This is a genomic window from Actinoplanes oblitus (assembly GCF_030252345.1).
GTDB classification, from domain to species: domain Bacteria; phylum Actinomycetota; class Actinomycetes; order Mycobacteriales; family Micromonosporaceae; genus Actinoplanes; species Actinoplanes oblitus.
On sequence record NZ_CP126980.1, the window covers coordinates 6,860,121 to 6,917,791 of the forward strand.

The window sequence follows — 57,671 nt, forward strand, 5'->3', positions numbered from 1 at the left end:
TGGCCGTGAGGTCGTACCGCCGCCAGATCGACCAGGTCCGGCAGTAGACGAGCACCGGCCAGCGATCGGGGTCGGCCCCGGAGCCGTCCCAGCACAGGATGTCCGCGTCGGCAGTGGTGCCCCAGGCGATCAGCACCGGGTTCGCGCCCGCCAGTTCCGGCGCCTTCGCCGTCTCGGCCCACTGATATTCCGCGTTCGCGGTCTCCGTGCGCATCCCGTCCGGCGCCAGCACGTCCAGGTAGGCCTGTATCGTCCCGGCCCCGTATTCGTCGACGAAACGCCGGTAGTCGGACGGGAAATCCCGGCCCCACGGCTCCCGCACCATCGGCCCGCCGGCCGGCGTGTCACCGACCGCCGGTGATCTCAGCAGCTGTCGCAACGTCTCCCATGCGGGCATCGTGTCCTCCGGTACGCAGTCCAGCAGTGCGGTGACAGTACTGGCGGCCAGCGTGCGGTTGCCCGTACGGACCGCGAAGCCGAGGCTGGATGCGAAGGCGAGCGGCTTCTGGCGGCGCGTCGGATGGGCGGAACATGACCATCCAGAGGCGGCTGAGGCCCGCGGGCGTGGCGGCGTAGTACCGGCCGCACTCTTCGAGACGTCCTGACCCGCGACCGCTTTCGTCGGAGGCTCGCGGGCTTCGGGCTCTCCCCCGGGTGGTGCGCCTTCGGTTGCCTTCACCCTTGCTGCTCCTTCAACTGGCGTGTCGGGAGAGTCTGGGCGAGAGTGCTGAAGTAGGGCAGCTTCGCCCAGCTGTCATGGTTGCCGATGACGTAGAGGCGTTGCTTCGCGCGGGAGACGGCGACATTGAAGAGGTTGGGCTGGCTGGCGGCCCAAGCCCGGGCTCCGGGACGGGTCGGGTTGCCGCCGAGGACGAACAGGACGACGTCGGCTTCCTTACCTTGGGCTGTGTGGACGGTGCCGCAGGTCATCTTCGGATGGATGGGCTGCCAACGCTGTCGTAGCCGGCGGGCGGGGTCACGAAACGGGCTGATCATCATGAGCTGGTCGGGGCCGATACCAGCGTTGATCAGGTAGTTGACGATGCGGGCCGCGGCGTCGCCTTCGGCGGGGATCCAGTTGCCTTCGGCTTCGGTGGCGACGACATCGATCCAGGAGCTCTCGCGTGTGGTGAGCGGGTGCGGGCGAGGCGCGGTGCCGTGGATCATGAGTTGGTCGTAGACGGCGGTGTTGACGATGTCGAACATCGGGTTGTCGCAGCGCCGGTGCACCCGCAGGGGTGCGCCGACCCAGACCTTGGACTCCGGGTCGTTGGGGTCGGGCAGGTGGGTGCCGAGCGGAGTGAGCCGGTCGGTGAGAGTCTGCACGGAACCACCACCGGGCAGCCAGGTTCCGGCCACCCGATGATGGCGGCGCAAGGCCTGTTGGGTGGTGTGCAGGACGGTGACGACGGGCTCGAGCTGCAGCGGGTCACCGACGGCGACCAGCCTGCGGCTGCGCCAGATCGCTCCGACGGCCTGCTGCGGCGCGGCTTGACCGGCCTCGTCGACGAGCAGCCAGCCGAGTGCTTCGGCACCGAGCGGGCGTAGCAGCCGCTCCACGGAGGCGAACGTGGTGGAGATGACCGGCACGACCATGAACAACGACTGCCAGGCGGCGCGGATCGCGGCAGCCGGTGCGCTGCCGGGGGCCTGACCGGAAAGGATGTCGGCAACGGCGGTCAGGTTGGCTCGCATGATGCCGGCGGCACCGGTCAGGAACGCGGTGTGCAGATTGAGCGCGGCCAGGAAGACCTTGGTGCGGGCAGTGTTCCATTCCTCGTCCGCCCATGGTGCGGCGAGTTCTCGGTGCTCCTCGTCGGCCAGCCAGGTGGCATCCGGCACCGCACCGGGATAGTCGCGGCGCGCCTGGTCGACGATCGCCATGGCAGCATCGCGTTCGGCAGCGGCGCGGGTATGCATGGTTGCGGCACGACTCACCGCTTCCGCCGCCGTTCGTGCGGCACTGCGCGTGGCGACCTGGGCGTCAGCTGCGGTCCGGGCGTGTTGTTCGGCTGCGGAAAGGGCGGCTTGCAGAGGGATGTCCTCGGCGTGCCAGCGTCGGATCGCCTTGCCGAAGGTGAACACGTTCTCCCACAGACCGGGCTTGAGATCCCGATGCGCGGCCCGCCGGGCGGCCGCTGCCTCGAGCGCGCGACGGACGGTAGCCGCAGTAGCGGCCGCGTCACCGGCGACGGCCTCGGCACGCCGGTGCCGTTCGGCTGCCTCGTCGTACCGCACGGCGGCAGCATCAGCCGCCTGCCGCAACTGCGGCAGTCTCCGGAGAACGGCGTGCGCGTGCTGCCGGGCATCACGCAGCCGCTTCTCGGTTGCGAGCGCCTCGTTGAAGGCCCTGACCGCTTGTGCCCACGACGAAGCGGGGACGCTGTCGGCCTGTTTGAGCCAGTCGAAGAAGCCCGGCCCGTCGTCACCGCTCTTCTTCCGCGGGTCGGCGGGATCGCCATACCAGAATCGGCCCAGGAACTCACGCCGGTTGGTCTTGTTACCCAGCATCGCCGCGACCAGGCCCCAGGCGGGTTCGCCGAGGACCCGTTCCGCGTGCTGGCGCAGGTAGGACGCTTCGCCGGTCCAGTGGTCGTCGATCGCCTTGGTTTGCGGGATCTCGCGGGTCACATTGGCCAGGGCACCGTTGTTGGCCGAGGCGACCACCATTTCGAACCCGGTCAGCTCCGCTTTCAGAGCCCGGATTCGCCGCTGCTTCTTGTCGGTCTTCCACCCCAGCTCCGAGGTAGTGAAGCCGCCGGCCGGGCTGCGCAGGGTCGCCAGTCGGCGGGCTCGTTCGACTACCAGTGCGGCGATCAGGTCGCGCAACATGGTGGTCTTGCCGGTGCCGGGCGGTCCGTTGACCGCGAACACTCCGGCGTTGCCGGACAGCCGGTGAAGCATGGCGTTGATGGCGAGCTGTTGGCTGGTGGCTAGCGAATGGGCGGGTTTCGCGGGCCAGCGTCCGGCCGGCACCCGTTCCGGCGCCAGTTCGTCGAGCAGCCGGCCGGTCTGCTCGGTGTCGCGGACATCCCAATGCGGCAACCCGGCGACGGCGTCATCACTGCTGAGATAGTCGACCAGTGCGGGTCCGCAGTCACCGGAGGCGGCAGCGTCCGCGACCCGGCGCAGGTCTTCGACGAAGAAGCTGTTGAGGAAATCGCTCTGAGCGTCGAGCTCGCGCCATGCTTTGACCCGCTCGCTGTGTATTCGTAGCCCTTGCGGCTGCAGCGTCTCGGTGACACCGAGCAGGTCGCTGGTCATCTCCACTACCCGCGTAAGCAACTGCGGACCAACCGGCTGGCTGACCGCGATGCCGTCCTCCAGGAGACGGGCCGCTTCGTGGTCGTCGTCCGCAGCGGCGACGAGGTCCCGCACCCGGTCAGCCCAGCGCTGCTCGTCGGTATCGAACCCGTCCAGCCAGCCCGGGTTGTGCGGACCCGGATCGGTCGTCCGGCCTGCCGCCCACCCGGCGGTCGACAGCACCAGGGTGTCCAGCAGCATCCGCCCGTCGCTGGTCAGCACGACCGCGAACAGCGCCGTGTCCCCACGCGGGATCCGCTCGTCGACATCCTCCGGCGATGTGCCGAGCACCCGCTGTGTCACCGCATGCACCCGGTCCAGCGAGAACACCCCGCCATACACGCTGTGCCGCCACACGAAGTCAGTGCCGACATCCTGGCGCCCCAGTGCATGCCCGTCCTGCCACGGCAGAAGATCACCGGGCCGTGGCGCATACCGACGCTCGCGCGGGTTAGGGCGTTCCAGTGTCTGCGCCGCGAACAACTCCACCGACCGCCAGTACCGCAAGACGTCTCGGCGCCGCGCCGCCTCGCCGTTCACCTGTGTCGACCGAACCGGGGTCGGTGTTGCCGGAGCTGGGGCGGGCGTAGACGCAGGGCGGCCCGCCACCGTGGTTCCCGGCCGCGGCGAGCGCGGCGCCTCCGTGGCACCGCCGGGCCGGACGGGCTTCTTCACCTGGCCATAGGTCCGCAGGCCAAGATCGGGCAGGGTGAACAGAGCCGGGCACACGGGGCACACCAGCGCCACGTACCGCTGTTGCCGTCCTCGGGTCTCGTACGGTTTGCGGAAGCTGTGCAACTGACCTCCGCACGTGGGGCAGGCTCTGGCTACCGGCTCCTCGTACGACCAGCCCGGTTCCGCGAACCGTCCCGTCACTGCCCCAAGCTGCACATCCCAGCGAGCCGACACCAGCTGCTGCACCGTTGCCACCGACAGGCTCCCGTCCCCACTCGGAAAGATGACCATCACTTTAGGGAGCCTCCCGGAAGGGCACGATCCCGATTTTTCGGCAGCCTGTGATCAACCTGCCACCGACCGGCACGAATGGCGGTCAAGGGCCATCAACATGACGTCCGTCGCACAGAGCGGCTACCTCCGCCGCGAGCGACACCACCGACGATGCCGGCGCCCTTGGGCACCAGATGCGCCGTTGCTCGCACAGAGTCCGGACGATCTCCAAGAGCTGCCCATCAGCCTTCGGGAACGGCTTGTCAAGTGCGCCGTCATCCCTGGTACAAGCCGGAGGTGTGCCGAGGCTCGTCGCCCACCGGCACACCTCCGGGCCGGCATCAGTCCAGCAGTGCGGTAACGGTACCGGCGGCCACCGTGCGGTTGCCCTCACGGACCGCGAAGCCGAGGCCGGCTTCCAGGGCGACCGGCTTGCCCAGGGTCACCGTCACCTCGTCGAGGGTGTCGCCGGGCATCACCAGGTCCCGGTCGCCCAGGTCCAGCCCGCCGGACACGTCGGTGGTGTGGAAGTAGAACTGCGGCCGGTAGTCCGCCGCGAACGGCGTGTGCCGGCCGCCCTCCTCCTTCGTCAGCGCGTACATCCGCGCCGTGAAGACCCGGTGCGGCCGCACGCTGCCCGGCGCGGCGAGCACCTGGCCACGCTGGACCTGCTCGCGCCTGACCCCGCGGAGCAGCACCGCGGCGTTGTCGCCGGCCTGCGCCGACGTCAGCACCTTGCCGAACGTCTCCAGCCCGGTCGCGACGCTGGTCACCGTCGGGCCGAGACCGACGATCTCGACGGGCTCGCCGGCGCGCAGCTCACCGCGCTCGACCTTCCCGGTCACCACGGTGCCCCGCCCGCTGATCGACAGCACGTTCTCGATCGGCATCAGGAACGGCTCGCCCAGCTCGCGCGCCGGGATCGGCACGTAACCGTCGACCGCGTCGAGCAGGTCGACTATCGACGCCACCCAGCGCGGGTCGCCCTCGAGGGCGCGCAGCGCGCTGACCCGGATCACCGGCACCTCGTCGCCGGGGAACCCGTACTCCGACAGCAGCTCACGGACCTCCAGCTCGACCAGGTCGAGCAGCTCCGGGTCGTCGACAGCGTCGCTCTTGTTCAGCGCGACCACGAGGTGCGGCACCCCGACCCGCTGGGCGAGCAGCACGTGCTCGCGGGTCTGCGGCATCGACCCGTCCTGCGCCGAGACGACCAGGATCGCGCCGTCCACCTGCGCCGCCCCGGTGATCATGTTCTTCACGTAGTCGGCGTGCCCGGGCATGTCGACGTGCGCGTAGTGCCGGCCCGGCGTCTCGTACTCGACGTGCGCGATGGTGATGGTGATCCCGCGGGCGGCCTCCTCCGGCGCCCTGTCGATCCCCTCGAACGCGACGTACCGGTTGGCGACCGGGTCGCGGTCGGCGAGGACCTTGGTGATCGCGGCGGTCAGGGTCGTCTTCCCGTGGTCGACGTGACCCATCGTGCCGATGTTGACGTGCGGCTTGGTACGGATGAACTGGCTCTTGGCCATGATGTGCTCAATCCTCACTGGATGCGAGGCATGGGGTGGTACGCGCGCCGATGCCAGCCGGCGCGCGCCAGAACCGCGCACGACGAATCCACCCTTCCCCGGGTTCTGCTACTTGCTGGGGAAGGGTCAGATTCGGGTATCGAGGAAAGCGCGCACGGGAGCGCCCACCGGGGTGGGGAGCTGACGACCGTACGCGAACATGGGTGAAACCTAGCCTGAAGCGGCCGGTTACTCGACCGAATAAACCTCAGCCACCCATGGCCTGCAGTGCCGACTTCGGCATCTCGACGGTCTGCTTGGCCGGCGGCTTGGCGACGGTGACCTTGGCACCCATGTCCGAGTAGGTGGCGACGCTCTGCCCGGCCCCGATCGCGCTCAGGTCCACCGACATCGCGCTCAGGTAGCCGTCGGCGTCGACCTCGGCGGTGAACGGCATCCGGGTGTCCTTGCCGTCCAGGAGCTTGAGCAGCTGCGGCGTGGCGGACGGCGACTTGGCGATGTCCAGCGTGCCGGAGAACCGTCCCTTGCCGGTCTTGGTCACCGCGGTCGCGGCCTCGAGCATCTTCGCCGAGTTCCGCGGGTCGTTCTTCGCCATGCTCAGCGCGCTGCCGGCGGGCATCTTGGTGGCGTCGATGTGCATCCACTTGCCGTTCGCGAAGGTCTTCGCGGCGGCACCGCCGTAGCGCATGTAGAGGTCGGCGCCGATCGTGCGCATGTTGACGCTGCCCAGGCTGCCCATGTCGAGCTTCATGTCGACGAGCTTTTTCGCGCCGTCGAAGGAGCCGTCGCCGACGATCCCGCCGAACGACGTCATGTGGATCCGGGCGCTGGTGCCGGTCAGCTTGGTGACGCCGGCGAGCAGCTCGGTCCGGGCCGCGGAGGACTGCGCGGCGGCGGCCGTCGTGGTGGTGGCGGCCGGGGCACCGGTCGCTCCGGTGGCACCGGCCGGTGCCGGTTTCTTGTCACCGCAGGCGCCCATCCCGGCGAGCGCCACCAGGGCCACACCCGTGACGGCCAGACGTCGCATCTTCATCGTGGTGTCTCCCCGTCCTAGGCTCGGCCGCCACCCTAGACGGTGCCGTCAATCCGGTCGTCCCCGCCCCGCACGACCGTCACGGGCCTACCCGCGAAGGGCCCGCAGGCGGCGCGCCTCCACCGGATCGGTCACCGGGATGGCGGCGAGCAGTTCCTTGGTGTACGCGTGCCGCGGCTGCTCGTACACCTCGGCGGTCGGCCCGATCTCCACCACCGTGCCGTCCTTGAGCACGGCGACCCGGTCGGCGATCTGACGCAGCACGGCCAGGTCGTGCGAGACGAACACCATCGCCAGCCCGAGTTCCTCGCGCAGCTCCTCCAGCAGGGCGAGCACCTGCGCCTGGGTGGTGACGTCGAGGGACGACACCGGCTCGTCGCAGACGATCAGGCGCGGCGACGGCGCGATCGCGCGGGCGATGCCGACCCGCTGCCGCATGCCGCCGGAGAGCTGGTGCGGGTACCTGTCGTACTCGGTGGCGGACAGCCCGACGCGCTCCAGCAGCGACGTGACGCGCGGGCGCGGATCGCGTACCCCGGAGAGCCGCAACGGGTCGGCGATGCTCTCGCCGATGGTGCGGCGCGGGTTGAGCGACGACAGCGGGTCCTGGAAGACCATCTGCACCGAGCGACCCCGGCGGCGCCCGATGTCGGCCCCGTCGAAGGTGATCCGCCCGGAGGTGGGCGGGATCAGGCCGACCATCATCCGGGCCAGGGTGGTCTTGCCGGTGCCGGACTCACCCACGATGCCGAGCGTCTCGCCGGCGTGCACGTCCAGTGTCACCCCGTCGACAGCGCGGACCGGCGGAGGCTTGCGGAAGCCGCCACGTCGCGGCTGCGGGAAATGCTTGCGTACGTCGCGCACCCGCAACAACGGCTCGCCGGGGGTGAACGCCCGGGTGCCGGGCCGGGGCACCGCGTCCAGCAGCGCCCTGGTGTACGGGGCCTCGGGCGCCACCAGCACCGACTCGGTGGCGCCCTGCTCGACCACCGTCCCGTGCCGCATCACCACCACCTGCTCGGTCGATCCGGCCACCACCCCGAGGTCGTGGCTGATCAGCAGCAGTGCCGCGCCGGTGGTGGCCCGCACCTCGTCGAGCAGGTCGAGGATCTGCGCCTGCACCGTCACGTCGAGCGCCGTGGTCGGCTCGTCGGCGACGATCAGCCGGGGCCGGCAGGCGATCGCCATGGCGATCAGCGCCCGCTGTCGCATCCCCCCGGAGAACTGGTGCGGATACGCCGCCGCCCGGCGCGCCGGGTCGGGGATGTGCACCTGCCCGAGGACCTCGACCGCGCGGTCCCGGGCGGCTTTCCGGGACGCCCCGGTGTGCAGCCGGTACACCTCGGCGATCTGGTCGCCGACGGTGTGGAACGGGCTGAGCGCGGTGAGCGGTTCCTGGAACACCATGGTGATCTGCGCGCCCCGGATCGCGGCGGCGCCCTCGAGGAGGTCGACGCCGTCGAAGTCAGCCTTGCCGGTCACCCGGCCCGCGCTGAGGCCGAGCAGGGCCAGCGCCGCCGTGCTCTTGCCGGACCCGGACTCGCCGACGATGCCGAGCGAGCCGCCGGCCGGCAGCTGGAAGGACAGCCCGTCGACCGCCGTCGTATCGCCGTAACTGATCCGCAGGTCGTCAACCGTCAGCAGCGTCATCGTAGTTGCACCCGGGGGTCGGCGGCGGCGTAGAGGAGGTCGGCGGCCGTGTTGGCGACCACCATGACCAGGCCGGTGAGCAGGGTGACCCCGACCACCACCGGCAGGTCGATCTGGTTCACCGCGCCGACCAGCAGCTGCCCGACACCGGGCAGGCCGAACATCGTCTCGGTGAGCACCGCGCTGGTCAGGATCGAGGCGACGTCCACAGCGGTCAGCGTGATCAGCGGCAGCAGCGCCCCGCGCAGGGCCCGGCGCCAGAGGATCCGGCGTTCCGGGATCCCGTACGCCCGGGCCGTCCGGATGTGGTCCTCGGCCAGGCTCTCGGCCAGCCCGGCCCGGGTCAGCCGGGCGTAGGCGGCGGTCTGGATCACCGCGAGCGCGATCCACGGCAGGAGCAGGTTCTGCGCCCAGAGCAGCGGGTCGGTGGTGAACGGGACGTACTGCGGGAACGGCAGCCACTGCAGGTGCACGCAGAAGAGCAGGAGCAGCAGCAGCCCGACCAGGAAGACCGGGACCGCGTAGCCGGCCAGTACCAGGCCGTTGACGATCCGGTCGAGCCAGCGGTACCGGCGCAGCCCGGAGAGCAGGCCGGCGCCGATGCCGAGGACCAGGGAGAGGATCTCGGCGCCGAGGGCGAGCGAGAACGAGACCGGGAGCCGGTCCAGCAGCAGGGTGGTGACCGGCTGCGACGTCTCGAAGGAGTAGCCGAGGCAGGGTGCCGGGCAGTGGCGCACCTCCGGGCCGAGCGAGTAGTCCCGGCCGGCGACGATGCCTTGCAGGTAGTGCCAGTACTGGGTCCCGACGGGGTCGGCGAGACCCATCGCCTCGCGGACGTCGGCGAGCCGTTCCGGCGTGCAGCCCTTGCCGCAGGCCAGCGTCGCCGGGTCGGCGGGCGCCAGATAGAACAGCGCGTAGATCAGGGCGGACAGCACGAGCAGGACGACGGCGCCCCCGACGATCCGGCGCCCGAGATAGCCGATCATCGCAGCACCTCCCGCTGCCGGGGGTCGAGAACCCGGCGCAGGCCGTTGGCCACCAGCACGAACGAGAGCAGGGTGAGGAACAGCAGCAGCCCGGGCAGGAGGACGTACATCGGGTCGGCCCGGAACCAGGTGGTCGCGCTGGACAGCATCTGACCCCAGGACGGGGTGGGCGGGCGCACGCCCACGCCGAGGAAGGAGAGGCCGGCCTCCACCACCATGTTGGTAGGCAGCAGCAGGGCGGCGTAGGTCAGGATCGGGGCGGTCAGGCCGGGCAGGATCTCCCGCCGGGCGACCCGCCACCAGGGCGCGCCGGCCACCTGGGCGGCCGCCACGTAGTCCCGGGTGCGCAGGGTGAGCGTCTCCCCCCGGCCGATCCGGGCGGTGCCGCCCCAGCCGAGCACCGCGATCACCGCGGCCAGCAGCAACGGGCGCGGCCAGTCCGGCGGCACGACGGCCAGCAGCGCGATCGCCATGACCAGCGCCGGTACCGACAGGACCAGGTCGATCACCCGGCTCAGCCCGGCGTCCGTCCAGCGGCCGCCGAGCCCGGCGGTGACCCCGACGGTCACGCCGAGCAGCACCTGCAGGACGGTGGCGGCGACCGCGACGCCGAGCGACACCCGCGCGCCGTAGACCAGCCGGGCGAACAGGTCCCGGCCGGTCCCGGGCTCGACGCCGAGCCAGTGCTCGCCGCTGATCCCGCCGAACGATCCGATCGGCACCCCGCCGCGCGCCGAGTCGAGCAGGCTGTCGTGGTACGTGGTGTAGTCCTGCCCGGCGAGCGCGGCGAGCAGCGGCGCGGCGACCGCGACCAGCACCATGCCGCCCGCGATCACCGCACCCGCGACGAACCCGCGATCTCCGCGGAGCTCACGGATCACTTGACGGAGACCCGCGCGATGTCGAGCTGCCCGCGCCAGCCGTCGGCGTACGCGTTCTTCACGTTCTTGCCGTACAGGTAGACGTCCTTCTCGTAGGTCAGCGGGATGACCAGCGCCAGCTTGCCGATCCGGGCGTCCAGGGCGCCCCAGCGCGCTGCCGCCTGAGCCGGGTCGGTGAGCGCGTTGATCGCGTCGATCTCCTTGTTGACCTCGGGGTCGTCGTACTGGGCCAGGTTGAAGTTGCCGCCCGCGGTGATGATCTGCCGGCCGTCGAAGATCGGGATGAGGAACGGGCCGCCGGACGGCCAGTCGGCACCCCAGGTGGTGAGCACCAGGCCGGGCTGGGTGGCCGGCTTGCCGATCACGTCCCGGTAGGTCGCCGCGTCGATGGCGTTCAGCTTGACCGTGACACCGGCCTGCTTGAACGCCTCCTGCACGGCGGCCGCCACCTTGGGGCCGATGCCCTCGCTGTCGTCGTTCTCGTGGGTCACCTCGACGGTGAGGCCGGTCAGTCCGGCCTCGGCGAGGACCTGCCTGGCCTTCGCCGGGTCACCGCCGGGCCCGGCCGGGAAGTAGTCGTAGGGCTGCTGGCCGAGCGCCTTCTGCGGGGGCAGGAAGGTGGTCGAGGCGCCCTGCACCGCGGAACCGCCGAGGGCGTTGACCACCGAGGTGCGGTTGATCGCGTACGACAGGGCCTCGCGCACCCTGGGGTTGTCGAACGGCGCCTTCTTGGTGTTGAACGCGAGGTAGAGCGTCGACGGGAACTCGCCGCGGGTGACCCGCTTGTCCAGCGGGGAGCCGGTACCCAGCTGGGCGAGCTGCTCCGGGCCGACGACGGCGTCGGTGGTGACCGCGTTGGCGTCCTGACCGGCGCCGGTGGCCAGCCGCTGGTTGATCACCGCGGCGTCCAGCCCGGAGGTGACCTCGATCCGGTCCGGGCAGGCGTACCGCAGCTGGTCGGCCTTGGTCGTCCAGTGCGTGTTGCGGACCAGGACGAGCGACTTCTTCGGCTCGTAGGACTCGACCCGGTAGGGGCCGGAGGAGATCGGGTGCTTCTCGTAGTCGACGCCGGTGTCCTTGGCCTTCGGCACCGGGGCGAACTGGGTGGCGGTCGCCAGGAAGGGGAAGTCGCCCTCCGGCTTGCGCAGCTTGAAGACGATCGTCTTGTCGTCCGGCGTCTCGATCGACGCGATGCCGTCCGGCTGCTTGTACGGCCCCTGGTAATCGGCGGCGCCGGCCAGCCAGTCGCGCAGGTAGGGCGCGCCGCCGGGCAGCTCCGGGGCGAACGAGCGCTCGATGCCGTACTTGACGTCCTGCGCGGTGATCGGCGTGCCGTCCTCGAAGAGGATGCCGTCGCGCAGGTGGTAAGTCCAGGTCTTGGCGCCGTCGGACGGGGTACCCAAATCGGTCGCCAGGTCCGGGGCCGGCTTGGTGCCGGCCTCGCCGGGCTGCCGGTTGCGGGTGGTCAGCGTGCGGAACAGCAGCGACGGCAGGTTGCCGCCACCGGAGGTGTAGAGCCGGGCCGGGTCGAGGTGGTTGATGCCACCCTGGTTGAGCACCGTCAGCGTGCCGCCCTGGCAGGTCGCCGGGTCGAAGGCCGCGGTGGAGGTGGACCCTCCGTCGCCACCGCCGCCCTGGCAGCCGGCGAGCAGCACGGTCACGGACAGGAGAGCAGGAACCAACTTGCGCATGCTCAGAAACCTACCTTACCGATAGGCTAGGTGCACTATTCGGGCAACAATCGACACGGGTCGTTTACCGTCACACCTGATCGGGGGCGGTCACCGGCTGGGCGACATCCCAGTGCTCGACGATCAGGTCGTTCGCGAAGCGCCAGACGTCGACCACCGCCTCGCCGAGGCCACCCTCCGGCGGGATCAGCCGGTAGTGGGCCACCACGAAGACGTCGTCGGCGATCACCCGCTGGAGATCGATGGTCGAGGTCACCAGCGGGCCGTTCTTGGTGAACTCGATCCAGGCGTCCTTGTCCCGGGGACTGGCCGGGTCGTGGTTGACGAAGTCCGCGCCGATGACCTCGGTCAGCACGTCGAGATCGCCGGCGGCGAACCTGCCGAACGCGTCCAGAAAAATATCCTTGATGCTCATGCCCGAACCATGGCATCGATGCGGCTCGCCCGTCGATTACCGCAGCGGTTACCACTGCCCATAGCACCGAACCCGGGACGCGCGGGGCAGAATTGGACATTTCTGCCCGGAAAGCCGGGCGGGTGATGCGCCAATCGGACAAATGGCGTGCCCCCCTGAGCGGGTCGAGCGGCGATATCACGGAATCCGGACCTGCCGAAACGTACGTTTCCTCTCGGCGGCCCGGACATTCCGGGCGCAATTCCCCTTCACCTTTCTCCGATGGAGGACATCGATGCTGAGCACGATCACCGCGGGCGCCCTGCTCATCTCCACGCTGGGCGGGACACCCGCCGCGGCATGGCACGGGGCACCGCCACCGCTGGACAAGATGGTCATCGACGTGGTGACGGCGAACGGCTCCGGCTGTCCGGACAAGACCGCGAAGGTGACGGTGTCGCCGGACAACACCGCGTTCACCGTCACCTACAGCGACTTCGTGGCCCAGGTCGGCCCGGACGCCACGCCCACCGACTTCCGCAAGAACTGCCAGCTGGCCCTCGACGTGCACGTGCCGCAGGGCTACACGTACGCGGTGGCCGGCGCCGACTACCGCGGCTTCGGTCACCTCGAGACCGGCGCCACCGGCTCCGAGACGGCGTTCTACTACTTCCAGGGCGAGACGCACACCACCCGGATCAAGCACGACTTCCGGGGCTGGATGGACACCGACTGGCAGCACACCGACCGGGTCGAGGTCAGCTCCCTCTCCTACCTGCCGTGCGGCGAGCAGCGGTACCTCAACGTCAACACCGAGCTGCGGGTCAGCGCCGGCACCTCGTCACGGAAGACCACCAGCTTCCTCACCATGGATTCCTCCGACGCCAGCCTGGACACCGTGTACCACGTCGCGTGGCTCAAGTGCTGAGCCTTCGCCGGTACTTGACATCAACTAGTACCAGGCCAAGTATAGGAGCGTGACGGAGAGCCATGACCCGCAACTCCTCAAGGGCGTGCTGTCGCTCCTGCTGCTGCACCTGATCGCCGAGCGGGAGTCGTACGGCTACGAGGTGGTGCAGCGCCTGCAGGCCGCCGGGTTCGCCGACGTGCTGGAGGGCAGCGTCTACCCGGCGCTGAACCGGTTGCAGCGCGACGGCCTGCTCGGCACCCGGCTGGTGCCGTCGCCGGCCGGGCCGGCCCGCAAGTACTACCGGCTCTCCGAGCAGGGCCGGCGGGCGCTCGCCGAGTCCACCGCCGCCTGGTCCCGGCACGTCGCCGGGGTCGAGGCGGTGCTCGCCAGGCCACTGACCGCTGAGGGAGGACACTGACGTGACGATCGGATGGTGGGACCGGCTGCGCATCGAGCGCCTGGTCTGGATGCTCGACCAGCAGCTTTACGACCTGCCCCGCGCCGAGCGGATCGCCACCCGGCGGGACGTGCGGACCAATCTCCTGGCGGCCGCCGCCGACGTCGGCACGACCGAGGCGCTGCGCCGGATCGGCGGCAGCCGCGGCCTGGCCGAGCAGTATCTGCGTGCCGAGTTCGGCGATCGCCCCCGGCACTCGTGGATCGCCGCGGGCTACGCGGCGGGCCTGCTCCCCCTGCTGCTCAACTTCTTCCTGACCGAGGCGGCGGACGCCTTCCAGGCCGGGGTGACCGCCGCGCACGGCGTCGGGACGTTCACCTGGCCCGGCCTGGCCTGGCTGCAGAGCACGGTGACCGTCACGGCCACCGGCGCCGGTCCGGTGAGCCGGACCGGCGGCGGATGGACCCCGCTCGCCTACGTGCTGTGGGTGCTCGCGGTGGTCGCGGCCGGGCGCCTCTGGCGACTTCGCCGCCGTTCCTCTCAAGTGGCGAGGGCGGTCGCCGACAACTAACCCCGAGCAGTTCTCCGGGCCGTGGCGGCGGTCCGGAGCACCGCAACCGGCGGGCACCTTTGCGGGCACCGCTCTGACAACCGCGTCCCTGGAATCTCTTACCCATGCCCGGCGGGCAACACCGCTGGACAACTCGGGGGAGATTCTCAGTGAAGCGCTCGACGCTGCGCACGACCGTACTGACGCTGGCCAGTCTCGTTGCCGGTCTCGGCATCGCGACCGCCGCGCCGGCTTCGGCCCAGGCCGCGCCGACCACCACCAAGACCTGCGTCACCGGCGCCAAGCTGGTCCCGAGCTGCGGCGTGCTGTGGGGCGCCGCGGCCGGCGGGTTCACCGGCAAGCCGCGCGACGAGGAGCACAAGGCCTGGGAGAAGCTCTCCGGCCGCACCGCGACGATCTTCCACACGTATCACAAGGGTGACGAGAAGTTCCCCACCGACGCCGAGATCGCGATGGCCCGGGACAAGGCGCGCCCGCGGGTGCTGCTCCTGAACTGGCGCGTCGAGTACGGCTCGACCTGGGCGAACGTCGCGGCCGGCAAGATGGACAAGCGGATCGACGCGTTCGCCGCCCGGCTCAAGAGCAAGTTCACCGACAAGTTCTTCCTGGTGCTCAACCACGAGCCGGAGGACGACGTCCGCACCGACCCGAAGCTGGGCATGACCGCCAAGGACTTCGCCGCGTCGTACCGGCACGTGATCCAGCGGCTGCGCGCGCAGGGCGCCACCAACGCGGTGAGCGTCATCGCCTACATGGGCAACGAGAAGTGGATGGGTCAGTCCTGGTGGAAGGACCTGTACCCGGGCAACGACGTGGTCGACTGGATCGGCCTGGACTCCTACGTCAGCGCCGAGAAAAACTACTACCACGCCGGCAAATTCGCCGACCTGCTGGACCGTAAGGCCAAGGGCGGCACCGGCTTCTACGACTGGGCCGTCACCAACCACCCGGCCAAGCCGATCATGGTCGCCGAGTGGGGCGCCTACCACCGCGTCGGCAAGGTCGTCGACAAGGCCGCGCAGTTCACCAGCGTGCTGCCGGAGCTGGCCAAGCGCCCGGCGATCAAGGCGATCGTCTACTTCGACACCAAGAAGGACCTGTTCGGCGACCGCGACATCAGCATCGACAGCACCGCGACCAGCCTCGCCGCGTTCCGCAAGCTGGCCGCGAACCCGCTGTTCGACGTCACGGTCCGCTGACTCCCCGAGCCGCCCGGCATCCCGCCAGGCGGCTCGTTCGTTTTCCTAGCGCGACGCGGAGGGCGCCGGGGCCGCTGCCGACGGCGCGGTTCCGGGCACGCTTCCGGGCGCGGTTGCCCCCTTGCGGGTACGCCCATCGCCCGGCCGGCCGCCGTGCCCGTACCCGCCGCGCTCGCCGCCGAACCGGTTCCCGCCCGGCCCCACCCGATCGTGGTTCCCGCCGTCGCGGTGGTGACCGACCACGGCGGCGCCGGCCGCCGTCACGCCCGCGCCCAGCACGCAGCCGAGCAGCAGCGCGGCGATCGTGGCCAGCAGCGGGACGCGCCGCCCGGACCAGGCACCGGCCGGCCGGCCGGCGTCGCCCGGCGGGCCGAGCGGGGTGTAGGCCAGCCCCGGCGGGGGCGGCGGCAGGTGGCCGCCCGTGGTCCCGGCGGCCACGTAGGCCCAGCCGGGCGGGGGCGGCGGCACGGCCGCGGGCGTACCGGCGACGGCCGAGACATGCTCGGTCCCGGTCACCGCGGGGGTGGGCTCTTCCGAGGGGGGTGGGGTGTCACTCATGGGGGACTCCGGGGCTCAGCACACTTTCAGGGGGCCTGACCAGGATGCGGGCGGTGGCTAAGACTTGCGGCTACGAGCACGTAAGAAACGGTTAAGAGTGCTCCGGACGTACCGTCAACCGGTTTTGATCTTGAGGGCCGCGAAGCCGCCGGGAACCAGACGGCGGGGTGGGCCGACTAACCGGCACCTGCGAGAGAGAGATCTACTGACGCCATGACGAAACGCCTCCTGCTCGCCCTCGCCGCGACGCTCACCCTGCTGATCCCGGCCGCGCCGGCGTGGGCGCACAATGCGCTGGTCGAGGCGACGCCGGCCAAGAACGCGACACTGACGAAGGCGCCGGCGGCGGTGAAGCTGCGGTTCCTGGAGAAGCTGCCGGACACCACCAAGATGGCGGTGACCGGCGCGGACGGGTCGTCGCCGGAGCAGTCGCCGGCCGCCGTGAGCGGCAAGACGATCTCGGTGACCTTCCCCGAGCCGCTGCCCAACGGCGTCTACACGGTCGAGTACCAGGTGGCCGCCGAGGACGGCCACGTGACCGAGAGCTCCTACAAGTTCACCGTGGCCGTGCCGGGCGCGGCCACCTCGGCGCCCGCGTCCGCCACCCCGGCGGCACCGAGCCCGGCGGCGACCACGGTCAGCGCGGCCGCCACCATCGCGGCCGAACCGGCCGGCGAGGACAGCGGCGGGTTCGGCCTGGGACTGGCCGCCGGGATCGGCGTCCTGCTGCTCGCCGGCGCCGCCGGGTTCGTCCTCATCCGGCGCCGGGCCACCCGGTCGTAGATTGGTCCGAACCTGTTACCGAGGTGCCCGCCGGCTGGGCACTTCCCGTTCACGCTGATTGATTTCCCCGTCGGGGTGGTCTCGCACCGCAACGGGCGTCGCGACCTGGTGCTCTACGTGACAGTGCCGGCCGGGGCGACCAGCATGGTGGTCAAGTTCCGCTACCACGACGCCGCCAACAACTGGTACTGGGTCATCGACGACCTGCGGGTCGGCTGACCCGCTCCGCCTATCATCGGGCCGGTGACGGTCGAAGCGGTTCGTGGGGGCGTCCCCGAGCACGGTCGGGTCCCCAAGTACTACGTGGTCAAGAGTCAGCTGCTCAACCTGCTGGCCGAGCTTGGCGAGGGAGCGCTGCTCCCCGCCGAGCGGGACCTGGCGGCGGCGTACGGGGTGGCCCGCTCCACCCTGCGCCAGGCGATCAGCGAGCTGACCATGGAGGGCCGGCTGCGCGCCTACCGCGGCCGTGGCACCTTCGTCGCCCCGCCGAAACTGGTGCAGCCGCTGGCCCTGCGCAGCTACACCGAGGCCCTCCGCGAGATGGGCCGCAACCCGAGCCGCCGGGTGGTCACGGTGGAGACCGTGCCCGCCGCCGCCCTCGGCCCGGAACTGGGCCTCTCCCCCACCGACGAGGTCCTGCACCTGGAGCGGGTGCTGCTGGCCGACGACGAGCCGCTCGGCCTGGAGAGCACCTACCTGCCGGTGGCCCGTTTCCCCGGCCTGATGGACGGCTACGACGGCACCGGTTCGCTCTATCAGCACATGATGGACCGGTACGCCCTGACCTACGCCTCCGCCGTCGAACGCATCGAGACGGTGCTGGCCAGCCCGCGCGAGGCCATGCTGCTGGACACCAACCCCGCCCAGCCCATGCTCCTCATGCAGCGCGTCTCCTCGGACGCGTCGGGCCGCCCGATCGAACGGGTCCGCTCGCTCTACCGGGGCGACCGCATCGGTTTCGAGACCCACCTCCGCGCCTGACGCCCGTCCGGCGGGTCACCGGACGGCGGCTTCCGGCGTACCCGGAACGGGTCTTTGGTTGAACGCGCTGACCACCGGGTTCTCCCGGTCCACAGCGGACCGCGTGCTGCACACGCTCGGCTGGCACGACCTGGCCGACCTCACCCTCACCCCCGGCCGAGGCGGGACTGGCGCACCCTGCCGGTCACCGTGTTCACCCTGACCGACCGCGGGCAGACCTTCGACGCGGCCGCCGCCACGCTGGTCCTGCTCACCGCCACGCTGGTCGGCCTGCTCGCCCTGGGCCGGGTGGCCGGGCCTCCGAGCCGCCGGTGACCGCCCTTGCGCCGGTGGTGTTGGATGTCCCTGCACAGCGGGGGACGACGAGTGTAAACCCGTCGTTCCACCTCGGTTCATCTCTCAGGCGGGTGGAGAACGGCAGATGGCACAACGTCCGACCCTTGCGGCGATCCGCGAGCGCACCTACAAGGCCCGGGATGCCTGGTGGACCGTCTGGCTGGTCGATCCCCTGGCATCCCGTCTGGTGTGGCTGGTGGCGCCGTGGCGGTGGGTCACGCCGAACCGGCTGACGGCGGCCGCGTTCGTGGTCGGCCTGGGCTCGGCGGCCGCGTTCTGGCACCAGGGATACGCCTGGCTGCTGCTCGGCGCGCTGCTGTTCCACGTCAGCTTCGTGCTGGACTGCATGGACGGCAAGATCGCCCGGCTGAACGGGACCGGCTCGCTCTTCGGCACCTGGCTCGACTACGTGTTCGACAGGCTGCGCGTGCTGGCCTGCGCGATCGGCCTGTTCGGCGGCGAGTTCCAGCGCACCGACAACGTCGCGTACCTCTGGCTCGGCCTGCTGGTGATCTTCCTGGACATGTTCCGGTACCTGAACAACCTGCAGATGCAGAAGGTCAAGGGCGAGATGCGCAAGCAGCTGGCCGCCGCGACGCCGGCGCCCGCCGTGCCGGTGCCCGCCGGGCCGGAGCCCGACGCCGAGGACGCCGACGACCTGCAGGGTGACTTCCGGCAGCAGTTCGGCCGGTTCGCCGCGCTCCGCCGGTTCCTGGTGGCGAACCGGATCCGGCCGCACCTGTTCAGCGGCATCGAGTTCATGATGTTCGTGTTCATCGTCGGGCCGGTGACCAACCAGCTCACCGTGGTCACGCTCGCCAGCGCGGTGTTCATGCTCGCCTTCGAGCTCCTGCTGATCTACAAGCTGTGGGCCAACACCAAGAGTTTCGCCAGCCGGCTGGCCAAGGTGTCGGCCGTCGCGGTCTGACCACGCTCCGCCATCGGCAAGCGCCCCGGATCTCCGGGGCGCTTCTCTTTTTGTAACGACCACCGGCGATCCCTTTACGTCGCCGACACCGCTTGGTAACTTCCTGAAACAACTTGCAAGGACTTGCAGAGCGCCGCGAACCACCGCTTCGCCGGCGTCCCGCAAAACTGGGTGAATCCCCCCGAACCGCCCGGTAATTCAGGTGAAAGAACTTTCATCCCCGTCCTCAGCAGAAAGCGTTCCCGCCATGCGAAAGAGAACCCGCACACTGGTTCTTGGCTCCGTGACCAGCGTCGCGCTGGCCGCCGCGAGCCTGGTCGGCGTCAGCCTCGCCACCACCGCCAGCGCCGCCGCCACCCTGAACAACAGCGACGTGACAGCGAACCTCTGGGAGTGGAACTTCCGGTCGATCGCGGCCGCCTGCACCAACCAGCTCGGCCCGGCCGGGTACGGCGCGGTCCAGGTCGCCCCGCCCCAGGAGTCGGTCACCCTGGCCACCAGCAGCGACGGCGCGCATCCCTGGTGGGAGGTGTACCAGCCGGTCTCGTACCACATCGCCGGACGGCTCGGCAGCCAGGCCGAGTTCACCAGCATGGTCACCGCCTGCCACAACGCCGGTGTCCGGGTCTACGTGGACGCGGTCATCAACCACATGGCCGGCAAGAACAACACGGTGACCAGCGGATACGGCGGCTCGACGTTCAGCCCGGGCGGCTACTCCTACCCCGCGGTGCCGTACTCCTACGGCGACTTCCACCACCCGAACGACGGCTACTGCGCCGACGACGACGGTGAGATCGACGACTACAACAACGCCGCGGAGGTGCAGAACTGCGAGCTGGTCGCGCTCGCCGACCTGAAGTCGCAGGACACCTCGGTGCGCACCAAGATCGCCGGGTACCTGAACAAGCTGATCGACCTGGGCGTGGACGGCTTCCGGGTGGACGCCGCCAAGCACATGGCGGCCGCCGACCTGTCGGCGATCAAGGCGCAGCTGCACAGCACCACGGCCGAGGGCAAGACCGCGTACTTCGCCCAGGAGGTCATCCCGGGCGGCAGCGGCGCGATCGCCCCGTCGGCCTACACCGGCATCGGTGACGTGCTCGGCTTCTCCTACGCGTACGGCCTGAAGACGCAGTTCGCCAACGGCACGCTGAGCAACCTGTCCGGCATCCCGTCGTGGAGCCTGGACGCGTCCAGCGACCTGACCGCGGCCATGGTCACCAACCACGACCTGGAGCGCAACGGCAGCACCCTGCGCTACCAGGACGGCTCGGCCTACACGCTGGCCAACTATTTCCTGCTGGCGTACCCGTACGGCCAGCCGTTCCTCTACGACGGCTTCACCTTCTCCACCTCGGCGACCGGCGCCTCGCCGCCGGCCGGCTCCAGCGGTTACGTCAGCGACACCAGCTGCACCAACGGCGCGTGGCAGTGCCTCACCCAGAGCACCGGGATCAAGGGCATGGTGGCCTGGCGCAACACCACCCAGTCGGCGACCACCGTGTCGAACTGGACCAGCACCGCCAGCAACGTGATCGGTTTCAGCCGCGGCTCGCTCGGCTGGTTCGGCGTGAACCGCTCCGGCAGCGCGTCCACCGCCAGTTACCCCACCGGCCTGGCCGACGGCACCTACTGCGACCGGATCACCGGCGGCGCGACCACCGGCGGCTGCGCCGGCACCTCGATCAGCGTGTCCGGCGGCCGGGCGTCGGTCACCATCCCGGCCAACGGCGCGGTCGCCATCGACGTGCGCGCCAAGTCCGGCGGCGGCACCACCGGCTCGCCGACCGTCTCGCCGACGGTCAGCCCGACCTCCTCGCCGACGCCCAGCACGACGGTCACCAGCAGCACCGCGCAGGTCACCTTCAAGGAGTACGCGACCACCACCTGGGGCACCAACGTCTTCCTGGTCGGCTCGATCGGGGCCCTGGGCAACTGGGACACCGCGAAGGCCGTCGCGCTCAGCTCCAGCGGTTACCCGACCTGGTCGGCGACGCTGGCCCTGCCGACCGGCACCTCCTTCGAGTACAAGTACATCAAGAAGGACGCCGGCGGGAACGTGACCTGGGAGTCCGGTGCCAACCGGACGTACACCACGGGCACCGCCGCGGCGTACACGATCAACGACAGCTGGAAGTAGCTCGCACCACCGGTGGGCCCGCGGCGACGGTCGCGGGCCCACCGGCATGAACGGAAACGGTCAGGCACACTTGCGATCGTGACCACCAGCGCCACCCCGCCGCGCCGTCGCGACGCGGCACGCACCCGCCGGCTCCTGCTCGACGTGGCCCGGCGCCGGTTCGCCACGGCCGGTTACGCGGAGACCACCGTCCGGCACATCGCGGACGAGGCAGGCGTCAACGTCGCCCTGATCAGCCGCTACTTCGACGGCAAGGAAGGGCTCTTCGAGGCGGCCCTGAAGGCGAGTTTCGAGGAACTGCGCGCCGCCGCCGGCGACGTCGACCCGGCCACCGTCCCGGAGACGATCGCCGAGCAGATCATCGGGCAGTCCGGCGACGGCGGCCCCAGCCACGCCCTGCTGCTGATCCTGCGCACCTCCGGCGACCAGCGGGCCGACGAGATCCGGCTGCGCTTCCTGCACATGTTCGCCGAGAAACTGGCCAAGGCCGCCGCCCTGCGAGGCGGCGAACCGGACATCCTGCGCGCCCAGATCCTGCTGGCCACCGCGATCGGCGTCACCATGCTGCGCGCCACCAGCCTGGAGCCCCTCGCCTCCACGTCCGCCGCCGACCTCACCGCCCCGCTGCGGGACCTCTTCCAGGCCTTGTTCTAAAACATTTCACGGTACGACTGGCAGCCCCGTGGCAGTCGGCTCGCGAGGCCGCGGCCACTCCGGACCGCCGCGCGCGTCGTGCGGGTCCGCCAGTGGCGCGGTCCGCTCCGCCGTTCGCGCGGGCCGGCGCGCGTCGTCCGGTCCACCCGCGGTGCGGGCCGCTCCGCCGTTCGCCCTGACCGGCGCGTGTCGTGCGGGTCCACCCGCGGCGTGGGCCGCTCCGCCGTTCGCGCGGACCGCGAGGGGCGGCGGACCCGCACGACGCGCGCCGCGGTCGTGCGGGGGCCGGGCCTCGCGGGCCGGCTGCCACGGGGCTCCAAGTCGTACCCCATGGGGTGTGACGTTGTGATCGTGAGCGGTCAGGAGACCTTGACCGGCACCACATCCGGGGCACCGAGCCGGGCGGCGTCGGCGGTCTCGTCGTCCTGCTGTTCCTGGGAGGCGCGCTCCGCCTCGACGCGCAGGCGGTAGTGCTCCACCTCCCGCTGCCGCTGCTCCGGGGTCCAGCCGAGGACCCGGGCCATCAGTTCGGCTACCTCCGAAGCCGACGCGGTGCCCCGGTCGAACGTCTCGATCGAGATCCGGGTGCGGCGGGTGAGCACGTCGACCAGGTGCCGGGCGCCCTCGGCCGCCGCCGCGTAGACCACCTCGGCCCGCAGGTAGTCGTCGGCGCCGGTGAGCGGGCGGCCCAGGGACGGATCCTCCTCGATCAGCTCCAGCAGGTCCTTGGTCAGTGATCCGTATCGGCCGAGCAGGTGCTCGACCCGGGCGACGTGCAGGCCCGACTCGGCGGCGATCAGTCCGCGGCGGTTCCACAGCGCGGGGAAGCCCTCCGCGCCGACCAGCGGAATCTGGTCGGTGCAGCACCTGGCGATCGGGCGGTTCAGGTTGAAGGCGCAGGCGTCCACCGCGTCCTTGGCCATCACCCGATATGTCGTGTATTTCCCACCGGCCACCACCACCAGGCCCGGCACCGGACTGCCCACCATGTGCTCGCGGGACAGTTTCGAGGTGGACTCGGACTCGCCGGAGAGCAGCGGCCGCAGCCCGGCGTAGACGCCCTGCACGTCGGAGCGCTCCAGCGGAGTGGCCAGCACCTTGTTGACCTCGGTCAGCAGGTAGTCGATGTCCTTGGCGGACGCGGCCGGGTGCGCCTTGTCCAGGTTCCAGTCGGTGTCGGTGGTGCCGACGATCCAGTGCCGGCCCCACGGGATCACGAACAGCACGCTGGTCGCGGTCCGCAGGATCAGCCCGGTCGTGGACTGGATCCGGTCCCGCGGGACGACCAGGTGGATGCCCTTGGAGGCGCGGACGTGGAACTGGCCGCGCTCGCCGACCAGCGACTGGGTGTCGTCGGTCCACACCCCGGTCGCGTTGATCACCTGCTGGGCGCGGATCTCGAAGGTACGGTCGTACTCCAGGTCGCGGGCGGTGACGCCGGTGACCCGCTCGCCCTCGCGCAGGAAACCGGTCACCTCCACCCGGTTGGCCACGTGCGCGCCGTAGGCGGCAGCGGTCCGGGCCAGGAACATGGTGTGCCGGGCGTCGTCGAGCTGCGCGTCGTAATAGGTGAGCGCCCCTTTCAGCGCGTCCTTGCGCAGCGCCGGGCAGGCCCGCAGCGCGCCGCGGCGGGTCAGGTGCCGGTGGTTCGGCAGCGAGCCGGACCAGGCCATCGTGTCGTAGAGGGTGACGCCCGCCCCGGCGTAGGCCCGCTCCCACACGTGGTGCTTGAGCGGATAGAGGAAGCGCACCGGGCGGGCCAGGTGCGGGGCCAGCCGGGAGAGGATCAGGCTCCGCTCCCGCAGCGCCTCCCGGACCAGCCCGAAGTCGAGCATCTCCAGGTAGCGCAGGCCGCCGTGGATCAGCTTGCTGGACCGGCTGGAGGTGCCGGAGGCGAAGTCGCGCGCCTCGACCAGCCCCACGGAGAGACCCCGTGTGACAGCGTCGAGCGCGCAACCCGCCCCCACCACTCCCCCACCGATGACCAGCACGTCCACCTCGGCCACCTCGAGGGCGGCCAGCGCGGCGTCCCGCGTCTCAGGTGAGAGGATCGACATCAGTCCACGTCCACCCAGTCGAGGGTCCGCTGCACCGCCTTCTTCCAGCGGGCGTGACCCTGCTCCCGCTGCTCGGCCGACCAGCTGGGCTGCCAGCGCTGCGACTCGTTCCAGTTCTCCCGCAGCTCGTCGGTGGACTTCCAGAACCCGACAGCGAGCCCGGCGGCGTACGCCGCACCGAGTGCCGTGGTCTCGGCCACCACCGGCCGGCTGACCGGCACGCCGAGCACGTCCGCCTGGATCTGCATGCACAGGTTGTTGGCGGTGATCCCACCGTCCACCTTGAGCACGTCCAGGGTGACCCCGGAGTCCTGCGCCATCGCGTCGACCACGTCCCGGGTCTGGTAGCAGATCGCCTCCAGGGTGGCCCGGGCGATGTGCGCGTCGGTGTTGAACCGGGACAGCCCGACGATCGCGCCCCGCGCGTCGGAACGCCAGTACGGCGCGAACAGCCCGGAGAACGCCGGCACGAAGCAGACGCCGCCGCTGTCCGGCACCTGCGCCGCCAGGGTCTCGCTCTGGTCCGCCGACTTGATGATGCGCAGCTGGTCACGCAGCCATTGCACGGCCGAGCCGGTGACCGCGATCGAGCCCTCCAGGGCGTAGACCGGGGCCGCGTCGCCGAGCTTGTAGCAGACCGTGGTGAGCAGCCCGTTCTCCGAGCGGACCAGGTTGGTCCCGGTGTTCAGCAGCATGAAGTTGCCGGTGCCGTAGGTGTTCTTGGCCTCGCCGGGCGCGAAGCAGACCTGACCGACCGTGGCGGCCTGCTGGTCGCCGAGGTCGCCGGTGAGCGGCACCACCCCGCCGAGCGGTCCCTCGACCCGCGCCTCGCCGTAACCGGTCGGGTCCGACGAGGGCCGGATCTGCGGCAGCATCCGGCGCGGGATGTTGAAGAACGACAGCAGCTCGTCGTCCCAGTCGAGGGTCTCCAGGTTCATCAGCATCGTCCGGCTGGCGTTCGTCACGTCCGTGACATGGTTGCCGCCGTTGGCGCCACCGGTGATGTTCCACAGCAGCCAGCTGTCGGTGTTGCCGAAGATGGCGTCGCCGCGCTCGGCCGCCTCCCGGACCCCGTCGACGTTCTCCAGAATCCACTGGATCTTGCCGCCGGAGAAGTAGGTGGCCGGCGGCAGCCCGGCCTTGCGCCGGATCACGTCGCCGCGGCCGTCCCGGTCCAGCGCCGAGGCGATCCGGTCGGTGCGGGTGTCCTGCCAGACGATCGCGTTGTAATAGGGCCGGCCGGTGCGCCGGTCCCAGACCACCGAGGTCTCCCGCTGGTTGGTGATCCCGACCGCGGCCAGGTCGCTCGCGCTCAGGTTCGCCTTCTGCATCGCGGTGCGCACCACCGCGACGGTCCGCTCCCAGATCTCGATCGGGTTGTGCTCCACCCAGCCGGCCTGCGGCAGGATCTGCTCGTGCTCCAGCTGGTGGCGGGCCACCTCGTTGCCGCCATGGTCGAAGATCATGAAACGGGTGCTGGTCGTGCCCTGGTCCACGGCTCCGACGAAGTCAGCCACGGTTCGCCTCCACGCTCTCGTCCTCCGACGGGACCCGGCCGACCTCCTGCGGGCCCACGATCGGAAGGAATCGTCCGACCACATACTTGTACAGGCCGGCACCGACAATTCCCCCGATGATCGGCCCGACGATCGGGATCCAGAAGTACAGATAGCCGGTTTGGTCCCGGAACGCTGTCTCGTACCCGGTCAGATAGCTGGCCAGCCGCGGGCCGAAATCACGGGCCGGGTTGATCGCGTAACCCGCGTCGGTGCCCCAGGCCATCCCGATCGCCACCACCACCAGACCGATGATGAACGGCGCCAGGTTCGCGCCCGGCGGGGTGCTCGCCACGTCGGTCAGGGCCAGGATCAGGAAGAGCAGGATCGCGGTGCCGATGATCTGGTCGCGGAACGCGCCCCACTCACCGACCGGCAGGCTGCCGTTGCCCGGCAGCGTGGAGAAGACCCCCTGCGTCTTGATCGTCAGTCCGGGGTCCTTGGCGTTCAGGACCTCGGTGTAGTTCCAGCGCACCAGCAGCGCGGCGAGGAACGCGCCGAGGAACTGGGCACCGATGTACGGCAGCACCTTGCGCCACTCGAAGCCCTTGAAGACCGCGAGCGCGATGGTGACCGCCGGGTTGAGATGGGCGCCGCTGAGCCGCGCCGCCACGTACACGCCGAAGGTGACACCCAGACCCCAGGCCCAGGCGATGCTGTCGTGATCCCCGATGCCGCCGGCCACCACCTGGGCCACCACACCGACACCGAACAGGATCAGAATCAACGTGCCGGCGAACTCCGCCACCACCTCGCCGACCAGTCCAGACATTTTGAGTCGTGCGGCCATGCTCCCTCCTTCGTCCCGCAAGCGATGCCAAGGACGCTAGGAACGTCGATGGCCGGGAGCAACGAACACCGGTCGGCATTGTCGAACATCAATTACGGCGGGTCGCAGCGAGGTCGCATAGAGTGCGAACATGCCGGGCACCGTGCAGTCCATCGAGCGAGCGGCCGCGATCCTGCGGATGCTCGCCGGCGGGCCGGGCCGGCTCGGGCTCAGCGAGATCGCCCGCTCCCTCGACCTGGCCAAAGGCACCACCCACGGGATCCTGCGCACCCTGCAGGGGGTCGGCTTCGTCGAGCAGGACCGGGTGTCCGGGCAGTACCAGCTGGGTGCCGCGCTGCTGCACCTGGGCACCAGCTACCTGGACATCAACGAGCTGCGGTCCCGCTCGATCAACTGGGCCGACCCGCTGGCCGCGCGCAGCGGGGAGGCGGTCCGGATCGGCACCGTCTGCGAGGGCCGGGTGCTCGTGGTGCACCACGTGTTCCGGCCGGACGACACGTTCCAGACGCTCGATGTGGGCGCGCTGCTGCCGCTGCACGCGACGGCCCTGGGGAAGGTGCTGCTGGCGTACCGGGCGGGTGTCCTGGACGCCGATCTGCCGGCCTACACACGAAAGACTCTGGTCAAGCCGCGCGAGCTGGCCACCGCCCTGGAACAGGTCCGGGAGTGCGGCTGGGCGGCCGACGTCGAGGAGTTCACCCTCGGCCAGGCGGCCGTCGCGGCGCCGATCCGCGGCTACGGCGGACTCGTGATCGGCGCCATCGGCGTCTCCGGACAAGTCGAGCGGATCTGCGACAGCCACTACAAACCACGCCCGCACCTGGTCACCAGCGTGCGGGACGCGGCCCGGGCGATCTCCCGGGAAATGGGAGCGGCCCGGCCATCGAAGGGATGAACCATGAGCGAGCGCTACGTGGTCGCTATCGATCAGGGCACCACCTCGACCCGGTGCATCGTGTTCGACCGGCGCGGGCAACTGGTCTCCCTGGCCCAGCAGGAGCACAAGCAGCACTTCCCGAAACCGGGCTGGGTGGAGCACGACGCCATGGAGATCTGGCGCAACGTGGAACGACTGGCCCCGCGGGCGCTGCGCCGCGCCGGGATCACCATCGATCAGGTGGCGGCGGTGGGCATCGCCAATCAGCGGGAGACGACGGTGATCTGGGACCGGCACACCGGGATCCCGGTCGGCCGGGCGATCATCTGGCAGGACACCCGGACCGATGCCCTGGTCCACGACCTGTCGGCACGGCCGCAGTCCCGGCGGATCTCGGAGATCTCCGGGTTGCCGCTCGCGACGTACTTCTCCGGCCCGCGACTGCGCTGGATGCTCGACCACACGCCCGGGCTGCAGGCCCGCGCCGAGCGCGGCGAGGTGCTCTGCGGGACCATGGAGACCTGGCTGATCTGGAACCTGACTCGTGGCGCGCACGTCACCGACGTCACCAACGCCAGCCGCACCATGCTGCTCGACGTGCGCACCCTGGACTGGTCCGCCGAGGCGCTCGACTTCTTCGGGATACCCCGCGCGATGTTGCCGGAGGTCCGGGCCTCGATCGGCGCCTTCGGCACCGCTTCGGAGGCATTTCCCGGGGTACGCATCGGCGCCGCCCTCGGTGATCAGCAGGCCGCCCTGTTCGGCCAGACGTGCTTCACCCCCGGCGAGGCCAAGTGCACGTACGGCACCGGGAGCTTCCTGCTGCTCAACACCGGTCAGGAGCTGATCCGGCCGGCGCACGGGCTGCTCAGCACCGTCGCGTACCAGGTGGCCGGCTCACCGGCCAGTTACGCGCTGGAGGGCTCGATCGCGATCACCGGCTCGCTGGTGCAGTGGTTCCGCGACCAGCTCGAGCTGATCTCCAGCGCCCCGGAGATCGAGACGCTGGCCCGGACGGTCGCCGACAACGGCGGGTGCTACATCGTGCCGGCGTTCTCCGGGTTGTACACGCCGCACTGGCGCTCCGAGGCGCGCGGGGTGATCGTGGGGCTGACGTCGTACATCACCAAGGGGCACCTGGCCCGGGCGGTGCTCGAGGCGACCGCCTGGCAGACCCGCGAGGTGGTCGACGCGATGAACGCGAACTCCGGCCTGGCCCTGAAAACCCTCAAGGTCGACGGCGGGATGACAGCCGACAACCTGCTCATGCAGATGATCGCCGACGTGCTCGACGTACCGGTGGTCCGGCCGCTGGCGGCGGAGACGGTCTCGCTGGGCGCCGCCTACGCCGCCGGGCTGGCCGTCGGTTACTGGCCGGACCTGGACGGCCTGCGCAGCAACTGGCACATCGCCGGGCAGTGGTTGCCGGCCATGGACCCGGCGCTGCGCGACACCGAGTACGCCAACTGGCAGCGCGCCGTGGAACGCACCTTCGACTGGATCCAGCCCGCTCAGACGTAGGCGGCCCGGGCCGGGCGCAGCGCCATGCAGTGCCCGCAGCGCAGGAAGTGCCTAGTCGGCTGCACCGGGAAGAGCGGGATGAAGAACAGGGTGAACTTGCTGGTCCGGGCCAGCCGCGCCTGCGGTGCCGCCCAGCCGCAGACCTCGCAGGTCTGCACCCGGGTGTCGACCAGCTCATCCTTGGTACGCACGCCGAACAAGAGGAAGAACATGACACCAGCGTGTCACCGGATCGCCAGCCTGTCCTGCTGACTAGCGTGGCGGCATGAAGGCGGTCGATGAGTTCGGCGACCGGCTGGCGGCCGCCGGCTGGGTGAGCGACCTGCTGGTCGCCGGTTCCCTCGCCACCGGCGACTACGTTCCCGGGGTCAGCGACCTGGACCTGGTGGCGATCGTGCCCGCCGAGCCCGGCCCGGCCCGGATCGCGCGGGCGCACGCGGGCGTCGATCCGACCCTCAACCTCGGTTGCGTCTACGTTGTCGCGGACCGCCTCGCCGACCCGGCCGCCGAGCACCCGACCTGGACCCACGGGCGGCTCGTGCGGCGGATCCTGTCCGGCGTCACCCGCGCCGAACTGGTCCGGCACGGCTACCCGGTCTTCGGCCGGCCGCCCGCCCAACTGCTGCCGCCGATGACCGGCGACGACATCCGCGCCGCCGCGCGCGCCGAGCTGACCGGCTACTGGGCGTGGGCGGCCCGCCGACCGTGGATCTTCCTCGACCCGGCGCTCGCCGACCTGAGCCTCACCTCGATGGCCCGCGGCCGCCACGCCCTGCGACACGGAACCCTGCTGACCAAGTCCCGGGCCGTCGAGGCGGCGGCCGCCCCGCCGTGGCTGGTCGCCCAGCTTCGCGCTCGTCGCCGCGGCACACCGGCCCACTCGCCGCGGCTGCGCACCGCCTGGCTCGCCTGGCGCGACGCCCGCCGCACGGTCACCGCGGCCCGGCGCCCGGCCACGTGACGCACCGCCGTCCCGCCCCGCCGCCGTCCCGCCCCGCCGCACCGACCCGCGCAGCTGGCACTCACAGTGGCATCACCAGCCCCGACACCACCACCACGACCAGCCCACCCCACGCAGCTGGCACCCACAGTGCTGTCACCAACCCCGACACCACCACCACGACCAGCCCACCCCACGCGGCTGGCACCCACAGTGGTGTCACGAGCGCCGACACCACCACCACGACCAGCCCGACCCACGCGGCTGGCACCCACAGTGCTGTCACCAACCCCGACACCACCACCACGACCAGCCCGACCCACGCGGCTGGCACCCACAGTGGTGTCACGAGCGCCGACACCACCACCACGACCAGCCCGACCCACGCGGCTGGCACCCACAGTGCTGTCACCAACCCCGACACCACCACCACGACCAGCCCGACCCACGCGGCTGGCACCCACGGTGGTGTCACGGACGCCGACACCACCACCACGACCAGCCCGACCCACGCGGCTGGCACCCACGGTGGTGTCACGGACGCCGACACCACCACCACGACCAGCCCGACCCACGCGGCTGGCACCCACGGTGGTGTCACGGACGCCGACACCACCACCACGACCAGCCCGACCCACGCGGCTGGCACCCACGGTGGTGTCACGAGCGCCGACACCACCACCACGACCAGCCCGACCCACGCGGCTGGCACCCACGGTGGTGTCACGAGCGCCGACACCACCACCACGATCAGCCCGACGCGCGGGGCTGGCGCTCGTGGTGGTGTCGACGGGCCGGAGGCCACCATCAGGGCCAGCTGGGACTGATCTTGACGGGGTGCGCTGGCTGCCTGGATCAGGGTGCTGCGGGCGTACCGGAGAAAGCGGACCTCGGCCCGGGCGGACCGCAACCGGTCGCGCGCCCTCGCTGGGCGTAGTCAGCGGCAGCCGGGATCGGCGACCGCGAACAGCGGCACCCTAGCCAGGAGGCAACCGACGCCGCGCCGACGACCAGCGGGTTCCTGCTATGGCGAGGAGGCTGTCGATCGGGTCGCTCTCGGCGCGGGTGTGCCGCCGGTCACGACTCGGGCCCAAGCGGAAGCGGGGCTGATGTGCCGCCGATCACGACTCGGGCCCAGGCGGAAACCGGGGCGAGCGTGCCTCCGATCACGACTCGGGCCCAAGCGGAAACGGGGCTGATGTGCCGCCGATCACGACTCGGGCGCGAGCGGAAACGGGGCGGGTGTGCCGCCGATCACGACTCGGGCCGGAGCGGAATCGGGGCGGGGCGGGGCGGGTTCGCGCTGGTATGACGACGATCGGACTCATCGGCAGTGGGAACATCGGAAGCACCGTGGCGCGGCTCGCCGTGGCCGCCGGGTATGACGTGGTGCTGAGCAACTCGCGCGGGCCGGAGACCCTGCAGGGACTGGTCGGGGAACTGGGGCCGAAGGCGCGGGCCGCGACGGCGGCCGAGGCGGCAGCGGCCGGGGACATCGTGGTGGTGACCGTGCCGCTCAAGGCCTACCCGGACGTTCCGGTCGAGCCGCTCGCGGGCAAGGTCGTGATCGACACGAACAACTACTACCCGGAGCGGGACGGGCAGATCGCGGCCCTGGACGCCGACGAGACCACCACCGGTGAGCTGCTCCAGCGGCATCTCGCCACGAGCAAGGTGGTGAAGGGCTTCAACAACATCTGGTTCGAGCACCTCGCCACGCTGGCCCGCCCGGCCGGGGCCGCGGACCGGACCGCGCTCCCGATCGCCGGGGACGACGCGGCGGCCAAGCTGGTGGTCACCGAGTTCCTCGACCGGATCGGGTACGACGCGGTGGACGTCGGCCCGCTCGCCGAGAACTGGCGCACCCAGCGGGACACCCCGGTCTACGTGACGCCGTACGGCCCGTTCGGCGGCGCCGCGACCCCGGCGGACGCGGCGACCGTCCGCGACCGGGTGGCCGAGGCGAAGCGCTGACCCCAACGGGTAGCAAGTCGAGGCGCTGACCTGAACCGGGTAACGATTCGAAGCGCTGACCCCAACCGGGTAGCGAATCGAAGCGCTGACCCGACCGGGTAACGAATCGAACGCTGACCCCAACCCGGTAACGAATCGAAACGCTGGGTGCTCCGGCTGGTCCGGGGCACCCGGCGTCAGCCGGGCGCCGGGTTCGACCCGTTCCGGGCATCGCCGCGCGGGGCCAGGCGTGCGAGACTTGGCCGCCGGATCGCCGCTCGGAGGCCCGAAAATGCGAAAGCGCCTGGTCATCGCCGCTCTCGCCGCCCTGCCGCTGGCCGGAGCCGGCGCGGCGTTCGCGGTGTCGCGGGACAGCGGACCGCAGACCCGGCCACCGGCGACCGTCCGGGCCACATCCGGCTCGGGGACAGCCACACCGGACCCGGCGAGCGGCCTCGCATCGGCCGCCACCGCCGGGATCCCGGCGGCGTCCGAGCACCCGGCCGCCCCGGCGTCCGGCTCCCGGCCCGCGCGGCCGGCCGCGACGACCCGGGGCGCCGCCACCCCGGCCACCGATTCGCGCGCCGGCGGCACGCCGACCACCGGGCCGGTCGTCGCGCCGCCCACCGACCTGCCACCGGCCCGCCCGCCGACGACCGGCAAGCCACTGCGTCCGACCGGCTCGGTCAGCCCGCCCCCGCCGCTGACCGACCCGGACAGCGACAATGAGCAGTCGAAAATCTCCGGCATCGACGGCCGAAATAGCGAAATGTCCGGCAGGCAAGGCAAAGCGGGCAGCCGGCGAGAAAGTGCTGATGGCATCGAGCCGAGGGCGACCGGCCACAAAAACGGCCATCCAAACGACGAGTAAAGCGGACCAGCCGGGGACAGCGGACCAGCCGGGGACAGCGGACCAGCCGGGGACAGCGGACCGGGCGGGAAGAACGAGGAACGCCCGCGACCGGCACCGCGGTCACGGGCGTTCAGCGCATCGGCGTACGTCAGAAGTTGACGGAAATCCCGGCGGCCTTGCAAGCGGCCGTCAGCTCGGTGCCCGCCTTCTCGAAGCCGGGCGCCGCCGCGGCCTCGACCGGGTCGGCGGCCGAGGCGGCCTTGGCGGCCTCGTCGGCGACCTTCTGCGCGGCCGTCGAGACCGTGCTCTCCGGGGCCTGGTCGAGCGCCTGGTTCACCGACTTGGTGAAGTCGTCGAGGATCGCCTTGGCGTCGGCCGGCTTGATGTCGCCGTTGCCGGCCTTCATGATCTTGAGCATCGCGGTCTTCATCGCCTCGCCGGCGGTGTTGCTGGCCTCGCAGACCACCTTGTCGGCGGAGCCGTTGGCGGCCGAGCCGGGGATCGCACCGGACTCCGAGATGGAGACGTCCGGAGCGGACGACGTGGCGGCCGGCGCGGAGGCGCTGGTCGCGGCGGTGGTGGGCGTGCCGGACGCCTCGGTCTTGTCATCGTCGGAACAGGCGGCGAGGCTGAGCACGGCGGCGGTGAACAGAACGGCGGAGGTAACCCGGGTACGCATCACGGCGCGTACGCTAGCCGACGCGAAAAGTATGATCAACTCAACTTCGGACACCTCGGACGACGTGATCGACGACTCTATACTTCCCGTCCTGTGAAGATTCTGTGCCGCACCGCCCTGCTCACCACCCTGGCCGCGCTGGCCCTGACCGGCTGCGACAGCGACGACCAGAAGGCCCCGGGCAGCGACGACAAGAAGCCGCAGCAGCCCGCCGCCGCGACCATCGGTGCCGCCGGCAGCGGATGCGAACTGCCGGTCAGCTTCGGCATCGCCGAGGGCTGGAAGCCCAAGCAGGTCACCGTCGAGGCGAACGACCCGTTGGCCGCGCTGGCCAAGAAGGGCCCGTTCACGATGGCCTGCGAGATCGACGCCAAGCCGGCCGGCAAGCTCGGTTTCCTCCGGGTGTGGACCGGCGGGCGGGCCGGGCTCAAGGACGGTCTCACCGCGTTCATCGGCGACCGGGCGCAGCAGCCGGCGTTCACCGAGGTGCGGATCGGCGGCAAGCCCGGGCTGGCCGTCGACTACCAGCAGAAGAGCCAGCTGGACGACGGCCTGGAGAAGGAGGCGGCGTTCGTCGTCGACTCCGGCAAGGGGCTGGTCCTGGTCTCGCTGGACAGCTTCGACAACGACGAGCACGCGGCGATGCGACCGGCCTACCAGCTGGCGCGAGACTCGCTGACCGTCAATTGACCGAGACGAACTGACCGTCAACCGACCGAGGCGAAAACCCGGCTTCGGTACGACCGGAGCCCCGCTCTCACCGACGACTGGCCGGTTCCGGCGCCCGGAACCTGGTCAGGCGGGCCGTCGTCCGCTGCTTGAGGGCGAAGGCCCGCTTGGCGGTGTCCCGCAGGCCGGCGATCAGCGGCGACCGCGAGTGCCGGGCCCACGGGACCGGGACCTCGACGGTGCCGTACTTCGCCTTGTAGGAGTTGGCGCCGACGAAGTCGAACTCGGTGACGCCACGCGCCCTGGCCCAGCGCAGCGCGTACCAGATCAGCGCCTCGTTGGGCCGCAGGTGCTGGTGCTCGCGGTAACTCGCGCCGCCCCAGAAGTACATCGTCCGGTGGTACCACGGCAGCACCGCGGTGGCGATGCACCGGCCGTCGCCGTCCCGGGCCCGCAGCAGGCTTATCCGGCCCGCCGGAGCGAGGTGTCGGATCAACGACTTGACGCGTTCCACCGAATAGGTGGGCACCAGATTCTGCTTCGCGAAAACGTCCCGCAATTGATCGTAGAATTCGTCGGCGAATGCCGGATCCGGTTCCGCCTCCTCGATGATCACGCCGGACTTGGCGGCCTTGCGGATATTGCGGCGGCAGGCGCCGGCCATCGCACCGAACAGCGCGTCCTCGTCCGGGCTCAGGTCGATCACCGCGGTCGGCGCGGAGTCCCAGCGCAGGCCCAGCCCGGCGAAGTCGGCCTCGGTGGCGCCCCGGTCGCGCACCTCCAGGTGCGCGCAGCCCAGCTCGTCGAACGCGAACCCGGTCAGCGCCCGCAGCGCGTCCCTCCGGGAAATCCCGGGAAGCAGGTTGAAGCCCTGGTAGGAGGTGGTCCAGCCGGCCATCGGACTACCCAGGATGCGGAGTCCGTAGCGGCGGGTGAGCAGGCCGGTGAAGTGTCCCACGGTGGTGTCGCCGTCGCTCACCGTGGCGAGCACCGGCTCGGCACGCTGGCACTCGGCCACGAACGCGAGCCACTCGGGAGTGTGGAAGATGAGGCGGTCCTGGTAGGTGGCGCGGTCGGCGGTGAGGGCGGCACTCGGCTCCACCCGTTGCAGTCGAAGCATCCGTTCGCCTCACTCGAATAGGCGTCGAAGCCGGATGATGCCCCGCCGTACGGCCATTCCGCAAGGCCCGAAAGGACCATTAGCGAATTGACGTGAATCTTCCTCGCGTTCGGGGTGACAATTGCTACTGCCGCTCACCGGTATCCATTTGTCAGGGTGATGGAGAACCGACGAGCGGGAGGGTGCCGGTCGCATGGAGGCGCCGACGGCGATCAAACGACGTCTGAACGAACTGGGCCTGCGAACCCGCCTCCGGGCCAGGCCCCGGGCGCAGGGCCGGGTGCTGGCGCCGGCCGGGCTGTTCCGCCGCCTGCCCAGCGCGCCCGGGCTGTTCTTCCCCTTCTACCACGACGTGCTCCCGGAGTACTCCGGCGACCTGCGCCACCACCTGCTCCGGATGCGCCGGATCGGGACCATGGTGAGCTACGACGAGGGCCTCGAAGTGCTGGCCGGCGAGCGGCCGCTGACCGGGCCGGCGTTCTGCCTGAACTTCGACGACGGGCACGCCAGCTGGCGCGACGTGGTGGTGCCGATGCTGCTGGAGCTGAAGCTGCCGGCCACCTTCTTCGTCACCACCGGGCTGATCGGCCGCCCCGGCAACCTGACCTGGGACGACCTCCGCGACATCCGGCGCGCCGGGTTCCCGGTCGGCTCGCACACGGTGAGTCACCACCGGCTGGCCGACCAGGACGACGCCGAGGTGTGGCACGAGATCGTCGACTCGAAGAAGGAGCTGGAGGACGAGCTCGGGGTCGAGGTCCGGGACTTCGCCGCGCCGTACGGCTATCCGCGGGTCGACTTCACCGAGCGCGAGGTACGGGTGGCCGAGCAGGCCGGGTACCGCAGCTTCGCCTCCACGCGGCGCCCGGCCATGCACGCCGGCGACTCCCCGATGTGGATCCGCCGGCAGGGGCTGCACCCCGCGTGGCCGCTGATGGCAGTGCGGACGCGGGTCCATGACTGAGCCACCGCAGGCCCGGCCACGGATCTACCTGAGCCCGCCGGACGTCACCGACGTCGAGCGGAAACTGCTGCTGGAGGCGTTCGACTCGAACTGGGTGGCGCCGGTCGGCCCGGACCTGGACGCCTTCGAGGCCAAGTGCGCCGAGCTGGCCGGCGTCCGGCACGCGGTGGCGCTGAGCAGCGGCACCGCCGCCCTGCACCTGGCACTGATCGCCGCCGGGGTGCGCCGCGGCGACACCGTGCTGGTCCCGTCGTTCACCTTCGCGGCCACCGCCAACGCGGTGATATACCTCGGCGCCCGCCCGGTCTTCCTGGACAGCACCCCGGAGAGCTGGAACGTCGACCCGCAGATCCTCGCCGACGAGCTGCGCGGCCGCGCGGTGCGCGGCCAGCTGCCCCGCGCGGTGATCACCGTCGACATGTACGGCCAGTGCGCCGACTACCGGCCCATCCTGGAGGCCTGCGACAGGTACGGCGTCCCGCTGATCGAGGACGCCGCCGAGGCGCTCGGGGCGACCTACCGGGACCGCCCGGCCGGGTCCTTCGGGCTGGCCGGGGTCCTGTCGTTCAACGGCAACAAGATCGCCACCACCGGCGGTGGCGGGATGCTGGTCACCGACGACGCCTCGGTCGCCGGGCAGGTCCGGCACCTGGCCACCCAGGCCCGCGAGCCGGTCCCGCACTACGAGCACCGCACGGTCGGCTACAACTACCGGCTGAGCAACCTGCTCGCCGCCGTCGGCCGGGGCCAGTTGCAGCGGCTGCCGTCGATGATCGAGGCGCGCCGGGTCACCGCCGAGCACTATCGCGCGGCGCTCGGCGACCTGCCCGGGTTCCACTTCCTGCCGGTGGCGGCCTACGGCGTACCCAACTGGTGGTTGACCTGCCTTCTCGTCGACTCGCCGCGGTCCCGCGATCGGATCCTCGCCGAGCTGGCGAGAGCCGACATCGAGGCGCGCCCCACTTGGAAGCCGATGCACCTGCAGCCGGCGTACCGGGACTGTCTGATGCGCGGCGGCGCGGTCAGCGCCGACCTGTTCCACCGCGGGCTGTGCCTGCCCAGCGGTTCCGCCCTCACCGGGCACGACCGGGATCGTGTCGTGGCCGCCGTCCGCTCGGCTGCCGCCGGGCTCAAGGGGTGACCTCGATGCGCATCGTCTACGTACACCAGTACTACTGCAATCCGGGGATGGCCGGCGGCATCCGCTCCTACGAGCAGGCGAAACGGCTGGTGGCCCGCGGTCACACGGTGGACGTGATCACCACCGACATCACCCCCGGCGACCGGGAGCTGGGCTGGAAGGTCACCCACGAGGACGGGATCACCGTCCACTGGTTCCGGATCCCCTACGACAACCACATGTCGTACGCCCGCCGGCTGCGCGCCTTCGCCGAGTTCATGGTGCTGGCCACCACGCGCGCCGCCCGTCTGAGCGCGGACCTGGTCTTCGCCACCAGCACCCCGCTCACCGTCGCGGTACCCGGTGTACTCGCCGCTCGGCTGCGCCGGGTGCCGTTCGTCTTCGAGGTCCGTGACCTCTGGCCGGAGGTGCCGATCGAGATGGGCGCGCTGCGCAACCCGGTCACCCGGGGACTGGCCGGCGCGCTGGCGAACTTCGCCTACCGCAACGCGGCGGAGGTGGTCGCCCTCTCCCCCGGGATGGCCGCCGGGGTGACCGCACGACGGCCCGGCACCCCGGTCACCGTGGTGCCGAACGCCGCCGACCTGGATCTCTTCCACGTCGACCCGGCGCGGGTGAAACGGTTCCGGGCGGAGCACCGCTGGCTCGGCGACCGGCCGCTGATCGTCTACACCGGCGCGCTGGGCGCGGTGAACGGGGTGGAGTACCTGATCCGCGCGGCCCGGCGGATGCGCGAGCTGGACCCGGAGATCCAGGTGCTGATCGTCGGGCACGGCAAGGAGTGGGAGAGCACCGGCCGGCTCGCCGCCGAGCACGACCTGCTCGACCGGACCGTCCGGATGTGGGAGAAGGTCCCGAAAGCCGAGCTGCCGGTGATCCTGGGCGCGGCGACCATGTCGACCAGCATGGTCCGCCCGATCCGCGGCCTCTGGGACAACTCGGCGAACAAGTTCTTCGACGCGCTCGCCGCGTCCCGGCCGATCGCCATCAACTACGGCGGCTGGCAGGCCGACCTGATCGCCGAGACCGGCGCCGGGCTGGTCCTCGACCCGTACGACGCGGACGGCGCCGGCGACCTGATGGCCGGCCGGGTCCGGGACGAGGACTGGCTGGTCAAGGCCCGGGCCGCGGCCCACCAGCTGGCCGTCGACGAGTTCTCCCGGGACCTGCTCTTCGAACGCTTCGAGGCGGTGCTCACCCGGGCCCGGGCCGGAGCCCGAGCGGCGGGCCGCCGAGCCGTGCTGTCCCAGCAGTCCTGACATCGGGGGGTTCTGAGAAGTGGAACTGCGTGCGTACCTCCGGGCCTGCCGGCGCCGATGGCTGTGGCTGCTGGTCCCGGTGCTGGTGGCCACCGCGATCTCGGCGGGCATGACGCTCACCGCGAAACCGGCCTACAAGTCGTCGATGCTGCTGTTCGTCTCGGCCGGCACCGGGGATCCGGACGCGAACTCCCGTCGGCTCAACTCCTACATCGCCCTGCTCACCGGGCCCCGGGTGGCCGAGGGCGTGGTCGCCAAGCTCGGCCCGGAGGTCACCGCCGCGCAGGTCCGCAAGAGCCTGTCCGCCCAGGTCAGCGAGGGTACCGACCTGCTCGCGATAGCCGCCGTCGACCCGAGCGCGGCGCGCAGCCGGGAGATCGTCACGACCGCCGCGTCGGTGCTGGTCACGGTGGCCAAGGGGATCACCCCGCCGAGCCCGGACGGCGGCCCGGCACCGTCCATCTCGATCCTGCAGGAGGCGGAGACCACCAGGCAGCCGAACGGGCTGGCCCGTAACGCCGGCTTCGCCGCGGTGCTCGGCCTGCTGATCGGCGCGACAGCGGTGGCGATCCGGGAGTTCTCCGGCAAGACCGTCGCCGAGGAGGAGGACCTGCGCCGGCTCGGCCTCGGCACGGTCGGCGTGATCTCGCTGGACGGCCGGGGCCGCGACGAGCACCCGGACCAGGCGCTCGCCGAGGCGTTCCGGCGGCTGCGCAGCCTGCTGCCCGGCGTCACCGACGGGCGGCGGAGCAGCCCGCGCGGCCGGTCGCTGCTGCTGGCCGGCACCAGCCGCAAGGAGGGGACCACGGCGGTCACCTGCGGGCTGGCCATCGCGATGGCCGAGACCGGCGCGCGGGTGGTGCTGGTGGACGCCAACCTGCGCACCCCCGGGGTGGGCCGCTACCTCTCCCTCGACCCGGCGCCCGGGCTGGCCGAGGTGCTCTCCGGCGCCGCGCGGGTCCCGGACGTGCTGCGCGAGTCGCTGAACGGGCGGCTCACCGTGCTGCCGGCCGGTGCGCAGACCCCCGATCCGGGCGGGCTGCTCGCCTCGCCGCGCCTGCCGGCCACCGTGCGCACCCTCACCGAGCGCTTCGACGTGGTGCTGGTCGACGCGCCGCCGCTGAACGGGCCGGCCGACGCCGCGGTGCTCGGCAAGGTGACCGACAGCGCGCTGCTGGTGGTCCGGGCGAACCGGACCCGGACGGCGGACGTGGAGAAGTCGATGGAGCTGCTGGAGCGGATCGGCGCCAAGCTGGCCGGCGCGGTCCTCAACGCGCTGCCCCGCAAGCTGCCCACCGGCCAGGCGTGGGCAGGCGCCACCCAGGTGCCAGCGTCCGACCTGCTCATCCCGCTGGACGAGCCGGCCGAGGAGAGCGCGCCGGTCAGCGGCATCCCGGCGCCGCGACCACCGGCCGGCGTGGTCCGTGGCCGGGCCCGCGTCGCGCAGGCCGCCCTGGACGACGTCGCCCGCGGGAAGGCCCAGGTGATAGAACCGACGAGTCCGGCACCGGCGGCGGCGGACGAGTCCGACCCGGAGCCCGAGAAGCGACCCGACGGTGAGTGAACTGCGGGTGGACCAACAGGCCACGGCGAGGCTCGCAGCCCGCCGGGCGCACCGGCTCACGTGGCTGGCCGGGCAACTCCGGGAACCGTACGTCCAGCTGATCGCCTCGCAGATGCTCACCGGCGCGGTGGCGTTCGCGGCGAACATCCTGATGGTCCGCTCGCTGACCCCTACCCACCGCGGCGAGGTCGCCCTCCTGCTCCAGGTCACCTACCTGGCCACCCAGGTGCTGCTGCTCGGGACCGAGCGCAGCTTCGTGGCCACCTATCACAACGTGGCCGCGGGACCGGCCGTCCGGGCGTACGCCAAGCTGTTGATCGTCCCGATCCTGGTCGGACTGGTCGGCTCGGTGATCTACACGGCGGTCGCGCCGCACCGGGAGAACCCCGGGCCGGTGATCGTCGCGATGCTGTTCTGGTACACCATCGTCGAGGCGTCCTCCCTGGCCACCCGGTCGATTGCGATAGCCGTGGGCCGCGTGCGCGACTTCTTGGTCTGCCGGGTGCTGGAGTCGGTGCTGCTGCTGATCATGCTGGTCGGCCTGTACGCCGCGCACACCTCGCACCCGGAGATCTGGTTCCTCGCCTACCTGGTGGCCGGCGCCGTGCCGACCGTCGTCTACCTGGTGACCTGGCTACGGCTGCCGCCGGACCCGGACGCCGTCCCGGTCCACCAGGAGCAGGGCCGGATGGTCCGCCGGGAGGGCCTGGCGCTGTTCCCGGCGGCCATCTCCAACATGGCGATGCTGCGTGTGGACCGCCTGGTCATCCCGGCGCTCGCCTCGACCGCCGCGCTCGGCCTCTACACCAGCGTGGCCACCATGACCGAGCTGCTGGCCTGGCCGCTGCGCGCCTACGCCGACTCCCGGCTGGGCCGGTGGCGGGCCGCGCACCGGGACGGCAGCCTGCGGGCCGCCCCGCTGGTGCTGGCCGCCGCCGTCTACACGCTGGTCGTCGTCCCGGTCGTGGCCGGTGGGCTGTACCTGCTGATCGTCCCGGTCTTCGGCCACCAGTACGCCCCGGCCAAGGTGGTGGTGCTGCCCCTGGTGCTGGCCGCCGGCCTGTACGCGATCTCCCGGATCAGCCTCGGCCTGCTGATCGCCCGCGGGCACGGCGCGCTGGTGTCGGCCGCCGAGATCACCGGTTTCGTGGTGAGCTTCGCGGTCTACCTGCTGCTCATCCCGCGCCTGGGCATCCTCGGCGCGGCCTACGGCTCGCTCGCCGGGTACGGCGCCTGCCTGCTCTTCGCGCTGGTGGCCAGCCGCGTGGTGAAGGACGAGAACGATGCCTGACCGGTCCGCCGCCCCCCGGGTCTTCCTCGCTCCCGGCCTGCTGCTCGTGCTGATCGCCGTCGGCGGCCGGTTCACCCTGGACCGGGCCGGGTTCACCGGCCTGGGCTGGGTCGACCTGCGGGTGGTCGGCCTGATCGTCGCGCTGGTCCTGCTGATCGTGGACATCAGCCGCCGGCCGCGGACGGCGACCGGCCGGGACGAGACCTGGCTGGTCGTCACCCTGCTGTTCTTCCTGTTCCAGATCGCCTCGGCGCTGTGGGCGCCGCCGGCCGCCCGGATCGGCGCGCAGACCCTGGACATGATCCTGCTCGGCGCGCTGACGCTGGCGTTCTACCACTGGACGCTGGGCGACCCGGACCGGGCGATCCGGTACACGTTCCTGCTGTTCTACGTCACCGCCATCGTGTTCGGGCTGGCCGCCATCTTCATCAACGGGCCGGGCGAGCAGGGCCGCTACTCCGCCTTCGGCGGCGGCCCGAACGTCTTCGTCCGCATCGAACTGCTCGGCGTGATCAGCGCGATCGCCCTCACCCTGATCCATCGCCGGCTGGTGCCGCTGCTGGCCACGCCGCTGTTGCTGCTGGCCGCGCTGCTCTCCGGCTCGCGGGGCGCCCTGATGGCCGGCGCGGTGGTCGGCGGCTACGCGCTCTGGAAGATCCGCGGCCGGCTCAAGCCCGGCCCGGTGCTCGCGGCCGGCGCGTTCCTGGTGGTCGCCGCGATCGTCGTCTGGTTCACCGCGCCGCCCGCCTTCACCTCGCTGTTCCAGGAGCGATTCGTCGAGCAGACGGTCCAGGAGCAGTACATGTCGAACCGCACCGACATCTGGGCGGCGGCGCTCAAGCTGGGCTGGGAGCACCCGATCGGCGGCGCCGGTCTGGACGGCTTCTACGGGTCGATCGGCATCAATCAGATGATCGAGTACCCGCACAACTACGTGCTCGCCGTCGTCGCCGAGGGCGGGCTGATCGGGCTCGGCCTGCTCACCGTCGCGGTCATACTGTGGGCAAGGACCGTACGCGGTGGCGGTGCCCGCCCGCAGGCGGTGGGGCTCGCCGTGTCGGCGGCCGTGTTCGTGGCCTTGAGCAGCCTGTTCTCCGGTGACTACTACGACGCCCGGCTCGCTTGGATCTTCGCCGCGATGGCCGCCGCGGCCGCTGTCGCGCAGGCCCGGACGGCGCCCGCCGCCGCGCCTGCCCGTGAGCGAGAGGCAGTTGGACGATGACTTCCCACAAGCGATGCGGACGACGGGCAGTGCTGCTGCTCGGCGTCGGCTCGGTGGTGGCCGTGACCGCGGCGAACAGCGCGGCCCGGCCCTGCAACGCGGAACCCCTGGCCCCGGCGGAACCGGTGGCCGCGTCCCCGGCGGAGGTGACGGTCACGCTGAGGCCGGTCAGCTACTGGACGAGCCTGTTCGAGCGCAGCTGGGACTACCAGGCCCGGACCGCGCAGCCGATGAGCAGGTCCCGGGACAGCCAGGACCACTACGACCTGTCGTACACGCTGGACGCGAACGTGGCGATGTTCCGGGCCACCGGCGCGCTGCGCTACCTGGACCGGGCGCTGGCCTACGTCGACAACGTGGCGTCCTCGGCGGTGCCGTCCGCCTCGCTGCCCGGCAGCAGTTTCCGGGACCGGTACCGCGGCTGGGCGTCGAGCAAGTCCGGCGAGCGCGGCGACGAGGTGCCGCTCTACGAGAGCTACTTCTGGCGGTACGCCACCCAGCTGCTGGTCGCGATGCGGCAGAGCACCGCCGTCTACGCGAACGCGAGTTACCGGGCCGTCTACGAGCGGCTGCGCACCTTCGCCGAGGTGGACGTCTTCGAGAAGTGGTACACGCGGGGCGCCGGCGAGAACATCTTCCGGGATCGCACCCACATGGCGGCGCACTGGGCGCTGATCGCGCTCAACCTGGGACTGCTGGCCACCGATCCGGACCGGCGGGCCCGGTACAAGAAGGTGCACGACACGATCAGCGCCGAGCTGCACAACCAGATGACGCGCAACCCGGTGGAGCCGACCGCGTACTTCTGGAGCGACGAGTGGGGCTCCACCCGCCGGCCCGGGCAGGACGTGGGGCACGGCAACGGGGTGATCTCGTACGTGGTGGAGGCCCGCGACCACAAGCAGGGCTGGACGGCCGCCGACATGACGGCGTTCGGCGCGCTGCTCGGCAAGGTGATCTGGCCGGGCGGGACGACGTACCGGGAGTTCGTCGACGGGACCGGGTCGGACAACGGCTGGATCGCCGACGGCTTCGTCAAGCTCGGCCGGTACGACCCGAACCTGCAGCACCGGCTGGACGCGTACCAGGTGGTCAACGACCAGTTCGCCGGAAACATGGCGCTCAACGCAAAGATCCTGCGCGGGTGAGGAGTTCTCGATGACGGCATCGCTGCTGGACCCGGCGGCCCGGGAGTGGAAGGAGACGTTGCAGCACGTGGCGCACGACATGTATCACGTGCCCGACTACGTCGTCCTGGACGCCCGGCTGTACGGCGGCGCGCCGGCCGCGTTCCACTTCGAGCGGGGCGCGCGGCGGCTGCTGATTCCGCTGATCGTCCGGGAGATACCCGGCTCGGAGCTGCGGGACGCGCTGTCGCCGTACGGATATCCGGGTCCGGTCAGCGATGCCGCGCCCAGCGACACGCTGTTCTGGCGGGCGGCCTGCGCCGCCCTGATCGAGACGCTGCGGCAGGCCGGGATCATCTCGGTGTTCGTCCGGATGCACCCGCTGCTGAACGCGCCGTCGCCGGTGCTCGGCGAGGCCGGCGCGCTGGTCCGGCACGGCGAGACGGTGTCGATGGACCTGACGATCGGCGTCGAGGAGATGTGGAGCCAGACCCGCAGCGACCACCGCAACCACATCAACCGGGCGAAACGCGCCGGCACCCGGGTCGTCTTCGACGACTGGGGCCGGCTCGCCGAGTGGGTCGAGGTCTATCACGACAACATGCGGCGGGTGGGCGCCGCCGATTACTACTTCTTCACGTACGAGCATCTGGCCGCCCTGCACGACGCGGTCGGTGACCGCATGCACCTGGCTGTCGCGCTGGAGGGCGACGAGGTGGTGGGCGGCAACACGTTCTTCGAGTACGACGGGATCGCCACCGGTTACGTCTCGTCCACCCGGCGGGCCCGCGGCCGGTACGCCGACGAGCTGCTCTACGACTCGGTGCGGCGGTGGTGCAAGGAGCGCGGCGCGCGGGTGTTCCACCTGGGCGGTGGCAAGGGTGGTGCCAACGACTCGCTCTTCTCCTACAAGGCCGGGTTCTCGCCGCGCCGGCATCCGTTCCACACCTGGCGGGTGGTGGCCGACCCCGCGGCGTACGAAAGCCTGGTCCTGGACAGACGGCCCGGCGCCGATCCCGCGGACCTGTCCTCCACCTTCCCGTCCTACCGCTAGGAGCACGCATGCGGATCACCTGCGTCGGCGGCGGCCCCGCCGGTCTGTACTTCGCGGTGCTGGCGAAGCTGGCCGACCCCACCCGCGAGATCACCGTGCTGGAGCGCAACCCGGCCGGCGTCACCTACGGCTGGGGCGTGGTCTTCTGGGACGACCTGCTCGACGACCTGTTCCGCTACGACCCGGTCAGCGCCGCCCGGATCTGGGAGGCCGCCTACAAGTGGAACGAGTACGAGGTCCGGGTCACCGGTAAACCCGACTCCCACCTGGGCGGATACGGCTTCAGCATGGGCCGGCACAAGCTCCTGGAGATCCTCGGCGAGCGGGCCCGCGAGCTCGGTGTGACGGTGCGTTACCAGGATGAGCTGACCGACCCGGCCATGCTGCCGCCGGCCGACCTGGTGGTGGCCTGCGACGGGGCCGGCAGCCGGATCCGCGACCTGCACGCCGAGCACTTCGGGGCGTCCGTGGAGACCGGCCGCAACAAGTACATCTGGCTGGGCACCCCGCACGTGTTCCGCACCTTCCGGTTCGGGTTCGAGCGGACCGAGGCCGGCTGGATCTGGTTCCACGCCTACCCCTTCAGCGACACGGCGAGCACGTTCATCGTGGAGTGCACCCCGGAGACGTGGACCGGGCTGGGCCTGGATCGGCTGGACTCGGCGGCCGGCAACGCCCGGTTGCGGGAGATCTTCGCCAAGCACCTGGACGGCCAGCCGCTCGACGACTCAGGGCGGGGCTGGCTGAACTTCCGGCGGGTGACCGCCGAGCGCTGGGACCACGGCAACGTGGTGCTGATGGGCGACGCCGCGCACACCACGCACTTCGCCATCGGCTCCGGCACCAAGCTGGCGATGCAGGACGCGATGGCCCTGGCGGACGCCGTCGCCGACTTCGCGCCGGAGGCGCTGCCCGCCGCGCTGGAGCAGTACGAGCACCGCCGCAAGGTAGCGCTGGCGCCGCTGCAACGGGCCGCGCTGGCCAGCAGCCAGTGGTTCGAGCGGATGCCGGAGTACGCGACGTTGCCGGCTACCCGGTTCTCGTACGCCCTGTCGAATCGCCGGGAGGACTTCCCGGCGTGGCGGTACCTGCTGCATATTTCGACGCAGGGCACGGTCCCGCGCACGATGCTGCGCTGGACGCTGAGCGCCCGACGGTGGAACCGGGCCCGCCGGCGGCCGGCCCGCCGCCTCACCGCAGCAGTCCCCTGACGACGAGGACGAGGAGTACCGATGGCCGAAGGTGCGCTCCTGGAACCGGACGACACCGCGTGGGCCGAGGCACTGGTCCGCATCCGGCACGACATCTACCACCTGCCCGACTACGCACGGCTCGACGCCGACCTGGTCGGCGGTACCGCTACCGCGTTCCGCTACGACGAGGCCGACCACGTCCTGCTCCTGCCGCTGATCCTGCGCCCGATCCCGGAGACCGGGCTGCACGACGCCGTCTCGCCGTACGGCTACCCCGGGCCGGTCAGCGACGTGGCGCCGGTCAACAGCGGCTTCTGGGCGCGGGCCGCCCGGGCGCTCGTCGCGCTGCTGAACACGCACGGGGTGGTCACCGCGTTCGTCCGGCTGCATCCGCTGCTGCCCGCCCCGCAGGTGTCGCTCCAGCAGACCGGCACCCTGGTCAACCACGGCCAGACCGTCTCGATCGACCTGACCGGCACCGCCGAGCAGCTCTGGCGGGACACCCATCGCACGCACCGCAAGCAGATCAGCCGGGCGAAGCGCGCCGAGGTGGCGGTGGTCTTCGACGACTGGGACACGTTCGACACCTGGATCGACACGTACCACGCGACGATGCACCGGGTCGGCGCGCGGGACTTCTACTTCTTCAGCCACGAGCACCTGCACCGGCTGCGCGACGCGCTCGGCCCGCACCTGCACCTGGCCACCGCGGTCCGGCGGGGCGAGGTGCTCGGCGGCAACCTGTTCTTCGAGTACGACGGGATGATGCACACCCACCTGCAGGCCACCCGGGACGGCGAGATCTTCTACGCCGACAAGCTGCTCTACCACGAGGTGCGGCTCTGGGGCCGGCAGCGCGGGAACCGGGTGGTGCACCTCGGTGGTGGGGTGGGCGGGGCGGACGACTCGCTGTTCCAGTACAAGGCGGCGTTCGGGGGCGGGCGGCAGGACTTCCACACCTGGCGGCTGATCACGGATCCGGCGGCGTACGAGCGGCTGGCCGGGGCGCCCACCGCGGAGTCGCTGGGCGGGCGGTTTCCGCCGTACCGGTGAACGGCCGTTTCCCATCGGCCGCCTCGGGAGTGGCCGGTTTTTAATCGGTCGGCTCCGGGGCGGTCGGGCGACCACAATGATCGGCATGCTGGCCGCCACCCGGGAACTGCTCGACACCCTCGATCCCCTGCCGTCTCGTGCGCGGCTGCGGCATCTCGCGGCCTGGGCGCGCACCGCCCCGGACCGGCCCGAGGTCTGCGCCGAGCTGCGCGCCGGCGACGGTTACCAGCGGCATCTCGCGCTGGTCGCCGCCCTGGTGGCCGACGATGCCGCGGCCGTCGACGCGGCCGTCCACGATCCGCTGCCCGGCCTGCGGTCCGCCGCGCTCCAGGCCGCGCTGCGGGCCGGCCGCCTCGGACCGCGGATCGCCGACCTGCCCGCTTCCGATCGCCGCCGCCTTTACCGTACGCTGCGCGCCCGCCCCGCCCCGGCCATCGCCGACGCCCTGATCGGTGACATCCACGCGCGCTTCGGTGACGCCGAGGCGGCCGCTCTCCTGCCGGCCTGCGGCGCTGCCACGGTACGGCGGCTGCTCCCCGACCTGGCCCACGCCACCCGGCTGCGCGCCCTGGTCCGCCGGCACCCCGAGCCGCTCATCGGGTTCGCGGCCGGGACGCTGGCCGCCGCCGGGCCGGAGGATCTCGTCCGGGAGTGGCACCGGCTGGCCCCGGCGATCCTCACCCTCGCGCCGGAGCGGGCCCTGGAACTGCTCGAACGGCACGCGCCGGACAACAGCCTGCCGGGGAACCTGGACCGATATGGACCACTCGCCAAGCACGACCCGCACCGGCTGCTGCGGCTGCTGATCGCGCCCGGCCGGGCCGGGTGGCTGCGGCGGACCACGCTGCCCCAGGTGGTGCTGCGCCGGCTCGCGGTGCTCTCCGACGACGAGCTGGCGCCGCTGGCCCGGGGCGTGGCCGGGCTCGCCCCGCTGCTGCGGGCGCTGCCGCCGGCCCGGCGCGGCACGATCTACGACGCCGGGCTGGCCGAACAGGACACCAGCCGGTTCGTACCGGACCGGGCGACACTCGACCTGCTGCCGGCCGCGGTCCGGGTGCGGGAGGTGCGGCGGCTGCTCGCGCTCGACGAGGTGGCCCGGCAGGAGCAGCAGGTGCTGGACCTGAGCGCCTATCTGGACTGGCCGGCGGCGGCCGCGGCGCAGGAGGTGGCGGTGCGGTCCGGGGACGCCGGTGAGCGGGCGCTGGCGTACACCCGGCTGGTCGAGGCGGCCGGCCGGTCCCGGGACACGGCGGCGGTGGCCGAGGTGACCGGCCGGCTCACCCGGCTGCGCAACGAGCAGGACCCGGTCCGCTCGGCCGCCCTCACCGCCCTGGCCGGGGTGGCCCGTCTGCTCACCGCGGACACGGCGGTCGCGCTGACCGCGATCACCACCGACGCGGTGGAGGCGCGGGACGCGTCGGCGGCCACCAGCGCCGCGCTGAGCCGGCTGGCCACCGACACCCTGCGGCACCACGTGGACGTTCCGGAGCTGCGCGAGTGGGCGCTGCTGACGATCGACCTGGTGAGCACCGCGGCGACGGTACCGACGCTGCGCCGCTTCGACCGGGTGCTGCGGCGCGGCCAGGAGACGATGGTCTTCGACCGGCTCCGGCCCTGGGTGGCCGGCAACGTCGAGCGGGCCCGGTACGCTCCGCTGTTCGCGCTCACCGAGGCGCTCGGCAAACGCGCCTGGCAGGTGCCCGAGCTGCAGGAGCTGCTGCGCCGGGCGGCCGGCCCGGACACCCTGCCGTGGGTCGCGAGCACGGCGATCGGCTACTGGCTGGCGGACCCTCGGCAGCGCGACGTCCGGGTGGCCGAGGTGCTGGCCGGTGACCCGTCGTCGGTGCTGCTCGAACCGGTCTGGCACGCGGTCGCCACCCGGCGCACCGACCTGCTGGACGCGGTGCTGAGCCGACGCGCGGTGGGCCGGTTCGCGGACGCGCGCACCCGGCCGGTGCCCGGCTGGGCGCCGTGCCCGTGGCGGTGGCTGCCCCGGCAGCAGGCCGCGTTCGTCGCCCTGCACGCCCGGATCGTCGCCGACACCGGCGCCGGCCTCGGGGAGCGGATACGGTCGCTGCGGGCCGCCGCCCCGGTCGGCGAACCCGGGCGCCAACTGGTTCTGCGATACCTCACCGCGCCGGAGGTGCAGCTGGCCGAGGCCGCGCTGGCCGCGCTGGTCTGGACCGAGCGTCCCGACCTGGCCCTGCCGCTGCTGGTCCCGCAGGCCGGCGGGGATCGTGCCCGGGTGGCCATGTACGCCGCCGCTCGTTCCGCCAAGCACCTCCCACCGGCCGGGCTGGCCGGTCCGCTGGAGGCTCTCCTCGCACCGGCCGCGGCCGTCAAGGTCACCAGCCGGAAGGAGGCGGTGCGGATTCTGGCCCGCTATGGGCCGCCGGCCGCCATGGACCGGCTGCTCGCCGTCTACACCGCGGCGGACCAGCACCGGGACGTCCGGGCCGCTGTCGTGGGCGCCGCCCGGCAGCGCCTCGACGCCGAGGCCAGCTGGACCATCCTGGACCGGGCGATCGGCGCCAGCCGGGAGGAGCGGCGGGCCGTCCTGGACACCTACCCCTACACGATCCCGGCCCGGCACCGCCCGCGCTACGCCGAGCTGATCGCCGCGACCTGCCGGGCCGGCGACCGGGAGGTGCGCCAGGCCGCCTTCGCCAAGCTGCACGAGTGGTCCCGCTGGGCCGGCGACCTGACCGACCTGGTCGTCGACCGGCTCACCGACCTCGACGAGAAACTGGTGAACCTCCAGGTCGCCGGCCTCCTGCGGGCCGCCGGCCACCCGGCCCTGGGCCTGGCGCTGACCCGGCTCGCGACGATGACCGATCCGCACCCCGAGCCGGGCGCCGACCTGCCGGCCCGCCGCCGCGTCGAGGTGCTGGCCCAGGGCGCGTCGGCCCTCGGGCGTTCGCTGCCCCCGAACGCCGGCCGCACCGCCCTGATCGACGCCATGCGCACCCTCGCGGCCCGGCCCGGCTACCTCGCCGTCGCCCTCGCCGCTCTGGTCGATCTCGGTCAGCTGGACAACCTGCTGGAGGTCGCCGACAGGTGCGCCGCCCGTCCGGTGATCGCCGCCCGGATCGCCGAACGGGTCGGCGCCCGTCTCCGCGAGCAGCGTGACCCGCCGACGCCGGCGTTCCTCCAGGACCTGATCGAACGCCTGGCCTGGCGCGGTGACCTGGCCGCCGGGCTGTTCGCGGTCCAGCTGGTCCGCTTCGGTGCCGGTTACCGCTGGGCCGGCCGCTGGCGGGACCTGCTGCTGGCGCTGCGCTCCCACCCCGACCCGGACGTCCGCGACGACGCCGTCGCCCTCACCATGACCTGACCCTCGCCCCGGCTGGTCGTGCGGGCCCTGTCCCCCGCTCGGACAGAACCCTCACGACCAGCCGAAACCTCGGGCTGGCACTCACGACCCACTTCCCAACCCCGACACCACCACCACGACCAGCCCCCAACACCCGGCTGGCACTCACCACCCACTCCCCGACCCCGACACCACCACCACCACGACCAGCCCCCAACACCCGGCTGGCACTCACCACCCACTCCCCCACCCCGACACCACCACCACGACCAGCCCCCAACACCCGGCTGGCACTCACCACCCACTCCCCCACCCCGACACCACCACCACGACCAGCCCCCAACACCCGGCTGGCACTCACCACCCACTCCCCCACCCCGACACCACCACCACGACCAGCTGGGGGTTGGAGTCGGGATTCAGCCCGGCGGGCGCCGGGCGGTCCGGTGTCCGGCGGGCATCGCGTGTAGGCACGGGACACCGATGATGCGGTTGGGGGCTGGGACAGGCGTACCGGATCGGGTTTTCTGAAGCGGAAGCGACCGGCGGAGATCAACCACAGCTCATTCATAGGTTTCAATGTTTTGCTCGACGGCGTCCTCAGTCCCCTTCCCCCGAGGAGGAACGGTGCAAGACAACGACGCCTACGTGCGCGAGGTGCATGACAAGGGCCTGCGATTCGACCTGCCGACGATGTCGCGGCGGCGGATGCTCGGTGTCGCCGGCGGGGTCGGCGCCGCGGTGATCGGCGGCGCCCTGACAAACGCCGGCACGGCCGACGCGGCCACCACCGGCACGGCCGGCGCCACCACCGGGGCGGCAGGCGCCGTCGCCGGCGCGGCGGGCGCCACCAGCACGGACGATGCGGCGGCCTGCCTGGCCGAGGTCGAGTCGGAGACCGCGGGCCCCTACCCGGCGGACGGGTCGAACGGGCCGGATGTGCGGAAGCTGTCCGGGATCGTGCGCAGTGACATCCGGTCGAGTTTCGGCACGTCGACGACGACAGCGCCGGGCGTGCCGCTGCAGTTCTCGCTGACCGTGCGGAACCTGGGCTGCGCTCCGGTCGCCGGCGCGGCGATCTACGCCTGGCACTGCGACCGGGCCGGGCGGTACTCGCTGTACTCCTCCGGAGTGACCGGCGAGAACTACCTGCGCGGCATCCAGGTCACCAACTCGTCCGGCGTGGCGACCTTCACCAGCATCTACCCGGGGTGCTACGCGGGACGCTGGCCGCACATCCACTTCGAGGTGTACTCGTCGCTGGCCGCGGCCACCAGCGGGGCCGGGCCGATCCGCAAGACGTCGCAGATCGCGCTGCCCAAGGACGTGTCACAGACGGTGTACGCGAGCGCCACCGGGTACTCGGCGAGCGTCACCAACCTGAGCCGGATCAGCCTGGCCACCGACATGGTGTTCCGGGACGACCTGGCGGCCCGGGAGATGGCGACGGTCACCGGCTCGGTAGCGGCCGGCTACGTGGCGAACCTGACGATCTCGGTCAACCTGTAAGGATCGTGCCGACCACCACGCGGCAGGCCGGCGTCATCGGGGTGGTGTACTTCGGCGGTGGCCCGGCCTGGTCCACCTGATCGTGGTGAGCGTGGCCCTGGCCGCGATCGTGCAACTGCTGCTCGCGGCCAGGGCACACTGATGCGGAGGCGGAACGTCACCGGTTGTCGACCATCCCGTGCGGGTCGATGACGTACTTGCGGGCCGCGCCCTGGTCGAACTCGAGGTAGCCCTGCGGGGCCTGGTCGAGCGAGATCGGGGTGGCGTTGACGTTCTTCGCGATCCGCACCCGGTCGTGCAGGATCGCCATCATCAGCCCGTGGTGGTACTTCATCACCGGGCACTGGCCGGTGACGAAGGAGTGCGATTTCGCCCAGCCCAGGCCCAGCCGCAGCGACAGGGACCCGACCTTGGCGGCGTCGTCGACGCCGCCCGGGTCACCTGTCACGTACAGGCCCGGGACGCCTATCGCGCCACCGGCCCGGGTCAGGTCCATCAGCGAGTTCAGCACCGTTGCCGGCTTCTCCACCTGGGCGTCCTGGCCGTGCCCGCGCGCCTCGAAGCCGACCGCGTCGACGGCGCAGTCGACCAGCGGCTGCCCGATCGCCGGGGCGGCCCGGCCGAGGATCTGCTGCACCTGGTCGACCGGTTCGCCACGGGACACGTCCACCGTCTCGCAGCCGAAGCTGCGGGCCTGGGCGAGCCGCTCCTCGTTGAGATCGCCGACGATGACCACCGCGGCGCCGAGCAGGAACGCCGAGGTGGCAGCGGCCAGGCCGACCGGGCCGGCACCGGCGATGTAGACCGTCGAGCCGGTGGTGACGCCGGCGCTGACACAGCCGTGGTAGCCGGTCGGGAAGATGTCGGAGAGCATCGTCAGGTCGAGGATCTTCTCCAGGGCCTGGTCCCGGTCGGGGAAACGGAGCAGGTTCCAGTCGGCGTACGGGACCATCACGTACTCCGCCTGGCCGCCGACCCAGCCGCCCATGTCGACGTACCCGTACGCCGAGCCGGGCCGGTCCGGGTTCACGTTGAGGCAGACCCCGGTCTTGCCCTCCTTGCAGTTGCGGCACCGACCGCAGGCGATGTTGAACGGCACCGACACGATGTCGCCGACCCGCACGTACTCGACGTCCGACCCGACCTCGATCACCTCACCGGTGATCTCGTGGCCCAGCACCAGGCCCTCCGGCGCGGTGGTGCGCCCGCGGACCATGTGCTGGTCGCTGCCGCAGATGTTGGTGGTGACCGTCTTCAGGATGGCGCCGTGCGGAGTACGCCGCCCGACGTTCATCTTGTTGACGCCGGGGCCGTCCTTCACCTCGTACGTCGGGTAGTCGATGTCCTGGATCGCAACGCGCCCGGGACCCTGGTAGACAACGGCTCTGTTGCCCATGGTGGCCTCCATCGTCGGGTGGACTCGATCCCGATGCTTCTCGCGCGGTAGCCGAAAATGAACCCTCGGTAATCTCGACGCGCGCCGAAAAACACATTGCACCCATTCGATGGCATCATTCGGCGCATGATCACCGATCTGCGCACGCTTCGGCTCGACGGCGTCGACATGCTGGTCTCGGTGAGCGGCGACCGGGTCGAGGTCCGGGACCCGCGGAACGACCGGCTGATCAGTTCCCAGAAGCCGGGCGAGGTCCACCGCCTCGTCGTCTGCGAGGTGGGCTGGCGTGATCCGGTGATCGCCGCCGGCACCGACCGCGGCGTGGTCTGGCTGGATCCGCGCACCGGGCACTCGCCGCACACCGGCGATCCGGCCCCACCCGGCCCGCTGGCCACCTGGGCCGGGACGCTGCTCGCCGGATCACCGCTCGAACCGTTCCCGCTGCTGCGCTGGGACGCCGGCACCGGCGCCCGTCTCGAACCGCTGGGTGTCCACGCCGATCAGGTCAGCGCGGTGGCCGTGCTGGACCTGCCGGACGGACCGGTGGTCTGCGCCGGCGACCAGAGCGGGACCATCCACCGGTGGCACCCGCGCACCGGGGCCCGCGCCGGAGATCCCCTGACGGTCGGCGACGAGCCGATCAACGCGATCACCGGGATCCGGCTGCCGGGCGGCCGGCGCCTGATCGCCGCGGCGACCGCCGACCTCCATCGCTGGGACGCCGCGACCGGCGAACCCATCGGGGTGCCGGTGGTGGTCGACAGCCACGCGGTGCACCGGCTGGACCCGGTAGTGGTGAACGGCCGGGTCGAGCTGATCACCTCCGGTCACGACGAGGTGGTGCAGCGCTGGGACGCGGAGACCGGCGAGCGGATCGGCGCCCCGCTGCCGGGCCGCTGCGCCACGGTCTTCCATCGGTACGGCGAACTCACCCTGGCGATCGGCTCCCCGGACGGCGCCGTCGCGCTGTTCCCCCTGGGCCAGCCGCACCCCGATCGGCGGACCTGACCGTGCCGGGAGGCCGGTGACGCCGGCGCGAGATCGACCGGGAAAACGGTGATCGCGGTTGTCGCGGCCGGGCGCCGCGGACCCGACGACCACCCGGATCACGGCCGGCGCGGTGGCGGCGACGGGCATCGGTCGAAGCTCAGATACGGAACCGGTGGGTGAGTTCCGCCAGGTCCTGACTGAGCTGGGTGAGTTCGTTCGCGGCCTGCCGGGACTGCTCGGCGCTGTCGCGGGTCCGGTCGGTCACCGCGCGCACCCCGGCGATGTTCTCGGTGATCTCGTTGCTGCCGACGGCCGCGTTGGAGACGCCCCGGTTCATCTCGCCGGTGGTGGCGGTCTGCTCCTCCACCGCCGCCGCGATGGTGTCCTGGGCCTCGCTGATCCGCTGGATCACCTCGGTGATCCGCCGGATGGAGGCGACCGCCGCCTCGGTTTGCCCCTGGATGCCGGTGACCCGGCTGATGATGTCGTCGGTCGCCCGGGCGGTCTCCTGGGCCAGGTCCTTGACCTCGGCGGCCACCACGGCGAAGCCCTTGCCGGCCTCGCCCGCCCGCGCCGACTCGATCGTCGCGTTCAGGGCCAGCAGGTTCGTCTGTTCCGCGATCGAGGTGATGGTCTGCACCACCGCACCGATCTCGGTGGACGCCTCGCCGAGCCGGGCCACCGTCTCGCCGGCCTCGGCGACGGTCGTCACCGCCGACCCGGCGACGGTGGCTGCCTCGGTGGTGTTCCGGCTGATCTCACCGATCGCGGCGCCCATCTGCTCCGACCCGGCGGCGACGGTGTCGAGGTTGCGGGACACGTCACCGGCGCTGTCGGCGACGATGCCGATCTGCCGGGACGCCTGGTCGGCGTCCGCCTGGAGCGCCTGCGACATCGCTGTCAGCGTGGACGAGGCGGACGCGACCTGACCGGCGTGGCTGGCGATGCCGGCGATGGTCTCCCCGATCCGGTCGATCGCCCGGTCGATCGAGGAGCTCATCCGGCCGATCTCGTCGCCGCGGTGGATGCCGACGCGCTGGGTGAGGTCGCCCTCGGCGAGCCGGTCCACCACCGCGACGACCTTCTGCACCGGCTTGCGGATGGATCGGCTGAGCAACGTCGCGGCCAGCAGGGCCAGGAGCACGGCGACGGCGGCCAGCACCCACTCCCGGACCGTGGCGGCGTGGCGGGTCGCGCTCAGCCGGTTCAGCGCGGCGGTCCGCTCGGCGGAGACCGACTCGTCGAACGCGGCGGCGGCGTCCATCGCCTTGAGGTACGGCCCGGACTCGGTGACGTTGCTGATGTGCGCGGCCTGCTCGTACCGGCCCTGCCGCACCGCCGCCCAGACCTGCTCGTCGGTGGTCATGAACGCGTCGAGACCGGCCCGGAAGTCGGCCGCCCGGGCACGCTGGTCGTCGTTCGCCGCGGCCGCCTCGACGTCGCCGAGCAGCGCGTACACCTTCTCCTTGGCACCGGTGAAGAAGCCGTGCTTGAGCTCGTGGTCGGACGCGGTGTACGCCGTCTGCAACCCGTACGCGTCCGAGAACCGGAACTGCAGCAGCGCGACGGACCGCGCCTTCGGGTCGATGACCTCCACGATGTGCCGGGCCTGCCGGTTGACGTCGGCGCGCACCAGGCTCGCGTTGACCACCACGAGCAGGAGGAGAACCGCCATCGAGCAGAAGCCGGCCCACAGCTTCAACGAAAGCGACAAATCCTGAAAAGACCGGCGCACAGTTTCACACAGTAACCGGGTAGGCCGCCGTCGACGGGCGAATCCGCGCTCAGGCGGCGTCGCGTTCGTCGCGCTGCCGTCCCGGGATGATGATGTCGCGGTGCCGGGCCGGGCGCCGCGCCGCCGGCAACTGCGGGCCGATCCGGGCCGGCCAGATCCGCTGCGGGCGGTCGGCGAGTTTGGGGCGCTCGCGCGGGATGAGGGTGCGGTCCGGCGGCACCCAGATCGGCAGCGGCGCGCTCGGCGGCCCCCACCAGACGATGGTGCCGTATCCCCGGACCAGCGGCGGCTGCAACGCCGGCCAGCGTGCCTCCAGCGGGATGGCCAGCCGCCACGCCTCCATCGGCACCAGCGCGCTGACCGGATGCCCGGCCGCTCCGGGCAGCACCGGCAGCGGCGGGGCCGGCAACGCGTGCGGTTCCGCGCCGGCCGGCAGGGCGTGCGGGTCGGCCGTCTCGGCGGCGGCCGCTGTCGTCGCCGGGGCGCTGGCCAGCACGATCGCGCAGGCCACGGTGATCAGGGCGGCGGCCAGCGCGACCGGTTCCCAGCCGGGGCGGACGGTGTCGCCCAGGACGGTCAGCGCGATCACCGAGGGCGCGATCACCTCGCCGGTCCAGTGCACGGCGGTGACCCGGCCCACCTCGCCGCGCTGGAGCGCGTTCGCGTACATCACCATGCCGTTGGCCGCGAAGATCAGCAGAACGTACGTCAGCGGCTCGCTGAAGATGGTCAGCGCCGCCGAGCCGATCGTGGTCATCCGGTCGTCGGGCAGGTGCAGGGCCCGGCCGCCGAGCGCCGCGGCGCCGACCGACAGCCCGCCGATCGACGCGATCAGGCCGGGTGAGCCGACCCTGGTGGCCGCCCAGCCGAGGATCAGCACGACGACCAGGGCCACGCAGAACCCGGCCCGCAGCCCGAGCGACGCCGCCACCACCTGCTGCTGCCCGGCCGACAGGGCCAGCCCGGCCAGCGCGCAGATGGTGATCACGATCGCCACCACGTCGCGCCGGCGCAGCCGGGAGCCGAGGAACAGCCAGGCGGCGAAGGCGGTGATGGCCAGCGAACCGGCCAGCACCGACTCGACCAGATAGACCGCCAGCTCGCGCAGCGCGATCATCGAGCCGAACCAGGCGGTCATGTCCAGCGCGATGCCGACCAGATAGAGCGGGTGCCCGAGGGTGGACACCGCGCTGGTGCTGCGCCGGGCGCCGATGGCCTGCAGGATCGAGCCGGCCGCGTAGCAGAGCGAACCGAAGATGGCGATGCCCAGCGCGATCCAGCCACCGGCGGTCATCGCGATCGACCGCCGTCACCGAGGGTGCAGGCCGCTGTCACGCCCCGATCATATGGCCGGCCCTCGATTCGCGCGAGCCCCGCGAAAGGCCAACTGAGCTGCGGCGATGATCAAATGCAAACCCGCTTCACGGTACGCGCTGAGCGGCGTGACCGAGGTCCCGGGTGCTCTCCCCCGGCACCCGCTGCGCGGGAAGCTTCTCCACCAGCGCGGGCAGGTCCCCTCGATGCGAGCCCTGGAACGTCCGCCAGATGATGCGCAGGTCGAGCAGCGGCGACCAGTTGTCGATGTACCACCGGTCCAGCACGAACCGTTCCGACCAGGGGATCGCGTCCCGCCCGTTGATCTGTGCCCAGCCGGTGATCCCGGGCCGCACTTCCAGCCGCCGGGCGTCCTCCGCGGAGTACTCGGCCACCTGCGGGAGCACGTCCGGGCGCGGCCCGACCAGGTTCATCTGCCCGCGCAGCACGTTGATCAGCTGGGGCAGCTCGTCGAGGCTGGTCGCCCGCAGGATCCGGCCGCACCTGGTGATCCGCGGGTCGTTCTCCAGCAGGTCGTTCGGGTTCGCCATGCCGAGCCGGGCGCCGACCGCCAGGTTGTCGTGGACCATCGAGCGGAACTTCAGGATCCGGAAGGTCCGCCCGCCCCGGCCGGCCCGGTCCTGCACGAAGAA

Annotated in this window: 50 protein-coding genes and 2 pseudogenes (2 of these 52 cut by a window edge); 31 read left to right on the plus strand and 21 right to left on the minus strand. The window is 71.5% G+C overall.

Annotation, left to right across the window (positions count from 1 at the left end; translation table 11 throughout):
- The 9 genes from Actob_RS30940 to Actob_RS30980 all read right to left on the minus strand — a co-directional run.
- On the minus strand, positions 1-397 hold the 5' portion of the coding sequence (locus tag Actob_RS30940) for a hypothetical protein (RefSeq protein ID WP_284915388.1). Its footprint begins 188 nt before the window's first position; 397 of the gene's 585 nt are visible here — the first part of the coding sequence; its start codon is at positions 395-397; the stop codon falls past the left edge of the window.
- A 278-nt stretch (positions 398-675) separates the two neighbouring features.
- The gene (locus Actob_RS30945; RefSeq protein ID WP_284915389.1) at positions 676-3,792 is read right to left on the minus strand and encodes a DEAD/DEAH box helicase; all 3,117 of its coding nucleotides are present in this window, start codon (positions 3,790-3,792) and stop codon (positions 676-678) included.
- 800 nt (positions 3,793-4,592) lie between these two features.
- A complete protein-coding gene (tuf, locus tag Actob_RS30950) occupies positions 4,593-5,783 on the minus strand; it encodes an elongation factor Tu (RefSeq protein ID WP_284915390.1) in 1,191 nt (396 codons plus the stop codon).
- 247 nt (positions 5,784-6,030) lie between these two features.
- Positions 6,031-6,816 carry a hypothetical protein gene (locus Actob_RS30955; protein ID WP_284915391.1) on the minus strand — a complete coding sequence of 262 codons (786 nt, stop codon included), beginning with the start codon at positions 6,814-6,816 and terminating at the stop codon, positions 6,031-6,033.
- A gap of 87 nt (positions 6,817-6,903) precedes the next feature.
- A complete protein-coding gene (locus tag Actob_RS30960) occupies positions 6,904-8,466 on the minus strand; it encodes a dipeptide ABC transporter ATP-binding protein (protein WP_284915392.1) in 1,563 nt (520 codons plus the stop codon).
- The gene (locus Actob_RS30965) at positions 8,463-9,452 is read right to left on the minus strand and encodes an ABC transporter permease (RefSeq protein ID WP_284915393.1); all 990 of its coding nucleotides are present in this window, start codon (positions 9,450-9,452) and stop codon (positions 8,463-8,465) included. The genes Actob_RS30960 and Actob_RS30965 overlap by 4 nt, the downstream gene beginning before the upstream one ends.
- Positions 9,449-10,333, minus strand: coding sequence for an ABC transporter permease (locus tag Actob_RS30970; protein WP_284915394.1), 885 nt, complete (start codon positions 10,331-10,333; stop codon positions 9,449-9,451). The genes Actob_RS30965 and Actob_RS30970 overlap by 4 nt, the downstream gene beginning before the upstream one ends.
- Positions 10,330-12,024: an ABC transporter substrate-binding protein gene (locus Actob_RS30975; RefSeq protein WP_284915395.1), complete on the minus strand. Its 1,695-nt coding sequence runs from the start codon at positions 12,022-12,024 to the stop codon at positions 10,330-10,332. Before Actob_RS30975 ends, Actob_RS30970 begins: the two co-directional genes overlap by 4 nt.
- A 70-nt stretch (positions 12,025-12,094) precedes the next feature.
- A complete protein-coding gene (locus Actob_RS30980; RefSeq protein WP_284915396.1) occupies positions 12,095-12,439 on the minus strand; it encodes a nuclear transport factor 2 family protein in 345 nt (114 codons plus the stop codon).
- Between the two features lie 274 nt (positions 12,440-12,713).
- Between Actob_RS30980 and Actob_RS30985 the strand changes: the two genes are divergently transcribed.
- The 4 genes from Actob_RS30985 to Actob_RS31000 all read left to right on the plus strand — a co-directional run bounded on the left by Actob_RS30985 (position 12,714) and on the right by Actob_RS31000 (position 15,495).
- Complete coding sequence (locus Actob_RS30985; protein ID WP_284915397.1) at positions 12,714-13,346, plus strand: DUF4360 domain-containing protein; 633 nt, start codon at positions 12,714-12,716, stop codon at positions 13,344-13,346.
- Between the two features lie 49 nt (positions 13,347-13,395).
- On the plus strand, positions 13,396-13,746 hold the full coding sequence (locus tag Actob_RS30990; RefSeq protein WP_284915398.1) for a PadR family transcriptional regulator: 351 nt from the start codon (positions 13,396-13,398) through the stop codon (positions 13,744-13,746).
- Position 13,747: 1 nt separating this feature from the next.
- Entirely contained in the window at positions 13,748-14,296 is a 549-nt protein-coding gene (locus Actob_RS30995) for a hypothetical protein (protein WP_284915399.1), read from the plus strand.
- Between the two features lie 149 nt (positions 14,297-14,445).
- Positions 14,446-15,495 (plus strand): glycoside hydrolase family 26 protein, encoded by a 1,050-nt coding sequence (locus Actob_RS31000; protein ID WP_284915400.1) that lies wholly within the window; start codon positions 14,446-14,448, stop codon positions 15,493-15,495.
- A gap of 45 nt (positions 15,496-15,540) precedes the next feature.
- Here Actob_RS31000 and Actob_RS31005 read toward each other — a convergent pair whose 3' ends face one another.
- Positions 15,541-16,053, minus strand: coding sequence for a hypothetical protein (locus Actob_RS31005; RefSeq protein WP_284915401.1), 513 nt, complete (start codon positions 16,051-16,053; stop codon positions 15,541-15,543).
- Positions 16,054-16,266: 213 nt separating this feature from the next.
- On the opposite strand from Actob_RS31005, the gene Actob_RS31010 reads away from it, so the two are divergent.
- From Actob_RS31010 to Actob_RS31045, 8 genes and pseudogenes are all read left to right on the plus strand, one after another.
- Positions 16,267-16,836, plus strand: coding sequence for a copper resistance CopC family protein (locus tag Actob_RS31010; protein WP_284915402.1), 570 nt, complete (start codon positions 16,267-16,269; stop codon positions 16,834-16,836).
- A 75-nt stretch (positions 16,837-16,911) separates the two neighbouring features.
- Positions 16,912-17,055, plus strand: a complete 144-nt coding sequence (locus tag Actob_RS31015) for a hypothetical protein (RefSeq protein ID WP_284915403.1) — start codon at positions 16,912-16,914, stop codon at positions 17,053-17,055.
- Between the two features lie 24 nt (positions 17,056-17,079).
- Positions 17,080-17,817 carry a GntR family transcriptional regulator gene (locus Actob_RS31020; protein WP_284915404.1) on the plus strand — a complete coding sequence of 246 codons (738 nt, stop codon included), beginning with the start codon at positions 17,080-17,082 and terminating at the stop codon, positions 17,815-17,817.
- Between the two features lie 64 nt (positions 17,818-17,881).
- Positions 17,882-17,995 (plus strand): annotated as a pseudogene (locus Actob_RS31025) (haloacid dehalogenase); the annotation flags it as partial.
- A pseudogene (locus tag Actob_RS31030) lies at positions 17,983-18,111 on the plus strand (phosphonate ABC transporter permease); the annotation flags it as partial. The pseudogenes Actob_RS31025 and Actob_RS31030, both read left to right, overlap by 13 nt.
- A 127-nt stretch (positions 18,112-18,238) precedes the next feature.
- Positions 18,239-19,081 (plus strand): CDP-alcohol phosphatidyltransferase family protein, encoded by an 843-nt coding sequence (locus Actob_RS31035; RefSeq protein ID WP_284915405.1) that lies wholly within the window; start codon positions 18,239-18,241, stop codon positions 19,079-19,081.
- A 247-nt stretch (positions 19,082-19,328) separates the two neighbouring features.
- Positions 19,329-21,224 carry a carbohydrate-binding module family 20 domain-containing protein gene (locus Actob_RS31040; RefSeq protein WP_284915406.1) on the plus strand — a complete coding sequence of 632 codons (1,896 nt, stop codon included), beginning with the start codon at positions 19,329-19,331 and terminating at the stop codon, positions 21,222-21,224.
- A 78-nt stretch (positions 21,225-21,302) separates the two neighbouring features.
- The gene (locus Actob_RS31045) at positions 21,303-21,878 is read left to right on the plus strand and encodes a TetR/AcrR family transcriptional regulator (RefSeq protein WP_284915407.1); all 576 of its coding nucleotides are present in this window, start codon (positions 21,303-21,305) and stop codon (positions 21,876-21,878) included.
- Between the two features lie 359 nt (positions 21,879-22,237).
- On the opposite strand, the gene Actob_RS31050 is transcribed toward Actob_RS31045, so the two are convergent.
- From Actob_RS31050 to Actob_RS31060, 3 genes are read right to left on the minus strand one after another with little or no spacing between them, the layout of a single operon-like run.
- Complete coding sequence (locus Actob_RS31050) at positions 22,238-23,935, minus strand: glycerol-3-phosphate dehydrogenase/oxidase (protein WP_284915408.1); 1,698 nt, start codon at positions 23,933-23,935, stop codon at positions 22,238-22,240.
- A complete protein-coding gene (glpK, locus tag Actob_RS31055) occupies positions 23,935-25,452 on the minus strand; it encodes a glycerol kinase GlpK (RefSeq protein ID WP_284915409.1) in 1,518 nt (505 codons plus the stop codon). Before glpK (Actob_RS31055) ends, Actob_RS31050 begins: the two co-directional genes overlap by 1 nt.
- On the minus strand, positions 25,445-26,281 hold the full coding sequence (locus tag Actob_RS31060; protein ID WP_284915410.1) for an MIP/aquaporin family protein: 837 nt from the start codon (positions 26,279-26,281) through the stop codon (positions 25,445-25,447). The genes glpK (Actob_RS31055) and Actob_RS31060 overlap by 8 nt, the downstream gene beginning before the upstream one ends.
- 130 nt (positions 26,282-26,411) lie before the next feature.
- Here Actob_RS31060 and Actob_RS31065 point away from each other — a divergent pair, with 130 nt between their 5' ends.
- On the plus strand, positions 26,412-27,176 hold the full coding sequence (locus Actob_RS31065; protein ID WP_284915411.1) for an IclR family transcriptional regulator: 765 nt from the start codon (positions 26,412-26,414) through the stop codon (positions 27,174-27,176).
- A gap of 3 nt (positions 27,177-27,179) precedes the next feature.
- Positions 27,180-28,679: a glycerol kinase GlpK gene (glpK, locus tag Actob_RS31070; protein WP_284915412.1), complete on the plus strand. Its 1,500-nt coding sequence runs from the start codon at positions 27,180-27,182 to the stop codon at positions 28,677-28,679.
- On the opposite strand, the gene Actob_RS31075 is transcribed toward glpK (Actob_RS31070), so the two are convergent.
- A complete protein-coding gene (locus Actob_RS31075) occupies positions 28,670-28,891 on the minus strand; it encodes a zinc-ribbon domain-containing protein (RefSeq protein WP_284915413.1) in 222 nt (73 codons plus the stop codon). The genes glpK (Actob_RS31070) and Actob_RS31075 overlap by 10 nt on opposite strands.
- A 53-nt stretch (positions 28,892-28,944) precedes the next feature.
- Between Actob_RS31075 and Actob_RS31080 the strand changes: the two genes are divergently transcribed.
- Positions 28,945-29,640, plus strand: coding sequence for a nucleotidyltransferase family protein (locus Actob_RS31080; protein WP_284915414.1), 696 nt, complete (start codon positions 28,945-28,947; stop codon positions 29,638-29,640).
- A gap of 61 nt (positions 29,641-29,701) precedes the next feature.
- On the opposite strand, the gene Actob_RS31085 is transcribed toward Actob_RS31080, so the two are convergent.
- Positions 29,702-30,529 carry a hypothetical protein gene (locus tag Actob_RS31085; protein WP_284915415.1) on the minus strand — a complete coding sequence of 276 codons (828 nt, stop codon included), beginning with the start codon at positions 30,527-30,529 and terminating at the stop codon, positions 29,702-29,704.
- Positions 30,530-30,927: 398 nt separating this feature from the next.
- On the opposite strand from Actob_RS31085, the gene Actob_RS31090 reads away from it, so the two are divergent.
- A complete protein-coding gene (locus Actob_RS31090; protein WP_284915416.1) occupies positions 30,928-31,593 on the plus strand; it encodes an NADPH-dependent F420 reductase in 666 nt (221 codons plus the stop codon).
- A 271-nt stretch (positions 31,594-31,864) separates the two neighbouring features.
- Positions 31,865-32,443, plus strand: coding sequence for a hypothetical protein (locus Actob_RS31095; RefSeq protein WP_284915417.1), 579 nt, complete (start codon positions 31,865-31,867; stop codon positions 32,441-32,443).
- Between the two features lie 130 nt (positions 32,444-32,573).
- Here the strand turns inward: Actob_RS31095 and Actob_RS31100 are convergent, their stop codons facing one another.
- On the minus strand, positions 32,574-33,104 hold the full coding sequence (locus tag Actob_RS31100; RefSeq protein WP_284915418.1) for a hypothetical protein: 531 nt from the start codon (positions 33,102-33,104) through the stop codon (positions 32,574-32,576).
- A gap of 93 nt (positions 33,105-33,197) precedes the next feature.
- Here Actob_RS31100 and Actob_RS31105 point away from each other — a divergent pair, with 93 nt between their 5' ends.
- The gene (locus Actob_RS31105) at positions 33,198-33,794 is read left to right on the plus strand and encodes a lipoprotein (protein ID WP_284915419.1); all 597 of its coding nucleotides are present in this window, start codon (positions 33,198-33,200) and stop codon (positions 33,792-33,794) included.
- 67 nt (positions 33,795-33,861) lie between these two features.
- Here Actob_RS31105 and Actob_RS31110 read toward each other — a convergent pair whose 3' ends face one another.
- Positions 33,862-34,893, minus strand: a complete 1,032-nt coding sequence (locus Actob_RS31110; RefSeq protein WP_284915420.1) for a lipid II:glycine glycyltransferase FemX — start codon at positions 34,891-34,893, stop codon at positions 33,862-33,864.
- 193 nt (positions 34,894-35,086) lie between these two features.
- On the opposite strand from Actob_RS31110, the gene Actob_RS31115 reads away from it, so the two are divergent.
- From Actob_RS31115 to Actob_RS31170, 12 genes are all read left to right on the plus strand, one after another.
- Entirely contained in the window at positions 35,087-35,857 is a 771-nt protein-coding gene (locus Actob_RS31115) for a polysaccharide deacetylase family protein (protein WP_284915421.1), read from the plus strand.
- Complete coding sequence (locus Actob_RS31120) at positions 35,850-36,998, plus strand: aminotransferase class I/II-fold pyridoxal phosphate-dependent enzyme (RefSeq protein ID WP_284915422.1); 1,149 nt, start codon at positions 35,850-35,852, stop codon at positions 36,996-36,998. Before Actob_RS31115 ends, Actob_RS31120 begins: the two co-directional genes overlap by 8 nt.
- A 5-nt stretch (positions 36,999-37,003) precedes the next feature.
- A complete protein-coding gene (locus tag Actob_RS31125) occupies positions 37,004-38,257 on the plus strand; it encodes a glycosyltransferase family 4 protein (protein WP_284915423.1) in 1,254 nt (417 codons plus the stop codon).
- 19 nt (positions 38,258-38,276) lie between these two features.
- Positions 38,277-39,821, plus strand: a complete 1,545-nt coding sequence (locus tag Actob_RS31130) for a polysaccharide biosynthesis tyrosine autokinase (RefSeq protein WP_284915424.1) — start codon at positions 38,277-38,279, stop codon at positions 39,819-39,821.
- On the plus strand, positions 39,814-41,112 hold the full coding sequence (locus tag Actob_RS31135) for a lipopolysaccharide biosynthesis protein (protein WP_284915425.1): 1,299 nt from the start codon (positions 39,814-39,816) through the stop codon (positions 41,110-41,112). The genes Actob_RS31130 and Actob_RS31135 overlap by 8 nt, the downstream gene beginning before the upstream one ends.
- Positions 41,105-42,334, plus strand: a complete 1,230-nt coding sequence (locus tag Actob_RS31140; RefSeq protein ID WP_284915426.1) for an O-antigen ligase family protein — start codon at positions 41,105-41,107, stop codon at positions 42,332-42,334. The genes Actob_RS31135 and Actob_RS31140 overlap by 8 nt, the downstream gene beginning before the upstream one ends.
- Complete coding sequence (locus Actob_RS31145) at positions 42,331-43,482, plus strand: hypothetical protein (RefSeq protein ID WP_284915427.1); 1,152 nt, start codon at positions 42,331-42,333, stop codon at positions 43,480-43,482. Before Actob_RS31140 ends, Actob_RS31145 begins: the two co-directional genes overlap by 4 nt.
- 10 nt (positions 43,483-43,492) lie before the next feature.
- Entirely contained in the window at positions 43,493-44,515 is a 1,023-nt protein-coding gene (locus tag Actob_RS31150; protein WP_284915428.1) for a GNAT family N-acetyltransferase, read from the plus strand.
- Between the two features lie 8 nt (positions 44,516-44,523).
- Entirely contained in the window at positions 44,524-45,726 is a 1,203-nt protein-coding gene (locus Actob_RS31155; RefSeq protein ID WP_284915429.1) for an FAD-dependent monooxygenase, read from the plus strand.
- 21 nt (positions 45,727-45,747) lie between these two features.
- On the plus strand, positions 45,748-46,761 hold the full coding sequence (locus Actob_RS31160) for a GNAT family N-acetyltransferase (RefSeq protein WP_284915430.1): 1,014 nt from the start codon (positions 45,748-45,750) through the stop codon (positions 46,759-46,761).
- A gap of 85 nt (positions 46,762-46,846) precedes the next feature.
- On the plus strand, positions 46,847-50,095 hold the full coding sequence (locus Actob_RS31165; RefSeq protein WP_284915431.1) for a hypothetical protein: 3,249 nt from the start codon (positions 46,847-46,849) through the stop codon (positions 50,093-50,095).
- A 606-nt stretch (positions 50,096-50,701) separates the two neighbouring features.
- A complete protein-coding gene (locus Actob_RS31170) occupies positions 50,702-51,583 on the plus strand; it encodes an intradiol ring-cleavage dioxygenase (RefSeq protein ID WP_284915432.1) in 882 nt (293 codons plus the stop codon).
- A gap of 157 nt (positions 51,584-51,740) precedes the next feature.
- Here the strand turns inward: Actob_RS31170 and fdhA are convergent, their stop codons facing one another.
- The gene (fdhA, locus tag Actob_RS31175) at positions 51,741-52,979 is read right to left on the minus strand and encodes a formaldehyde dehydrogenase, glutathione-independent (RefSeq protein ID WP_284915433.1); all 1,239 of its coding nucleotides are present in this window, start codon (positions 52,977-52,979) and stop codon (positions 51,741-51,743) included.
- A 126-nt stretch (positions 52,980-53,105) separates the two neighbouring features.
- On the opposite strand from fdhA, the gene Actob_RS31180 reads away from it, so the two are divergent.
- Positions 53,106-53,987: a WD40 repeat domain-containing protein gene (locus tag Actob_RS31180; RefSeq protein ID WP_284915434.1), complete on the plus strand. Its 882-nt coding sequence runs from the start codon at positions 53,106-53,108 to the stop codon at positions 53,985-53,987.
- A 139-nt stretch (positions 53,988-54,126) separates the two neighbouring features.
- Here the strand turns inward: Actob_RS31180 and Actob_RS31185 are convergent, their stop codons facing one another.
- The 3 genes from Actob_RS31185 to Actob_RS31195 form a co-directional block, all read right to left on the minus strand.
- Positions 54,127-55,644 carry a methyl-accepting chemotaxis protein gene (locus Actob_RS31185; RefSeq protein WP_284915435.1) on the minus strand — a complete coding sequence of 506 codons (1,518 nt, stop codon included), beginning with the start codon at positions 55,642-55,644 and terminating at the stop codon, positions 54,127-54,129.
- 109 nt (positions 55,645-55,753) lie between these two features.
- Positions 55,754-56,998, minus strand: coding sequence for a hypothetical protein (locus Actob_RS31190; RefSeq protein ID WP_284915436.1), 1,245 nt, complete (start codon positions 56,996-56,998; stop codon positions 55,754-55,756).
- 127 nt (positions 56,999-57,125) lie between these two features.
- Positions 57,126-57,671, minus strand: the 3' portion of a protein-coding gene (locus Actob_RS31195; RefSeq protein ID WP_284915437.1) for a sugar transferase. 126 nt of this gene lie beyond the right edge of the window; the window shows 546 of its 672 coding nt (coding positions 127-672); the start codon falls outside the window, past its right edge; the stop codon is at positions 57,126-57,128.

Bases quoted from the DNA above. Each gene is read 5' to 3' on its own strand.
- tuf (WP_284915390.1), bottom strand. From the start codon at position 5,783: ATGGCCAAGAGCCAGTTCATCCGTACCAAGCCGCACGTCAACATCGGC.
- Actob_RS30955 (WP_284915391.1), bottom strand. From the start codon at position 6,816: ATGAAGATGCGACGTCTGGCCGTCACGGGTGTGGCCCTGGTGGCGCTC.
- Actob_RS30960 (WP_284915392.1), bottom strand. From the start codon at position 8,466: ATGACGCTGCTGACGGTTGACGACCTGCGGATCAGTTACGGCGATACG.
- Actob_RS30965 (WP_284915393.1), bottom strand. From the start codon at position 9,452: ATGATCGGCTATCTCGGGCGCCGGATCGTCGGGGGCGCCGTCGTCCTG.
- Actob_RS30975 (WP_284915395.1), bottom strand. From the start codon at position 12,024: ATGCGCAAGTTGGTTCCTGCTCTCCTGTCCGTGACCGTGCTGCTCGCC.
- Actob_RS30980 (WP_284915396.1), bottom strand. From the start codon at position 12,439: ATGAGCATCAAGGATATTTTTCTGGACGCGTTCGGCAGGTTCGCCGCC.
- Actob_RS30985 (WP_284915397.1), top strand. From the start codon at position 12,714: ATGCTGAGCACGATCACCGCGGGCGCCCTGCTCATCTCCACGCTGGGC.
- Actob_RS31005 (WP_284915401.1), bottom strand. From the start codon at position 16,053: ATGAGTGACACCCCACCCCCCTCGGAAGAGCCCACCCCCGCGGTGACC.
- Actob_RS31010 (WP_284915402.1), top strand. From the start codon at position 16,267: ATGACGAAACGCCTCCTGCTCGCCCTCGCCGCGACGCTCACCCTGCTG.
- Actob_RS31035 (WP_284915405.1), top strand. From the start codon at position 18,239: ATGGCACAACGTCCGACCCTTGCGGCGATCCGCGAGCGCACCTACAAG.
- Actob_RS31040 (WP_284915406.1), top strand. From the start codon at position 19,329: ATGCGAAAGAGAACCCGCACACTGGTTCTTGGCTCCGTGACCAGCGTC.
- Actob_RS31050 (WP_284915408.1), bottom strand. From the start codon at position 23,935: ATGTCGATCCTCTCACCTGAGACGCGGGACGCCGCGCTGGCCGCCCTC.
- Actob_RS31060 (WP_284915410.1), bottom strand. From the start codon at position 26,281: ATGGCCGCACGACTCAAAATGTCTGGACTGGTCGGCGAGGTGGTGGCG.
- Actob_RS31065 (WP_284915411.1), top strand. From the start codon at position 26,412: ATGCCGGGCACCGTGCAGTCCATCGAGCGAGCGGCCGCGATCCTGCGG.
- glpK (WP_284915412.1), top strand. From the start codon at position 27,180: ATGAGCGAGCGCTACGTGGTCGCTATCGATCAGGGCACCACCTCGACC.
- Actob_RS31075 (WP_284915413.1), bottom strand. From the start codon at position 28,891: ATGTTCTTCCTCTTGTTCGGCGTGCGTACCAAGGATGAGCTGGTCGAC.
- Actob_RS31080 (WP_284915414.1), top strand. From the start codon at position 28,945: ATGAAGGCGGTCGATGAGTTCGGCGACCGGCTGGCGGCCGCCGGCTGG.
- Actob_RS31090 (WP_284915416.1), top strand. From the start codon at position 30,928: ATGACGACGATCGGACTCATCGGCAGTGGGAACATCGGAAGCACCGTG.
- Actob_RS31095 (WP_284915417.1), top strand. From the start codon at position 31,865: ATGCGAAAGCGCCTGGTCATCGCCGCTCTCGCCGCCCTGCCGCTGGCC.
- Actob_RS31100 (WP_284915418.1), bottom strand. From the start codon at position 33,104: ATGCGTACCCGGGTTACCTCCGCCGTTCTGTTCACCGCCGCCGTGCTC.
- Actob_RS31110 (WP_284915420.1), bottom strand. From the start codon at position 34,893: ATGCTTCGACTGCAACGGGTGGAGCCGAGTGCCGCCCTCACCGCCGAC.
- Actob_RS31115 (WP_284915421.1), top strand. From the start codon at position 35,087: ATGGAGGCGCCGACGGCGATCAAACGACGTCTGAACGAACTGGGCCTG.
- Actob_RS31120 (WP_284915422.1), top strand. From the start codon at position 35,850: ATGACTGAGCCACCGCAGGCCCGGCCACGGATCTACCTGAGCCCGCCG.
- Actob_RS31125 (WP_284915423.1), top strand. From the start codon at position 37,004: ATGCGCATCGTCTACGTACACCAGTACTACTGCAATCCGGGGATGGCC.
- Actob_RS31140 (WP_284915426.1), top strand. From the start codon at position 41,105: ATGCCTGACCGGTCCGCCGCCCCCCGGGTCTTCCTCGCTCCCGGCCTG.
- Actob_RS31145 (WP_284915427.1), top strand. From the start codon at position 42,331: ATGACTTCCCACAAGCGATGCGGACGACGGGCAGTGCTGCTGCTCGGC.
- Actob_RS31150 (WP_284915428.1), top strand. From the start codon at position 43,493: ATGACGGCATCGCTGCTGGACCCGGCGGCCCGGGAGTGGAAGGAGACG.
- Actob_RS31155 (WP_284915429.1), top strand. From the start codon at position 44,524: ATGCGGATCACCTGCGTCGGCGGCGGCCCCGCCGGTCTGTACTTCGCG.
- Actob_RS31160 (WP_284915430.1), top strand. From the start codon at position 45,748: ATGGCCGAAGGTGCGCTCCTGGAACCGGACGACACCGCGTGGGCCGAG.
- Actob_RS31165 (WP_284915431.1), top strand. From the start codon at position 46,847: ATGCTGGCCGCCACCCGGGAACTGCTCGACACCCTCGATCCCCTGCCG.
- fdhA (WP_284915433.1), bottom strand. From the start codon at position 52,979: ATGGGCAACAGAGCCGTTGTCTACCAGGGTCCCGGGCGCGTTGCGATC.
- Actob_RS31180 (WP_284915434.1), top strand. From the start codon at position 53,106: ATGATCACCGATCTGCGCACGCTTCGGCTCGACGGCGTCGACATGCTG.
- Actob_RS31185 (WP_284915435.1), bottom strand. From the start codon at position 55,644: ATGGCGGTTCTCCTCCTGCTCGTGGTGGTCAACGCGAGCCTGGTGCGC.
- Actob_RS31190 (WP_284915436.1), bottom strand. From the start codon at position 56,998: ATGACCGCCGGTGGCTGGATCGCGCTGGGCATCGCCATCTTCGGTTCG.